Source organism: Ruegeria sp. HKCCE3926, assembly GCF_017872515.1.
In the GTDB taxonomy this organism is placed as follows: Bacteria; Pseudomonadota; Alphaproteobacteria; order Rhodobacterales; family Rhodobacteraceae; genus Ruegeria.
The window spans coordinates 55989-111707 of sequence record NZ_JAEDOU010000001.1; the positions used below are offsets into that span (position 1 = coordinate 55989).

Annotated in this window: 60 protein-coding genes (2 of these 60 running past the window's edge); 32 read left to right on the forward strand and 28 right to left on the reverse strand. The window is 59.3% G+C overall.

The features are described 5' to 3' along the window. Both clpA and gloB read right to left on the reverse strand, forming a co-directional pair. Positions 1-1126, reverse strand: partial view of an ATP-dependent Clp protease ATP-binding subunit ClpA gene (gene clpA / locus I9184_RS00285; protein ID WP_171168952.1) — the beginning only. The gene continues 1199 nt to the left of window position 1, outside the view; only the first 1126 of its 2325 coding nucleotides appear in the window; it begins with the start codon at positions 1124-1126; its stop codon lies off the left edge, out of view. A 174-nt stretch (positions 1127-1300) separates the two neighbouring features. Then, positions 1301-2068 carry a hydroxyacylglutathione hydrolase gene (gloB, locus tag I9184_RS00290; protein ID WP_209832255.1) on the reverse strand — a complete coding sequence of 256 codons (768 nt, stop codon included), beginning with the start codon at positions 2066-2068 and terminating at the stop codon, positions 1301-1303. A 61-nt stretch (positions 2069-2129) separates the two neighbouring features. Here gloB and I9184_RS00295 point away from each other — a divergent pair, with 61 nt between their 5' ends. The 7 genes from I9184_RS00295 to I9184_RS00325 all read left to right on the forward strand — a co-directional run bounded on the left by I9184_RS00295 (position 2130) and on the right by I9184_RS00325 (position 8489). Further along, entirely contained in the window at positions 2130-2864 is a 735-nt protein-coding gene (locus I9184_RS00295) for a class I SAM-dependent methyltransferase (RefSeq protein WP_171634510.1), read from the forward strand. A 300-nt stretch (positions 2865-3164) separates the two neighbouring features. Further along, the gene (locus tag I9184_RS00300; RefSeq protein WP_209832256.1) at positions 3165-3725 is read left to right on the forward strand and encodes a F0F1 ATP synthase subunit delta; all 561 of its coding nucleotides are present in this window, start codon (positions 3165-3167) and stop codon (positions 3723-3725) included. Then, positions 3726-5264 (forward strand): F0F1 ATP synthase subunit alpha, encoded by a 1539-nt coding sequence (gene atpA, locus I9184_RS00305; RefSeq protein WP_152459013.1) that lies wholly within the window; start codon positions 3726-3728, stop codon positions 5262-5264. A gap of 15 nt (positions 5265-5279) precedes the next feature. After that, the gene (locus tag I9184_RS00310) at positions 5280-6158 is read left to right on the forward strand and encodes a F0F1 ATP synthase subunit gamma (protein WP_209832257.1); all 879 of its coding nucleotides are present in this window, start codon (positions 5280-5282) and stop codon (positions 6156-6158) included. Positions 6159-6176: 18 nt separating this feature from the next. Continuing rightward, positions 6177-7601, forward strand: coding sequence for a F0F1 ATP synthase subunit beta (gene atpD, locus I9184_RS00315; protein WP_152459011.1), 1425 nt, complete (start codon positions 6177-6179; stop codon positions 7599-7601). A 12-nt stretch (positions 7602-7613) separates the two neighbouring features. Further along, positions 7614-8024: a F0F1 ATP synthase subunit epsilon gene (locus tag I9184_RS00320; protein ID WP_171168948.1), complete on the forward strand. Its 411-nt coding sequence runs from the start codon at positions 7614-7616 to the stop codon at positions 8022-8024. A 114-nt stretch (positions 8025-8138) separates the two neighbouring features. Next, a complete protein-coding gene (locus I9184_RS00325) occupies positions 8139-8489 on the forward strand; it encodes an H-type lectin domain-containing protein (protein ID WP_171634501.1) in 351 nt (116 codons plus the stop codon). Positions 8490-8533: 44 nt separating this feature from the next. Here the strand turns inward: I9184_RS00325 and rpiB are convergent, their stop codons facing one another. Next, positions 8534-8983, reverse strand: coding sequence for a ribose 5-phosphate isomerase B (gene rpiB, locus I9184_RS00330; RefSeq protein WP_171634498.1), 450 nt, complete (start codon positions 8981-8983; stop codon positions 8534-8536). 103 nt (positions 8984-9086) lie between these two features. After that, positions 9087-10106 (reverse strand): ribose-phosphate pyrophosphokinase, encoded by a 1020-nt coding sequence (locus I9184_RS00335; protein ID WP_117872500.1) that lies wholly within the window; start codon positions 10104-10106, stop codon positions 9087-9089. 107 nt (positions 10107-10213) lie between these two features. Between I9184_RS00335 and I9184_RS00340 the strand changes: the two genes are divergently transcribed. Together I9184_RS00340 and I9184_RS00345 are read left to right on the forward strand one after the other, a co-directional pair. Continuing rightward, on the forward strand, positions 10214-10816 hold the full coding sequence (locus tag I9184_RS00340) for a 2-hydroxychromene-2-carboxylate isomerase (RefSeq protein WP_171722737.1): 603 nt from the start codon (positions 10214-10216) through the stop codon (positions 10814-10816). Beyond that, positions 10813-11646: an alpha/beta hydrolase gene (locus I9184_RS00345; protein ID WP_209832258.1), complete on the forward strand. Its 834-nt coding sequence runs from the start codon at positions 10813-10815 to the stop codon at positions 11644-11646. The genes I9184_RS00340 and I9184_RS00345 overlap by 4 nt, the downstream gene beginning before the upstream one ends. Here I9184_RS00345 and I9184_RS00350 read toward each other — a convergent pair. The 3 genes from I9184_RS00350 to I9184_RS00360 are packed head-to-tail and all read right to left on the reverse strand — an operon-like array spanning position 11633 to position 14069. Further along, positions 11633-12667 carry a beta-eliminating lyase-related protein gene (locus tag I9184_RS00350; RefSeq protein ID WP_171168941.1) on the reverse strand — a complete coding sequence of 345 codons (1035 nt, stop codon included), beginning with the start codon at positions 12665-12667 and terminating at the stop codon, positions 11633-11635. The two genes, I9184_RS00345 and I9184_RS00350, sit on opposite strands and share 14 nt — an antisense overlap. After that, positions 12667-13140 carry a YcgN family cysteine cluster protein gene (locus tag I9184_RS00355; RefSeq protein WP_171206268.1) on the reverse strand — a complete coding sequence of 158 codons (474 nt, stop codon included), beginning with the start codon at positions 13138-13140 and terminating at the stop codon, positions 12667-12669. The genes I9184_RS00350 and I9184_RS00355 overlap by 1 nt, the downstream gene beginning before the upstream one ends. Further along, positions 13137-14069, reverse strand: coding sequence for a bifunctional riboflavin kinase/FAD synthetase (locus tag I9184_RS00360; RefSeq protein ID WP_209832259.1), 933 nt, complete (start codon positions 14067-14069; stop codon positions 13137-13139). Before I9184_RS00360 ends, I9184_RS00355 begins: the two co-directional genes overlap by 4 nt. Before the next feature lie 260 nt (positions 14070-14329). Here I9184_RS00360 and I9184_RS00365 point away from each other — a divergent pair, with 260 nt between their 5' ends. Both I9184_RS00365 and I9184_RS00370 read left to right on the forward strand, forming a co-directional pair. After that, on the forward strand, positions 14330-14911 hold the full coding sequence (locus I9184_RS00365) for a methylenetetrahydrofolate reductase C-terminal domain-containing protein (RefSeq protein ID WP_171634484.1): 582 nt from the start codon (positions 14330-14332) through the stop codon (positions 14909-14911). Beyond that, entirely contained in the window at positions 14908-15897 is a 990-nt protein-coding gene (locus tag I9184_RS00370) for a methylenetetrahydrofolate reductase (RefSeq protein WP_209832260.1), read from the forward strand. The genes I9184_RS00365 and I9184_RS00370 overlap by 4 nt, the downstream gene beginning before the upstream one ends. A 75-nt stretch (positions 15898-15972) precedes the next feature. On the opposite strand, the gene I9184_RS00375 is transcribed toward I9184_RS00370, so the two are convergent. The 5 genes from I9184_RS00375 to I9184_RS00395 form a co-directional block, all read right to left on the reverse strand. Beyond that, complete coding sequence (locus I9184_RS00375) at positions 15973-16416, reverse strand: MaoC family dehydratase (RefSeq protein ID WP_117872517.1); 444 nt, start codon at positions 16414-16416, stop codon at positions 15973-15975. Between the two features lie 101 nt (positions 16417-16517). Then, positions 16518-17393: a TIGR01459 family HAD-type hydrolase gene (locus tag I9184_RS00380; RefSeq protein WP_171634481.1), complete on the reverse strand. Its 876-nt coding sequence runs from the start codon at positions 17391-17393 to the stop codon at positions 16518-16520. A gap of 102 nt (positions 17394-17495) precedes the next feature. Then, positions 17496-18572: a DUF389 domain-containing protein gene (locus I9184_RS00385; RefSeq protein ID WP_171634479.1), complete on the reverse strand. Its 1077-nt coding sequence runs from the start codon at positions 18570-18572 to the stop codon at positions 17496-17498. 132 nt (positions 18573-18704) lie between these two features. Further along, a complete protein-coding gene (locus I9184_RS00390) occupies positions 18705-19625 on the reverse strand; it encodes a manganese-dependent inorganic pyrophosphatase (RefSeq protein WP_171634476.1) in 921 nt (306 codons plus the stop codon). A 110-nt stretch (positions 19626-19735) separates the two neighbouring features. Further along, complete coding sequence (locus tag I9184_RS00395; RefSeq protein ID WP_209832261.1) at positions 19736-20716, reverse strand: TraB/GumN family protein; 981 nt, start codon at positions 20714-20716, stop codon at positions 19736-19738. 110 nt (positions 20717-20826) lie between these two features. On the opposite strand from I9184_RS00395, the gene I9184_RS00400 reads away from it, so the two are divergent. The 6 genes from I9184_RS00400 to I9184_RS00425 all read left to right on the forward strand — a co-directional run bounded on the left by I9184_RS00400 (position 20827) and on the right by I9184_RS00425 (position 26684). Then, the gene (locus I9184_RS00400; protein WP_209832262.1) at positions 20827-21501 is read left to right on the forward strand and encodes a DUF2161 family putative PD-(D/E)XK-type phosphodiesterase; all 675 of its coding nucleotides are present in this window, start codon (positions 20827-20829) and stop codon (positions 21499-21501) included. Positions 21502-21653: 152 nt separating this feature from the next. Next, on the forward strand, positions 21654-21941 hold the full coding sequence (gene groES, locus I9184_RS00405) for a co-chaperone GroES (RefSeq protein WP_010441779.1): 288 nt from the start codon (positions 21654-21656) through the stop codon (positions 21939-21941). Between the two features lie 53 nt (positions 21942-21994). Beyond that, entirely contained in the window at positions 21995-23638 is a 1644-nt protein-coding gene (gene groL / locus I9184_RS00410) for a chaperonin GroEL (RefSeq protein WP_171634470.1), read from the forward strand. A gap of 243 nt (positions 23639-23881) precedes the next feature. After that, positions 23882-24724, forward strand: coding sequence for a DMT family transporter (locus I9184_RS00415; RefSeq protein ID WP_171722745.1), 843 nt, complete (start codon positions 23882-23884; stop codon positions 24722-24724). Positions 24725-24762: 38 nt separating this feature from the next. Beyond that, complete coding sequence (locus I9184_RS00420; RefSeq protein ID WP_171722746.1) at positions 24763-25536, forward strand: alpha/beta fold hydrolase; 774 nt, start codon at positions 24763-24765, stop codon at positions 25534-25536. After that, the gene (locus tag I9184_RS00425) at positions 25533-26684 is read left to right on the forward strand and encodes an alpha-D-ribose 1-methylphosphonate 5-triphosphate diphosphatase (RefSeq protein WP_209832263.1); all 1152 of its coding nucleotides are present in this window, start codon (positions 25533-25535) and stop codon (positions 26682-26684) included. Before I9184_RS00420 ends, I9184_RS00425 begins: the two co-directional genes overlap by 4 nt. Before the next feature lie 67 nt (positions 26685-26751). On the opposite strand, the gene I9184_RS00430 is transcribed toward I9184_RS00425, so the two are convergent. The 4 genes from I9184_RS00430 to I9184_RS00445 all read right to left on the reverse strand — a co-directional run bounded on the left by I9184_RS00430 (position 26752) and on the right by I9184_RS00445 (position 29360). Continuing rightward, positions 26752-27819 carry a 5-(carboxyamino)imidazole ribonucleotide synthase gene (locus tag I9184_RS00430; RefSeq protein ID WP_209832264.1) on the reverse strand — a complete coding sequence of 356 codons (1068 nt, stop codon included), beginning with the start codon at positions 27817-27819 and terminating at the stop codon, positions 26752-26754. 2 nt (positions 27820-27821) lie between these two features. Next, positions 27822-28577, reverse strand: coding sequence for an NAD(P)-binding domain-containing protein (locus I9184_RS00435; protein ID WP_209832265.1), 756 nt, complete (start codon positions 28575-28577; stop codon positions 27822-27824). Continuing rightward, positions 28574-29059: a 5-(carboxyamino)imidazole ribonucleotide mutase gene (purE, locus tag I9184_RS00440; RefSeq protein WP_209832266.1), complete on the reverse strand. Its 486-nt coding sequence runs from the start codon at positions 29057-29059 to the stop codon at positions 28574-28576. The genes I9184_RS00435 and purE overlap by 4 nt, the downstream gene beginning before the upstream one ends. 76 nt (positions 29060-29135) lie before the next feature. Then, positions 29136-29360 carry a DUF465 domain-containing protein gene (locus tag I9184_RS00445; protein ID WP_152458986.1) on the reverse strand — a complete coding sequence of 75 codons (225 nt, stop codon included), beginning with the start codon at positions 29358-29360 and terminating at the stop codon, positions 29136-29138. 163 nt (positions 29361-29523) lie between these two features. On the opposite strand from I9184_RS00445, the gene I9184_RS00450 reads away from it, so the two are divergent. From I9184_RS00450 to I9184_RS00460, 3 genes are all read left to right on the forward strand, one after another. Then, complete coding sequence (locus tag I9184_RS00450; protein ID WP_058275530.1) at positions 29524-29937, forward strand: Hsp20 family protein; 414 nt, start codon at positions 29524-29526, stop codon at positions 29935-29937. Positions 29938-29942: 5 nt separating this feature from the next. Then, a complete protein-coding gene (locus tag I9184_RS00455) occupies positions 29943-30167 on the forward strand; it encodes a DUF1150 family protein (RefSeq protein WP_209832267.1) in 225 nt (74 codons plus the stop codon). Positions 30168-30251: 84 nt separating this feature from the next. Beyond that, positions 30252-31142, forward strand: coding sequence for a PhzF family phenazine biosynthesis protein (locus I9184_RS00460; RefSeq protein WP_209832268.1), 891 nt, complete (start codon positions 30252-30254; stop codon positions 31140-31142). A gap of 51 nt (positions 31143-31193) precedes the next feature. On the opposite strand, the gene I9184_RS00465 is transcribed toward I9184_RS00460, so the two are convergent. From I9184_RS00465 to trxB, 4 genes are all read right to left on the reverse strand, one after another. Continuing rightward, on the reverse strand, positions 31194-32030 hold the full coding sequence (locus I9184_RS00465) for a hypothetical protein (RefSeq protein WP_209832269.1): 837 nt from the start codon (positions 32028-32030) through the stop codon (positions 31194-31196). A gap of 126 nt (positions 32031-32156) precedes the next feature. Continuing rightward, positions 32157-33878, reverse strand: a complete 1722-nt coding sequence (locus tag I9184_RS00470; protein ID WP_209832270.1) for a bifunctional sulfate adenylyltransferase/adenylylsulfate kinase — start codon at positions 33876-33878, stop codon at positions 32157-32159. Between the two features lie 196 nt (positions 33879-34074). Beyond that, positions 34075-35766 carry an adenylate/guanylate cyclase domain-containing protein gene (locus I9184_RS00475; RefSeq protein WP_209832272.1) on the reverse strand — a complete coding sequence of 564 codons (1692 nt, stop codon included), beginning with the start codon at positions 35764-35766 and terminating at the stop codon, positions 34075-34077. A 215-nt stretch (positions 35767-35981) separates the two neighbouring features. Further along, entirely contained in the window at positions 35982-36923 is a 942-nt protein-coding gene (gene trxB / locus I9184_RS00480) for a thioredoxin-disulfide reductase (RefSeq protein WP_171634439.1), read from the reverse strand. Between the two features lie 227 nt (positions 36924-37150). Here trxB and I9184_RS00485 point away from each other — a divergent pair, with 227 nt between their 5' ends. Next, positions 37151-37651 (forward strand): Lrp/AsnC family transcriptional regulator, encoded by a 501-nt coding sequence (locus I9184_RS00485; RefSeq protein WP_152458979.1) that lies wholly within the window; start codon positions 37151-37153, stop codon positions 37649-37651. Positions 37652-37770: 119 nt separating this feature from the next. Here the strand turns inward: I9184_RS00485 and I9184_RS00490 are convergent, their stop codons facing one another. The 5 genes from I9184_RS00490 to lgt form a co-directional block, all read right to left on the reverse strand. Next, entirely contained in the window at positions 37771-38553 is a 783-nt protein-coding gene (locus tag I9184_RS00490; protein WP_171722752.1) for a Hint domain-containing protein, read from the reverse strand. A gap of 334 nt (positions 38554-38887) precedes the next feature. Next, positions 38888-39016 (reverse strand): hypothetical protein, encoded by a 129-nt coding sequence (locus I9184_RS21030; protein ID WP_256367481.1) that lies wholly within the window; start codon positions 39014-39016, stop codon positions 38888-38890. 267 nt (positions 39017-39283) lie between these two features. Further along, on the reverse strand, positions 39284-40042 hold the full coding sequence (pgeF, locus tag I9184_RS00495; protein ID WP_209832274.1) for a peptidoglycan editing factor PgeF: 759 nt from the start codon (positions 40040-40042) through the stop codon (positions 39284-39286). Beyond that, on the reverse strand, positions 40039-41106 hold the full coding sequence (locus I9184_RS00500) for an SAM-dependent methyltransferase (RefSeq protein WP_171634427.1): 1068 nt from the start codon (positions 41104-41106) through the stop codon (positions 40039-40041). The genes pgeF and I9184_RS00500 overlap by 4 nt, the downstream gene beginning before the upstream one ends. Further along, positions 41103-41990: a prolipoprotein diacylglyceryl transferase gene (gene lgt, locus I9184_RS00505; RefSeq protein WP_209832276.1), complete on the reverse strand. Its 888-nt coding sequence runs from the start codon at positions 41988-41990 to the stop codon at positions 41103-41105. Before lgt ends, I9184_RS00500 begins: the two co-directional genes overlap by 4 nt. Positions 41991-42087: 97 nt before the next feature. Here lgt and I9184_RS00510 point away from each other — a divergent pair, with 97 nt between their 5' ends. The 5 genes from I9184_RS00510 (at position 42088) to I9184_RS00530 (ending at position 45294) form a co-directional block, all read left to right on the forward strand. Then, positions 42088-42336: an accessory factor UbiK family protein gene (locus I9184_RS00510; protein WP_152458974.1), complete on the forward strand. Its 249-nt coding sequence runs from the start codon at positions 42088-42090 to the stop codon at positions 42334-42336. A gap of 321 nt (positions 42337-42657) precedes the next feature. Then, positions 42658-43158 carry a YbjN domain-containing protein gene (locus I9184_RS00515; RefSeq protein ID WP_152458973.1) on the forward strand — a complete coding sequence of 167 codons (501 nt, stop codon included), beginning with the start codon at positions 42658-42660 and terminating at the stop codon, positions 43156-43158. A 39-nt stretch (positions 43159-43197) separates the two neighbouring features. Then, positions 43198-44013 carry a pyrroline-5-carboxylate reductase gene (gene proC / locus I9184_RS00520; protein ID WP_209832278.1) on the forward strand — a complete coding sequence of 272 codons (816 nt, stop codon included), beginning with the start codon at positions 43198-43200 and terminating at the stop codon, positions 44011-44013. Beyond that, a complete protein-coding gene (locus tag I9184_RS00525) occupies positions 44006-44344 on the forward strand; it encodes a tRNA-binding protein (RefSeq protein WP_209832280.1) in 339 nt (112 codons plus the stop codon). Before proC ends, I9184_RS00525 begins: the two co-directional genes overlap by 8 nt. Next, complete coding sequence (locus I9184_RS00530; RefSeq protein ID WP_209833666.1) at positions 44344-45294, forward strand: D-glycerate dehydrogenase; 951 nt, start codon at positions 44344-44346, stop codon at positions 45292-45294. The genes I9184_RS00525 and I9184_RS00530 overlap by 1 nt, the downstream gene beginning before the upstream one ends. On the opposite strand, the gene I9184_RS00535 is transcribed toward I9184_RS00530, so the two are convergent. Then, positions 45291-45869, reverse strand: a complete 579-nt coding sequence (locus I9184_RS00535; protein ID WP_152458970.1) for a thymidine kinase — start codon at positions 45867-45869, stop codon at positions 45291-45293. The two genes, I9184_RS00530 and I9184_RS00535, sit on opposite strands and share 4 nt — an antisense overlap. 354 nt (positions 45870-46223) lie before the next feature. Here I9184_RS00535 and I9184_RS00540 point away from each other — a divergent pair, with 354 nt between their 5' ends. Both I9184_RS00540 and I9184_RS00545 read left to right on the forward strand, forming a co-directional pair. Further along, positions 46224-46685: a hypothetical protein gene (locus I9184_RS00540; protein WP_152458969.1), complete on the forward strand. Its 462-nt coding sequence runs from the start codon at positions 46224-46226 to the stop codon at positions 46683-46685. 166 nt (positions 46686-46851) lie between these two features. Next, positions 46852-48654, forward strand: a complete 1803-nt coding sequence (locus I9184_RS00545) for a hypothetical protein (RefSeq protein ID WP_209832282.1) — start codon at positions 46852-46854, stop codon at positions 48652-48654. Between the two features lie 18 nt (positions 48655-48672). On the opposite strand, the gene I9184_RS00550 is transcribed toward I9184_RS00545, so the two are convergent. Continuing rightward, positions 48673-49797, reverse strand: a complete 1125-nt coding sequence (locus I9184_RS00550; protein ID WP_209832283.1) for a beta-ketoacyl-ACP synthase III — start codon at positions 49795-49797, stop codon at positions 48673-48675. Between the two features lie 159 nt (positions 49798-49956). Between I9184_RS00550 and I9184_RS00555 the strand changes: the two genes are divergently transcribed. The 4 genes from I9184_RS00555 (at position 49957) to I9184_RS00570 (ending at position 55620) form a co-directional block, all read left to right on the forward strand. Continuing rightward, positions 49957-50424, forward strand: a complete 468-nt coding sequence (locus I9184_RS00555) for a MarR family transcriptional regulator (RefSeq protein ID WP_171634400.1) — start codon at positions 49957-49959, stop codon at positions 50422-50424. Beyond that, a complete protein-coding gene (locus I9184_RS00560; RefSeq protein ID WP_209832285.1) occupies positions 50421-51458 on the forward strand; it encodes an efflux RND transporter periplasmic adaptor subunit in 1038 nt (345 codons plus the stop codon). Before I9184_RS00555 ends, I9184_RS00560 begins: the two co-directional genes overlap by 4 nt. Before the next feature lie 11 nt (positions 51459-51469). Next, complete coding sequence (locus tag I9184_RS00565; RefSeq protein ID WP_209832287.1) at positions 51470-54511, forward strand: efflux RND transporter permease subunit; 3042 nt, start codon at positions 51470-51472, stop codon at positions 54509-54511. Positions 54512-54759: 248 nt separating this feature from the next. Further along, a complete protein-coding gene (locus I9184_RS00570) occupies positions 54760-55620 on the forward strand; it encodes a hypothetical protein (protein WP_171634393.1) in 861 nt (286 codons plus the stop codon). Between the two features lie 53 nt (positions 55621-55673). On the opposite strand, the gene carB is transcribed toward I9184_RS00570, so the two are convergent. After that, positions 55674-55719, reverse strand: the end of a protein-coding gene (gene carB / locus I9184_RS00575; protein ID WP_171634390.1) for a carbamoyl-phosphate synthase large subunit. It continues 3299 nt past the right edge of the window; 46 of the gene's 3345 nt are visible here — the last part of the coding sequence; its start codon lies off the right edge, out of view — the gene reads right to left on this strand; the stop codon is at positions 55674-55676.

Sequence of the window (55719 nt, forward strand, 5' to 3'; positions counted from 1 at the left end):
AATAAGGCTTCAGCCCGCGCAAGATCTTTACGCTGTCTTCTACCGAAGGCTCGTTCACGTCGATCTTCTGGAACCGGCGGCTCAGCGCACGGTCCTTCTCGAAGTGCTGACGGAACTCTTTGTAGGTGGTCGAGCCCATGGTGCGCAGTTTGCCGCCCTGAAGCGCAGGCTTCAGCAGGTTCGAGGCATCCATAGCCCCACCCGAGGTCGCCCCGGCACCGATCACGGTATGGATTTCGTCGATGAACAACACCGCGTCCGGGTGATCCTCCAGTTCGGTCACAACCGCTTTCAGACGTTCTTCGAAATCACCGCGATAGCGGGTTCCGGCCAGCAGCGCGCCCATGTCCAAGGAATAGATCGTGGTATTGGCCAGCACGTCGGGGGCCTCGCCACCGACGATCTTGTGCGCAAGGCCTTCTGCGATGGCGGTCTTGCCCACACCTGGATCCCCCACCAGCAGCGGGTTGTTCTTGCGGCGGCGGCACAGCACCTGGATGCAGCGTTCCACCTCATCCGAGCGTCCGATCAGCGGATCGACATCGCCAGCTCGAGCCTTGGCGTTCAGATCCACGCAGTATTTTCCCAGCGCGCTTTCTTTCTGTTCGGCTTCGCCGGATGTGGTCTGGGCGTCTTCTTCCACCTGATCCGCACCGGATACCGAGCGGCTTTCGCCATAGGCAGGATCCTTGGCGACGCCATGCGCGATGAAATTGACCGCGTCGTAACGGGTCATGTCCTGCTCTTGCAGGAAATAGGCGGCATTGCTTTCGCGTTCGGCGAATATGGCGACCAGAACGTTGGCGCCGGTCACTTCGGTCCGGCCCGAGCTTTGAACGTGGATCGCGGCGCGCTGAATGACGCGCTGGAATGCTGCGGTGGGTACGGCTTCGGATCCGTCGATATCCGTGACCAGATTCGAAAGATCCTCGTCGATGAACTCCACCAAAGTGCTGCGCAGCTCGTCCAGATCGACACTGCACGCTTTCATGACGCGCACGGCATCGGGTTCTTCCAGAAGGGCCAGCAGCAAATGCTCCAGCGTTGCGAATTCATGGCGCCGTTCATTCGCAGCCGCCAGGGCCGCGTGTATGGCTTGTTCCAGTGTGCTCGAGAATGAAGGCACGCGGGTGCTCCTCTGTCTTGGGTCAGAAGGGGGCGGTTTCTTGGCCGGAACCCCATCCCAACCATGTCCTCATACTATTAGAGTTTGGTTGATCGTGGCCCGGCTTCAAGGGTTTTCTTTCACTTGACAGTCACATTTGTTGTGACCGTGGCCCTGAAGAGGAGCAAATAGGCATCAGAACCGGTCTTTTCTAGCCCGAATTTCGGCAAAAACGGCCTCGGGGTCAGCGCCCACCATACCCAATTTCGCCTGAATCGCCGGATCGGCGGCCCTCAGGAACGGATTTGTGGCCTTTTCAAGGGCCAGAGTCGAAGGAACAGTGGCTTTCCCGGCCGCGCGCGCGCGGTCGATATCCGCAATGCGATCTTTCAAGGCTTGGTTTTCGGGATCGACTGTAATCGCGAATTTGGCGTTGGATTGTGTGTATTCGTGCCCTGAACAGACCAAAGTGTCGTCCGGCAGGGCGGCCAGCTTGTTCAAAGAGGCCCACATTTGCGCGGGTGTGCCCTCGAACAGGCGCCCACAACCCAGCGCCATCAGGCTGTCGGCGGTGAACACCGCGGAACTCTTCGGCATGTAGAATGCGATATGGCCATCCGTGTGCCCGGAAACGTCCAGAACCTGCGCCGGTTCGCCGCCTATCTCGAAACTGTCGCCCTCTTTGACCTGCTGATCCATCGGTGGCAGGCGGTTTGCGTCAGCGGCGGCCCCGATGACCTTTGCCGGTTGTTTGGCCAATATCCCCGCAAGCCCGTCCACGTGATCCCAGTGATGATGGGTCAACAGCACATGTGACAGCGTCCACCCCCGGTCATCCAACGCCTTCAGGACCGGTGCGGTCTCGGGCGCGTCGATCAGGGCGGTCTGGCCAGTGACGGCGTCATGCGTCAGAAAGGCGTAATTGTCGCTCAGGCACGGGATTGTAACGATTTCAAGAGGCATGGCCTTTTGCCCTTTCATTGCTAGACTGCGCCCAGCTAAGCCGATTGACCGGATGTCCGCAATGCATCTTGATGTACAGGATCTGAGGAACTTCTATTACCGCAGCACGTTGGGGCGTGCGGCGCAGGCGGCTATTCGCGGGCGTCTGATCGAGCTTTGGCCCGAAGCAAAAGGCCAGACAGTGGCGGGATTCGGTTTCGCGGTGCCTTTGCTGCGCCCTTACCTGTCGGATGCGCGCCGGGTCATCGGGTTGATGCCGGGACCACAGGGCGTGATGCCATGGCCGGCAGGCATGCCCAACGTTTCGGTCCTGACCGAAGAAACCCTCTGGCCGATCGAGACCGGCCACGTGGACAAGCTTGTGGTGATGCATGGGCTGGAAACGTCGGAACGGCCAAACCAGTTGCTTGACGAATGTTGGCGCGTGCTGGGCCCCGGTGGCCGGGCCGTCTTCATCGTTCCAAACCGGGCGGGTCTGTGGTCACGGTCGGACAAGACCCCGTTCGGGTTCGGGCGCCCGTACTCTGCAACTCAGCTGGAAAACCAGCTTAAGGCGCATCACTTCCTGCCCGAGGTGCATTGCTCGGCCTTGTATATGCCTCCGTCGTTCCGGCGATTCTGGTTGAAATCCGGCAACCTGATCGAAAAGACCGGCCAGCGGATTCCGACGGTGATGGCGGGTGGGGTGCTGATGGTGGAAGTCAGCAAACATATCCGCCCGCCAAGCGGCAGCGTGACCAAAGACGCGGTCAAAAGACCGATCAAAGCGCTGGACGGCTTGCTGAAGCCCGCCTGAGACCCCGGGCAATTCCATGCGAAAAATTGAGGAAAAAAAGTCACAGGAATCGCAAAAACCTGCATATTCGTAACATTTTTCAACTGGGCCAATGTGTTCAAACCGTCGCACTTGCCGTAAGTTAATGAAAAATAACAATTTGTGGATAAATCCGTTACCGCTATAGCGTATTGCTTGGTTGGTTCGGCTCTGCTACATCCCCGGTGATTTTGATCCCCGACCGTCTGGCCGGGGTTTCTTCACGCCCCCGGGGTAGCTGCCGCACGCGAATTCGGGGCCCAAAATATCGGAAGGGTGGACGTGTCCGAACCAGCTTCGATTTCCACTGGCATCGCCGAGCGCTATGCCACCGCGGTCTTCGAGATCGCAAAAGAGAACAACGACCTTGCAGGTCTGGAATCCGGCATCAATGATCTGGCAGCCGCGCTGGACGACAGTGCAGAGCTGCGCGACCTGATCGCTTCGCCGCTGGTTTCCCGCGCTGAACAGGAAGGCGCGATCACTGCGATCGCAGACAAGATGGGTCTGAACGCCATCCTGCGCAACACGCTGGGTCTGATGGCGCAGAAGCGTCGCCTGTTCGTCGTGCCGCAACTGCTGAAGGTTCTGCGCGACATGCTGTCTGATGAGCGTGGCGAAGTGACCGCGGATGTCGCCTCGGCCAAGGCGCTGACCAAGACGCAAATGGAAAAACTGTCCAAGACGCTGTCCGAGCGCGTGGGCAAGACCGTAACTATCAATGCGACCGTGGATGAAAGCCTCATCGGCGGTCTTGTCGTTAAAGTGGGCTCGAAAATGATCGACAGTTCGATCCGTTCGAAGCTGAACTCCCTACAGAATGCAATGAAAGAGGTCGGATAAATGGGAATCCAAGCTGCAGAGATTTCTGCAATCCTGAAGGACCAGATCAAGAATTTTGGTCAGGAAGCCGAAGTGGCCGAGATCGGTCGCGTGCTGAGCGTCGGTGACGGGATTGCCCGTGTATACGGTCTGGACAATGTGCAAGCCGGTGAGATGGTCGAATTCCCCGGCGGCATCATGGGCATGGCGCTGAACCTGGAAAGCGACAATGTCGGTGTCGTTATCTTCGGTTCCGACCGTGACATCAAAGAAGGTGACACCGTCAAGCGTACCAACTCGATCGTGGACGTTCCGATCGGTGACGAGCTGCTGGGCCGCGTTGTGGACGGTCTGGGCAACCCGCTGGACGGCAAAGGCCCGATCAACGCAACCAAGCGTGGCGTTGCAGACGTAAAAGCGCCCGGCATCATCCCGCGTAAATCGGTTCACGAGCCGATGGCAACCGGCCTGAAATCGGTTGACGCGATGATCCCGATCGGCCGTGGCCAGCGTGAGCTGATCATTGGTGACCGTCAGACCGGCAAAACCGCCGTTGCTCTGGACGCCATCCTGAACCAGAAAACCTACAACGACGCAGCAGGCGACGACGAGTCGAAGAAACTGTACTGCGTTTACGTAGCGATCGGTCAAAAGCGTTCGACCGTTGCGCAGCTGGTGAAGAAACTGGAAGAGTCCGGTGCGATTGAATACTCGATCGTTGTGGCCGCAACCGCTTCGGACCCGGCACCGATGCAGTTCCTGGCACCCTACGCCGCAACTGCGATGGCTGAATACTTCCGCGACAACGGCCGCCATGCGCTGATCATCTATGATGACCTGTCGAAACAGGCTGTGTCTTATCGTCAGATGTCGCTGCTGCTGCGTCGTCCGCCCGGACGTGAAGCCTATCCTGGCGACGTTTTCTACCTCCACTCCCGTCTGCTGGAACGTTCGGCGAAGCTGAACGAAGACTTCGGCGCGGGTTCGCTGACCGCTCTGCCGGTTATCGAAACTCAGGGTGGTGACGTTTCGGCGTTTATTCCAACCAACGTGATCTCGATCACCGACGGCCAGATCTTCCTGGAAACCGAACTGTTCTATCAGGGCATCCGTCCTGCCGTGAACACCGGTCTGTCGGTTTCGCGTGTGGGCTCTTCGGCCCAGACCAACTCGATGAAGTCGGTTGCGGGTCCGGTTAAACTGGAACTGGCTCAGTACCGCGAAATGGCGGCCTTTGCGCAGTTCGGTTCAGACCTCGACGCCGCAACCCAGCAGCTGCTGAACCGTGGTGCGCGTCTGACCGAGCTGATGAAACAGCCGCAGTACTCGCCGCTGACCAACGCTGAAATCGTCTGCGTCATCTTCGCAGGTACCAATGGTTACCTCGACAAGATCGATGTGTCCGACGTTGGCCGTTACGAAGCTGGCCTGCTGGCGCACCTGCGTGGCAAGCACGCGGATCTGCTTCAGTGGATCACGGACGAAGACCCCAAGATCAAGGGTGACGCTTCCGACAAGATCAAGGCTGCGCTGGACGAATACGCCGCAACCTTCGCTTAAGGGAGAGGCGGGCATATGCCAAATCTTAAGGACCTTAAAAACAGGATCGAGTCGGTCAAATCGACCCGCAAGATCACCAAGGCCATGCAGATGGTCGCGGCTGCAAAACTGCGCCGCGCCCAGGAATCTGCCGAAGCCTCGCGCCCCTATGCCGAGCGGTTCAATGCCGTGATGGCAGGGCTGGCGGCTTCGGTCGGGGGCAGCGACAGCGCCCCCAAGCTGCTCCGTGGTACGGGCGGTGACGATGTCCATCTGCTGGTTGTCATGACAGCTGAACGCGGCCTCTGCGGCGGCTTCAACTCGAACATAGCCAAGCTGGCCCGCCAAAAGGCGGAAGAGCTGCGCCTGAAAGGCAAGACGGTCAAGGTTCTGACTGTCGGCAAGAAGGGCCGCGACGCGCTCAAGCGTGATTTTGGCGATCTGTTCGTTGGACATATCGACCTGAGCGAGGTCAAGCGCATTGGGTACAACAACGCGCAAGACATCGCCAAGGACGTCCTGTCTCGCTTTGACGCGGGTGAGTTCGACGTTGCCACGATCTTCTACTCGAAGTTCGTCAACGTCGTGACCCAGATCCCGACGGCGCAGCAGGTCATCCCCGCCTCGTTCGAGGGCGAAGCGGCGGGTGACGACAGCGGTGCCATCTTCGATTACGAGCCCAGCGAAGAAGCCATTCTGGCCGACCTGCTACCCAAGGGGGTTGCGACTGCGATCTTCTCGGCTCTGCTCGAAAACGGAGCGTCTGAACAGGGTGCACGGATGTCCGCGATGGACAACGCGACACGCAACGCGGGTGAGATGATCGACAAGCTGACGATCCAGTTCAACCGCTCGCGTCAGGCCGTGATCACCAACGAGCTGATTGAAATTATTTCCGGCGCCGAAGCGCTGTAAGAAAACCGGAGACGAAACATGGCGAATGCAAAAGGCAAAGTCACACAGATCATCGGGGCCGTCGTCGACGTGCACTTCGAAGATCAGCTGCCTGAAATTCTGAACGCGCTGGAAACCACCAACAACGGCAAGCGCCTGGTGTTGGAAGTTGCTCAGCACCTGGGTGAAAACACTGTCCGCACCATCGCGATGGACGCGACCGAAGGTCTGGTCCGCGGCGAGGCCGTGACCGACACCGGCGCACCGATCTCGGTTCCGGTCGGCAACGCCACCCTGGGCCGCATCCTGAACGTGGTCGGCGAACCGATCGACGAAAAGGGCCCGGTCGAAGCCACCGAAACCCGCGCCATTCACCAGCCCGCGCCCGAGTTCGACGAACAGTCGACCGAGTCGGAAATTCTGGTGACCGGCATCAAGGTCGTTGACCTGCTGGCCCCCTACGCCAAAGGCGGTAAGATCGGCCTGTTCGGCGGTGCAGGCGTTGGTAAAACCGTTCTGATCATGGAACTGATCAACAACATCGCAAAAGTGCACTCGGGCTTCTCGGTGTTCGCGGGTGTTGGTGAACGGACCCGTGAAGGGAACGACCTGTACCACGAGATGATCGAATCGAACGTGATCAAGCCCGACAACCTGTCGGAAAGCCAAGTGGCCCTGGTGTACGGTCAGATGAACGAGCCTCCGGGTGCGCGTGCACGTGTCGCTCTGACCGGTCTGACCCTGGCGGAACAGTTCCGTGACCAGTCCGGTACCGACGTTCTGTTCTTCGTCGACAACATCTTCCGCTTTACGCAGGCGGGTTCCGAGGTGTCGGCTCTGCTGGGTCGTATTCCTTCGGCCGTGGGCTACCAGCCAACACTGGCTACCGACATGGGCGCTCTGCAGGAACGCATCACCTCGACCAAGTCGGGCTCGATCACGTCTGTTCAGGCGATCTACGTGCCCGCGGACGACCTGACCGACCCTGCGCCGGCAACCTCGTTTGCCCACCTTGACGCGACCACTGTTCTCAACCGTGCGATCTCGGAAAAGGGTATCTACCCGGCGGTTGACCCGCTCGACTCGACCTCGCGCCTGCTTGACCCGGCCATCGTTGGTGAAGAGCACTACAAGGTTGCGACGGACGTTCAGCAGATCCTCCAGCGCTACAAGTCGTTGCAGGACATCATCGCCATCCTCGGCATGGACGAACTGTCCGAAGAGGACAAACTGACCGTGGCCCGTGCCCGTAAGATCGAACGCTTCCTGTCGCAGCCGTTCGACGTGGCCGAAGTCTTCACCGGTTCGCCCGGCGTTCAGGTTCCTCTGGATGTGACCATCGCGTCGTTCAAGGCCGTTGTGGCCGGCGAATACGATCACCTGCCCGAAGCGGCCTTCCTGATGGTTGGTGGCATCGACGAAGTGATCGCCAAAGCGGAGAAGATGGCCGCAGAAGCCGCCTAAGGAGTATCCCTGATGGCAAACACGATGCAATTCGACCTCGTCAGCCCCGAGCGGAGCCTTGCTTCGCTTCAGGCGAGCGCGGTCCAGATTCCCGGCGCGGACGGGGACATGACGGCGATGCCCGATCATGCCCCCACCATCACCACGCTGCGCCCCGGTCTGCTCAAGGTCGAGGCACCCGAAGGGTCCAGCGAATACCTGGTCACCGGCGGGTTTGCCCAGATCAACGGCGACAGCCTGTCAGTTCTGGCCGAAAAGGCCATCCCGGTGGCGGAAGTAACCCGCGCGCATCTGGACGAGCTGATCGCCGAGGCACGCGCCTCGCACGAGGTGGCGAAGGAAAACGGCGAACAGACCATTGTCGACGATGCAGCCAAGCTGCTGGCCGACATGGAAGCGCTTGGAACGCATATGAGCCTGTAACGGGCCCACTAGTGAAAAATTTGAGCGGCCTCGCAATTGCGGGGCCGTTTTTTTGTCGTGCTTTTGCCGAAATGCCGGGGTAAGTTGCGGGAATTCAAGAATAATGATGATAAGATGAAAAAGTTTCTAACCCATCCCATTGGAATTGAGCAGGGTGAAAATGTCCTGTTCTCGGAGTTTGCCGAAGGCGGCGATATGTGGACCGGGCAGGGGCCGCGTGAACGCCGCGCAAACATTCGGTTCAAAGAAGCATTTCGGACCCCGCCTATGGTGCAGATCGGGATCTCGCTGTGGGATGTCGACACGTCCTCGGCGCTGCGCGCAGAAGTTCAGGCCGAACATATCACTGCCGAGGGTTTTGACGCAGTATTCCGGACCTGGTCCGACACTCGGATTGCTCGCATCCGGGCAAGCTGGACCGCGATAGGAGAGGTGGCACACCCGGACGACTGGAATATATCCTGATCCGGGTTCGCCATGTTTTCAGGCATTTGAACGACTGATTGGGTTCAGTCGTCCTGCGCTTCGATCATGTCCACGCGTGTGGCGTGGCGGCCGCCTTCGAATTCGGCATTCAGAAACGCGTCAACGATGTCCAGCGCCAGACCCTCACCGACAACCCGCGCGCCAATCGACAGCATGTTGGCGTTGTTGTGCTGGCGGATCATGCGGGCCGAGAATGCGTCGGAACAAACGCCACAGCGAATGCCGGGCACTTTGTTCGCAGCCATCATGATACCCTGCCCAGTGCCGCAGAGGACGATACCCAAGCTGCAATCGCCCGAGGCAACGGCCTGCGCTGCGGCCTTGCCGTGCTTGGGGTAATGGGTGCTTTCCGGGGTTGTCGGGCCGATATCAACCACGTCCCAACCTTGCTGTGCGATGTGGTTGGCCACGGACTGGCGCAGCTCGATCGCCGCGTGATCGCTGGAAAGAACAATACGTTTGTTGGCAGTCATGGAGGTGATTCCACTTGTGTCGCCGATCGCGCCCCATGGTCAGATATCCGCGCAATCGGTATTTCAGATATCAGGGGGCGACATGTTTGGCCGCCCCTGTTGCTCAATCCATCTGATACATGGATTCGTAGATTGGGGTCAGCGTCTTGTCTTCGAACAGCGAAGACACACTGGTTCCGTTCCAGATGTTCAGGATCGCCTGGGTGAAGATCGGCGCAGTCGGAACGATGCGGATGTTCTTTGCCTTCAAAATCTCTTTGGTCGGCTGGATCGTGTCGGTCAACACCAGCGACTTCATAACCGAGTTCGTCACCCGCTCGACCGCGGGGCCGCTCATGACACCATGCGTGATGTACGAATGAACTTCCTTGGCGCCATTGTCCAACAGGACCTGCGCGGCCTTGCAAAGTGTTCCGGCGGTGTCACACATATCGTCGACGATCAGGCAGATCTTGTCCTTCACATCTCCGATAACGGTCATTTCAGCGACTTCGCCTGCTTTCTCGCGCCGCTTGTCAACGATCGACAAGGGGGCGTTGATGCGCTTGGCCAGTTCACGCGCGCGCGCCACGCCGCCCACGTCGGGTGAAACCACCATGATCTCATCCAGATTGTCCTTGAACTGGTTTTTGACATCCAGCGCAAAGATCGGCGAGGCGTACAGATTGTCGACGGGCATATCGAAAAACCCCTGAATCTGCGCGGCATGAAGATCCATCGTCAGAATCCGCTCGATCCCTGCGCCGGTCAGCATATTGGCCACCAGCTTGGCGCTGATGGGCGTGCGGGCCTTGGTGCGGCGATCCTGGCGGGCATAGCCGAAATAGGGGATCACGGCCGTGATCCGTTGCGCCGACGAGCGGCGCAGTGCGTCGGCGATGATCAGCAGCTCCATCAGGTTGTCGTTGGCCGGGTTCGAGGTCGGCTGGATAATGAACATATCCTCGCCGCGTACGTTCTCGAACACTTCGACGAAGATCTCGCCATCGTTGAACCGTTCGACGCGTGCATCGACCAATCCCTGGTCGACACCGCGATACAGGCTCATGCGACGGGCGATGGTTTTGGCAAGTGGAAGGTTGGCGTTCCCAGCGATAAGCTTGGGTTCGTGAAGTGTCGGCATCGGCTGAGGTCCCCGGGCAGCAATGGCAATGTGACAGATTCGTGATGTTGACACCGCTTAGCATGGCCTTACCGTCCCGCAAAGGTAACGCAGCGGAGAAAGTGAACATGACCCGGATTGACTACTTTTTTGCGACAATTTCGCCCTACAGCTATCTTGCGGGGAACCGGCTGGAAGAGATTGCGGCGAAACACGACGCAACGATTAACTACAAGCCGCTGGACATCATGGCCCTGTTCGCACGTACCGGGGGCACGCCGCCGAAAGACCGTCATGTATCGCGCATCGAATACCGCGCTCAAGAGTTGCTGCGCCAATCGAAGAATCTGGGGATGGAGTTCAACCTGCAACCGGCGCACTGGCCGACCAACATGGCGCCGTCTTCCTATGCGATCATCGCCGCGATCAAGGATGGTTCGGGCGACGTGGGCAAGTTGTGCCAGTTGATACTGCGCGCCTGCTGGGCCGAAGAAAAGGACGTCGCTCAGGATGATGTGATCCGGGACTGCCTGGCAAATGCCGGGTTTGACCCGGAACTGGCCAACAGCGGTCTGCTGGTCGGGGCCGAAACCTATGCCGCCAATCTGGAAGAAGCCGTGGATCGCGGCGTGTTCGGCGCGCCGTTCTACATCACGCCGGATGGTCAACGCTTCTGGGGGCAGGATCGCCTGGATGATCTGGATCGGCATCTGTCCGAGATCGATGGATGACAGCCCCGACGGCGATGCAATCCGGTTTCGTGAGACGATTGGGTGACGGAGGGCGCAATTTGCTTGCCCTTCATTGCACCATTGCACATTCCGGCGCGTGGTCCGGTCTGGCCAAGGCATTGGATGGCAGCGTGTGTCTTGTTGCACCGGACATGCTGTCTCATGGGCGCAGTCCGGATTGGGACGGTCAAAGCGATTTCTTTGACGCTGTGACAGAGCTGGCGGCGGTCGAATTGACCGAGCCCACGGATCTGGTCGGCCATTCCTTTGGGGCGATCGTTGCGCTCAGACTGGCCATCGAGCACCCGGACCGTATTCGAAGTTTGACCCTGATTGAGCCTGTGTTCTTTGCGGTGGCAAAACAGGACGCGCCCGGTTTCTACGATCAGCACCTGCGAGAGTCCCAGCCGATTGAAGCAGCGTTCCAAGCAGGCGACGAAGCGCTGGCCGCGCGGTTGTTCAACCGGATGTGGAGCTCTGGCATCAGCCCCAAATGGCCTGACCTGCCAGAGCGGACGCGCGCCAGCATGGTACGTGGGATTCATGTTGTTCCCGCGTCTTATCCCGTTCTGTACGATGACCGGGAAGGGTTGCTTGACCCCGACAGATGCAAGCGCGTATCGATGCCAACCCTGTTGCTGAGCGGATCAAAGACCCACCCGACGATCCCCGCAATCTGTAAAGGATTGCAGCGCCGTCTGCCGAACGCACGCCATGAGGTCGTTCAAGGTGCGGGGCACATGCTGCCCATTTCGCACCCTCGTGAAACCAGCGCGCTGCTTCAGGAGTTCTGGAAAGCTGGCCACGGGGCGGGTGTTACAACAGGCTGAGAAACTGATCGATCTCGGCTGTTCCGATCGACCAGTCGCAGACCAGTCTGCACGCAAGGCTTTCATCGTCATCGTCACCTTCCAGCTCGGCCCCCCAAAGGTGGTAGATTGCCCCGGCCTCATGCAGCTGTTTGTGCTTTGCGCGTGAAAAAGCGGCAAAGATCATATTGGCCTGTGGTTCGTGCAGGAACTCGGCCCCTTTTGCACGCAAGCCATCGGCCAGCCGGGCACAGTTTGCATTGGCCTGACGCGCCAGCTTCAGCCACAGATCATCTTCAAGATAGGCCGCCATCTGAGCGGACAGGTAGCGATGCTTGGAAAACAGATGCGCCCCGCGTTTGCGCCGCAGCTCGAATTCCCAGGCCTTGCTCTCGTCAAAGAACACCACGGCCTCGACGCCCATCAGGCCGTTTTTGGTACCACCGAAGCTGACTGCATCCACCCCGGCTTTCCATGTCATGTCAGCCGGAGAGCAATTCAGGGCCACCAGGGCATTGCTGAACCGGGCCCCATCCAGATGGACGGGCAAGCCATATTCCTTTGCGACCCCGCACAGCGCCTGCAACTCCTCCAGCGAATAGACCGATCCGCGCTCGGTGACCTGGGTGATCGACACCGGCCCGCGCTGCGGCCCGTGAACACCACGGGTTTCTTCGCCCAAGATGGACCCGCGCAGCGCGTCCGGCGCCATCTTGTCACCGCCGGGAACAAGGGTCAGCTTGGCCCCGGTGTAAAACTCGGGCGCGTTGCACTCGTCTTCGTGAATATGGGCAACCGGAGAGCAGAAGATCGTTTCCCAAGGGTTGGACAATGTGGCAAGAGCCAGAGAATTTGCCGCTGTCCCCGTCGCCACCAGATAGACGGCCGCCCCCGGAGCTTCAAAGATGCTGCGAATGCGGTCACGCACCTCGTTCATCATCGTGTCGGCGCCATAGGCCATCTGATAGCCCTGATTGGCCTCGGCCAGTTTGGCCATGACCTGCGGGTGAACCGGCCCGGAATTGTCAGATGCGAAATACATCAGCTAGGCTCCTCGATAATGTAGTCTTCCCACTCTTCCATGGGGGTTTCGAACTCGGACACCGTGCGCCCTCGGACCGACACGCCTGCGGCGTGCACGGTTTCCGGCGTACCAGACAACAATGGGTGCCAGTCGTAAAGCGGTTTGCCCTCCCACAGCAGCCGATAGGCGCAGGTTTGCGGCAACCAATAGGCGTGTTCGTCGATATTGTCGGGCGTCATGACGATGCATTCAGGGACGAATTGATGCCGGATGTCGTATTGCGTGCAGCGGCAGCTTTCATCGTCCAGCAGGCGGCAGGCGACGCAGGTCAGGGCAACTTCGCCCGAGTCTTCATCTTCCAGCTTGTTGAGGCAGCACTTGCCGCAGCCGTCACACAGGGCCTCCCACTCGCGCTGGTTCATCTTGCGCAGCGGTTTGCGTTCCCAGAACCGGGCGGGCAGGCCGGTGCGTTCAATCGGATCGGCGCTCATAGGGCGGCCAGAATGCCCCGGGCCTGTTCACAATCGGCATTCATCTGCGCGATCAGACCATCCAGCCCGTCAAATGTCATTTCAGGGCGCAGGAATTCGATCAGCCCCACCGACAAGGTCGCCCCGTACAGGTCGCCGGAAAAGTCGAACAGGAAGGTTTCGATATTTGGCACTTCGCCATGGAACATCGGGCGGACCCCAACCGAGGCCGCGCCGTTATAACTGCCCTGATGCGGGCCATCCAGCACGTCGACCAATACGGCGTAGACACCGAACTTGGGCGGGTGGAGCCCTTCGATGGACATGTTCGCGGTTGGGAAACCCAGCTCCCTCCCGCGCTGCTCGCCCCCGATCACCTCGCCTTCGATCCTGTGCCAATGGCCCAGCATCGCGGCGGCATCCTTTGGGCGACCCTCGCTCAACGCGGTTCGGATGGCGGTTGACGAGACCACGTTTTCCGACCGCTGCATCAAAGGGGCGATCGTCACGCCAAATCCCATCTCTTGCCCGAACCGAACCAGATCGTCAGCCGTCCCGCTGCGGCCCTTGCCAAAACAGAAATCGGCCCCGACAACGACATGGGACAGGCCCAGCCCGTCACAAATCACGTTGCGCGCGAATTCATCGGGGGAAAGCCCGGCCAGCGCCGCGTTGAACGGCAGTTCATACAGTTTCTTCACACCCAGTTTCTCAAGCCGATGCGCCCGGGCATTGCCGCGCATCAGGCGGAACGGAGGAGAGTCCGGCGCAAAGTATTCACGCGGATGCGGCTCGAAGGTCATGACCCCCAGTGGCGCATCCGGGGCCGCGTCGCGGGCCAGTTCGATCACCGACTGGTGCCCCACATGAACGCCATCAAAATTCCCGATCGCAACGCTGGCGCCGCGATCTTCTGGCTCGACAAACTGGAAATCCCGGATGATGTGCATAGGCGATTGCGTAGCGTTGCGTTGCGATTTGTTCAAGCGGCAGTTTGAGTTCAAGGCGCGCGTTCTGGCGAAACACACCAAAACCACTTGCCGGACATGATTGCACACGGGGCATCCCTGGAATGCTGTACAACATTCGGTCAACTGCTTGATCCAAAAAAAATACTGGGTGTAGACTGGGTTTCCGGCCCTCGGACCACGCTGGGCGGCGGACGATGGCCCGGCCAGGTTCAAATGAACCCAGCACAGGAGGCAGACCCATGTATCGATTGCGACTGTTCGCGATTCGCAACGCCCGTGCGTTCGAGTGGATTTACAAATGTGTCGAACGGGGCATGGTCGCGATGGATCCGGTCTTTGCAAAGATCGGCTACAACCGCGTTGAACGCCCCATCGCGCTGGTAGAAAAAGGCGTCAAAAGTCTTTTGTTTGATTGCAAGATGTGCGGACAATGCGTTTTGTCTTCGACGGGTATGTCTTGCCCGATGAACTGCCCCAAGCAACTGCGCAACGGCCCGTGCGGCGGTGTACGTCCCGGTGAGTTCTGCGAGGTGAAGCCCGATATGAAATGCGTCTGGGCTTTGGCCTGGGACGGCGCCAGCCGCATGCAACACGGGGGCAACAAGATAAAAGAGGTTCTTCCGCCCGTGGAACACACGTTGAAGGGATCATCATCCTGGCTGCGGGTCAGCCGCGAGATCGCCGCACGGGAACGCGAGGCCCGGGACGCTGCCCGCGAAACGCTTGCGCAGGCGTTCCCGGAGGCGCGTGAAAACGAACCCTCTGCGGCACCTCTGGCTGCAGAACCCCCCAACGCGGTGAACCGGGAGCTGAAGAAATGAATGATGCCCATCGCAGCGAGGTCGAGCCGATCGGCTATGTGCCTGTTCCCGAGGGCTATGTCTCGCACAGTCGATTGGAAAGAGTTCTGCGTTCGGGTCGCTTTGCGGTGACTGCTGAACTTAACCCGCCAGACAGTGCTGACCCCGAGGATGTGTTTCAGGCGGCACAGCCGCTGGGCGAAGTGGCGGATGCGATCAATGCAACCGATGCGTCTGGTGCCAACTGCCACATGTCTTCGATAGGGATCTGTGCGTTGTTGACCCGCGCAGGGTATTCTCCGGTCTATCAGATTTCCTGCCGAGACCGGAACCGGATCGCCATTCAGGGGGATGTTCTGGGGGCTGCTGCGCTGGGCGTCAGCAACGTGCTGTGCCTGACGGGCGACGGTGTCGGGGTTGGGGATCAACCGGGCGCAAAACCTGTGTTTGACTTTGATTCCCTGACCTTGCTGCGGACGATCCGAACGATGCGCGATCAGGGAAAGTTTCTTTCCGGCCGCAAGATCACGCGCCCCCCTCAACTGTTTTTGGGTGCAGCGGAAAACCCCTGTATACCGCCCTATGACTGGCGCCCGGAACGTCTTGCAAAGAAGGTCGAGGCGGGGGCCGAGTTTATTCAGACCAACTATATCTACGACATTCCGCTCTTTGAAAGGTTCATGGACCGGGTTCGGGAAGCCGGACTGGACGAAAGAGTATTCATCATCGCGGGTGTCGGCCCAATCGCTTCGGCACGCGCGGCACGCTGGATGCGCAGCAATGTGCCCGGAATTCACATCCCGGATCATGTCATCGAGCGGATGGAAAAGGCCGAAAAGCCCGCGGAAGAGGGCAAGAAGATCTGTATCGAACTGATCCAGCAGATCCGGGACATCGCCGGTGTTTCCGGGGTTCACGTGATGGCCTACAGACGTGAACACGTGGTGTCGGAAATCATTCTGGAATCAGGTGCGCTGAAAGGGCGAAAAAGAACCCGTTCTTCCTGACGACCTTGTGTGCATTTGAGTGCCCAAACAAAAAAGGCGCCGGTCCGGCGCCTTTTGCGAGACTGTGTTTGCCAGTCAGTCGAACTTGCGCGACGGGGCAAGCACCATCGCTTCGCCGATCAGGACCTTCTTGCCCTCGACCGAACAATGGCAGTCCAGCTTGACGCGGCGCTTGGCAAAATCGATGTCGATCACTTTCACCTCGGCATAGACCATGTCACCCGGACGCACAGGTGCCAGGAACTTCAGTGACTGACCCATGTAAACGGTGCCATGACCCGGCAGTTGTTCACCAATCACGGCCGAGATCAGACCCGCCGTCAGCATTCCGTGGGCAATACGGCCTTCGAAGATCGTATCGCGGGCATAGTCGTCGTCCAGATGCACCGGATTCCGGTCGGTCGAGACCTGCGCGAACATTTCGATATCTTCATCCGTCACCACTTTGCGCAGGTGGCGGGACATGCCCATTTCGATGTCTTCGATACAGATCGTTCCGCGCGGAAGATTGTCCAACATGTTGCCCTCACTCGAAATCGGCCGTGAAAGAAAAAACCATCATTTGGCCAAGGTTGGCAACTTTATTACTTCGCAGTTGCAGAAAATCAAGTCTTTTCTTATTACCTCAAGCGCCCGATCGTGTAGGTTGGATTGATCTTTTCCCTTTCAATATAGGAGGTTAGAGATTCGTGGTGCGGATGATGCGACGTTTTTGTTTCTGCCGCGGCCAATCCGCCCGAGATGAACAGAGAATCAATGCCCTCTCCCATGCCGCCCAGAATGTCCGTGTGGGGGCCGTCGCCGATCACCAGAATGTCGCTGTCGGGGATGTCGTGCCCCAGTTCCTGCAACCTGCGGCGGGCCAGATCATAGATCGGGGGATGCGGTTTGCCGAAATACAGGCTCTCGCCGCCCATTTCGGTGTACAGCCTGGCCAAAGCACCGGCGCACCATTCGCGCACCTCGCCGCGGTCCACGACAATATCAGGGTTCGCACAAAGCAGTTTCATCCCCATCTGCTTGGCGTACAGGAAATCCGGCCGGTTCACATCCGGGTCGGCCATCGGGTCGAACGGACCGCAGCAGACAATACCCTCGGCTTCCTTCAGCGGCACACGCTCGATATGGATGGGGTGATCCAGCAGTTTCAGCGGTTCGAAAAAGCCCGCATCGCGCTGCCACTCGCCCATGAAGTAAACCTTGTGCCCCACAGCACCCCGGAACATCGCGGATCGCGCGGAATCCCCGCTGGTGGCGATGGTGTCATACGCGTCGGCGGGGACGTTGAATTGCACGAGCTGCTCTGCCACCCCGGCGCGAGGTTTGGGAGAGTTCGTGACCAAGACCACCAGTCCACCCTTGGCGCGATAGGCCTTCAGCGCTTCGACCGCCTCGGGGTAGGCCGTGATGCCGTTGTGAACACAGCCCCAAAGGTCGACGAACAATGCCTTGTAACGGTCCGAGATCTCGGAAAGCGAGGAAACGATCTGGGTCATGGGTGCCTCTGGGTCTGATATCGCGCTGGCGACAGCTATGGCAAAGCTTGGGCCCGAACACCATCCCGCATTCCCGTTTGCGCCAAGGAATGGGTGAATCTGCTACTCGTCTTCGGTAATTTTCGTGACATCCGGGGCCTGCTGAACGTTTTCCGTTCCCAGGATGATCTGGGCCCCGATACGCGGCTGATACCGGATAATGGCCAAGTATCCGGGTCCTAGTTCCTCCTCCAACACCCCGACCAGAGGGGTCTCACGCAGCTTGGGTGGCAGCAAACCGGCAATGGAAGAAACCTTGAACTGTGCTTCGGCCGGCAGATCGACGATCAGCCAAACCTCGGCCCGCTTGCGCTGAGCGTTGACGTCGATGCGGATGATTTCCACGGAAACCGGATCGGCCCATGCACGAATGGACTCGGCCAGTTGCGCCTCGGTCCGCGTTTCCAGATAACGGTTGTAGGTGGACTTCCCAAGCTGCAGGACGACGACGACCAGAAACGCGATCGCGACAAAGACGCTGGCGGTAAAGTTCAGTTTGCGCTTTCCCTTGCTGAAAACCACGGAGCGCGCGGCATAGACAAGATAAACCGCGCAGGCTGACAGAATGATCGCGCCAAGATTCGTTGCGAAAAGCAGCCCTGCCTCATAGGCCTCGGCGGGTTCGTCAAAATATAAAAGAATGCCCGAGGCCGACAGCGGGGGAACAAGCGAAACGCCGATGGCCGCGCCGGGTAGAAGGCTCAATTCGGATTTGTTGATCTGAACATAGGCCCCGGCCACACCGGCAGCGAGCGCGACGATCAGGTCTTCGGTGCCGGGATCGGTGCGCGCCAGGACCTGGTCGGGGATCAAAATGCCACGGGGAACATCTGCGACATAGACCAGAAACCATGCCATCATCACGCAGACAATGGCGGCCAGGCAAACCGTAAGCGCCAGCGTCACCGCGCGTTTCAACCATCCCATGACCATCGCGGCGGCCACCCCGAGGATCGGGGTCATCAGCGGCGCCACAAGCATGGCCGCGATCACGACAGCGCCTGAGTTGCGCAGCAAACCCATGGTGGCAATCACGACCGACAGCGTCAGCAACATTGCAAAACGTCGCCAATACGCCGCCTTGTCGGCACCTTCAAAAAGAAGGATGCTGCGGGTGGTGCTCAGTTTTCGTACGACCATTGCATTTACCTGACCTGGGATAGGCTTTTGACCCCCGGTCAGACTAACAACCGGCAACGCCTCCGCAAATGGCTGTCAGCAAAGAAAAAAGGCGCCCGAATTGGACGCCTTCATATTTGGGTCGCTTGAGGATCAGACCTTCAGGTTCGGAATGATCTGCTTTTTACGACTCATGATACCGGGCAGAACTACGGCGTCGCCGTCCACGGTTGCGCCAAAGCTTTTCTCGGCCACGGTTTTGACCAGATCATTGGGGACCAGCAGCGTGGCCTCTTCGTTCAGGATATCAACCACGAACAGCAGCACCTGCTCGACGCCGTCTTCCTTGGCAACGGCCACCATCGAGTCCGCCAGGCTGGCCTTGCGGTCCAGAACGACGCCGGGAGCGGTGGTTTCCAGAACCGAGACCCGGAATTTGGTGCCGTCGACCTCGTATTCTTTACTGTCCATGCGGATCAACTCGGCGTCCGAAAAGGACGAGACATCCGATTTCGCCGCGAACATGTCTGCGGCATATGCCGAAATGTCCAGCTCGAGCTCGGCCGCCAGACGTTCTGCAACCTCGCGGTCATGCGCCGTGGTGGTGGGTGAGCGGAATTCCAGAGTATCCGACAGAATGCAGGTAAGCGCGGCGCCCTTGATGGCGTCGGGCATCTTGGCCGCATCTTCGCCCATCAGATCAACCATGATGGTGGCGGTGCAGGCCAGGGGGCGCACTGTGATGTCGATCGGGCCTTTGGTTTCCAGGCCGCCGACCAGCTTGTGATGGTCGATGATGGCGCGGATGTCCGCGTCGTTGATGTTGGCCGGCAGTTCGGCGGGGTTGTTGGTGTCGACGATAACCACCGGCGTTTCCGCGGGCAGGTCCTCAAGGATCCGCGGCTTGGGCAGGTCCCAGTTTTCCAGCATGAATGTTGCTTCGGTGTTGGGTTCACCCAGCAGTACGGGTTCGGTCTGCTCACCCTTGACCTCGTTCAGGTACCACGACCACAGGATCGGCGAGCCTGTGGAATCTGTGTCGGGGGATTTGTGGCCAAATACTAGCGTCGTCATGTCAGTGTCCTGCGGAATGGAAATTTGCGCGCCTTATAGGGCGGCTAAAGGCCGTTGTCACGCCGCTGAGCACTGTCTGCGACGCTTGGTCTGAAAACCGCTGGGCCCGTTCAGAACTCGGCGCGTGTCAGAACGTATCCGGCTTCTTCCAGCTGATTCAGCAGGCCGTAATCATCGCTCAGGTGTCCCGCGCCGACTGCAATCACAACTGTCTGATCCCTGATGTCCAAAATCTGCGCCATCCAGTTGGCATTTCGCTGCACCAGCAATTGCTGCTCGAAATCCTGCCATTCCGTATCGAAGGCTTCGGGGCTCAGGCCCGACTGCTCCAGCCCCTGTAGGCGGGCAAGCTGTAAGATCTCGGCGTGCTTTTCTTCAAGATACGCGTTGGCCATGGTGGCCAACTGGTCTGCATTGCCCTGCATCGCCCCGGACAGGCGCACAAGCGACTCGACCTGTTTCTCAAGCGGATAACTGTCGAACATGGCCATAAGGTCTTCGATTCGTTCCAGCGAGTGCTGCGGGATACCTTTTTCAACGGCCAGATCGTTCAGGCGGGCGTCCATTCCATAAGTTGAATTCGGGTCCTCGATCATGCAGGGCGGAATGCTCAGCATCATGGTCAGGAACCACGGACGCATCTTCGCAGCCATCCAGCCGGGGATGCCGCGCTGGGCCAGGGCTGCGGACAGCGCATCCCAGTCGTTTTCCTCCATCAGATCGATCAACGTAGGGCCCGAGGTAATCATTACCGCACTCAGGTCGTTGGCCATCGTCTTTTCGAAGGCGTCCATGTCGTGCTGAGTGACTTCGAAATAAAAGGCGTCCGCTTTGCTGAGTTCGGGCGACAGGCGGTCAATCACGTCTTCCATGCGCGGATCGTAACTGTGCAACGTGCCGATGATGTGCAAAACCGTGTCGCCCTTGCGTGCAATCCAGTGATTGCCTTCGGGATAAGCGATCTGGCCCACTGCACTTTGCAATTTTGTCCGGGTTTCCTCGGGCAGTCGTGGCCGCAGGTCCACCCCCTCGCACGCGGCCTGAGCCGGGATCGGAAACAGAAGGAACGCAAGAAACGTGAGCAAACGCATGGGGCCAGCCTGAATGGTGTCAAGAAGTTGAACCCAGACTTAGGCACGCCACCTGCCGATGTTCAAGCCGCCCGTCTGGTATTCCCTGGCAATCTGCGTAGCATGGCCACATGAACCGCGAGCAGGATCTCTATCCCCCGGTCAAGGCGCTGCTGGAGCGTCAGGGATACACCGTCAAGGGTGAAGTCGGCGCAGCCGACATCGTGGCGGTGCGCGATGGGGATACGCCGGTGATCGTCGAACTGAAACTGCGGTTCACGCTGTCCCTGTTTCATCAGGCGATCACCCGGTTGAAACTCACCGATCTGGTCTATGTTGCCGTCTGCAAACCCACCGGCCGAACGGCCCGGCGGGCGCTGAAAGATAATCTGGCACTGTGTCGTAGGCTCGGCCTGGGCCTGATCACCGTGCGGGCTGATGGTACGGTCGAGGTTCAGTGCGATCCCGGCCCCTACGCGCCCCGAAAGAACAAAGCCAGGGCCGCACGGTTGCTGCGCGAATTCGACCGGCTGCAAGGCGACCCGAACGCCGGGGGCGCGACGCGCCATGGTATCGTGACGGCGTATCGGCAGGATGCGCTGAAATGTGCGGCCTATCTGGCCGAGAATGGCCCGTCAAAGGGGGCGGACGTCGCCAGATCGGTCGCGGTCCCGGTCGCCACCCGGCTTATGCGGGAAAACCACTACGGGTGGTTCGAGAAGGTTGAAAAAGGCATCTATGGGCTTACATCAGAGGGCGCAGAAGGGTTGAAGCATTGGGCCTATAGCTGGGAACAGGCTGACTGATCCATTTTGCAAAAAAATCTCTCACAAATTGTTGACTCGGACTTTTAGACTCCCTAGCTATGCGTCGTTATCACTCACACACCCCGAGTGCTAACGCCTCGTCGGAAGGCGGGGGGAGGATAGATAAACTTTGAGCCCAAGGAGCTACAAAGATGGCATTGAAACCGCTTCATGACCGTGTGCTGGTTCGCCGCGTAGAGAGCGAAGAGAAAACCGCAGGCGGCCTGATCATTCCTGACAGCGCAAAAGAAAAGCCAAGCGAAGGCGAAGTCGTCGCAACCGGCGAAGGTGCGCGCAAGGACAGCGGCGAACTGATCGCAATGGCTGTCAAGGCTGGCGACAAGATCCTGTTCGGCAAATGGTCGGGCACCGAGGTTCAGGTCAACGGCGAAGAGCTGCTGATGATGAAAGAAAGCGACATCATGGGGATCATCGAGTAAGCGCGCGCTTTCTCTGATCTTCATTTCAAATCAATTTCTCAAGGAGAAACGACATGGCTGCAAAGGACGTCAAATTCGACACCGATGCCCGCAACCGTATGCTGAAGGGTGTGAACATCCTGGCCGACGCGGTTAAAGTGACCCTGGGCCCCAAAGGCCGCAACGTGGTTCTGGACAAATCCTTCGGCGCGCCGCGCATCACCAAAGACGGTGTTTCGGTTGCCAAGGAAATCGAACTGGAAGACAAGTTCGAAAACATGGGCGCGCAGATGGTGAAAGAAGTCGCCAGCCGCACCAATGACGAAGCCGGCGACGGCACCACCACCGCAACCGTTCTGGCACAGGCGATCGTAAAAGAAGGCCTGAAGCAGGTTGCAGCTGGCCTGAACCCGATGGACCTGAAGCGCGGCATCGACCTGGCAACTGCCAAGGTTGTTGAAGGCATTAAAGCTGCTTCGCGCGAAGTCAAAGACTCGGCAGAAGTCGCTCAGGTTGGCACAATCTCGGCCAACGGCGAAGCGGAAATCGGCCAGCAGATCGCAGACGCGATGCAGAAGGTTGGCAACGAAGGCGTTATCACCGTCGAAGAAAACAAAGGTCTGGAAACCGAGACCGACGTTGTCGAAGGTATGCAGTTCGACCGTGGCTACCTGTCGCCTTACTTCGTCACCAACGCAGACAAGATGATCGCAGAGCTCGACGACTGCATGATCCTGCTGCACGAAAAGAAACTGTCCTCGTTGCAGCCGATGGTTCCGCTGCTGGAGCAAGTGATCCAGTCGCAGAAACCGCTGCTGATCATTGCCGAGGATGTTGAAGGCGAAGCGCTGGCAACTCTGGTTGTCAACAAACTGCGCGGCGGCCTGAAAATTGCTGCTGTCAAAGCACCTGGCTTCGGCGATCGCCGTAAGGCCATGTTGCAGGATATCGCAATCCTGACCGGCGGTCAGGTTATCAGCGAAGATCTGGGCATGAAGCTCGAGTCCGTGACCATGGACATGCTGGGCACCGCCAAGAAAATCGAAATCACCAAAGACGAAACCACCATCGTCGACGGTGCTGGCGAGAAAGCCGAGATCGAAGCACGTGTTGCTCAGATCCGCACCCAGATCGAAGAAACCACCAGCGACTACGACCGCGAGAAGCTGCAAGAGCGCGTTGCCAAACTGGCAGGCGGTGTTGCCGTTATCCGCGTCGGCGGCATGACCGAAGTCGAAGTGAAAGAGCGCAAAGACCGTGTGGACGATGCTCTGAACGCAACACGCGCTGCCGTTCAGGAAGGCGTTGTTGTGGGCGGTGGTGTTGCTCTGGTCCAGGCCGGTAAAGCACTGGAAGCTCTGAAAGGTGCAAACGCCGATCAGGACGCAGGTATCAACATCGTTCGCAAGGCAATCGAAGCGCCGCTGCGTCAGATCGCCGAGAACGCAGGTGTCGACGGCGCGGTTGTAGCCGGCAAGGTCCGCGAATCGTCGGACGCAGCATTCGGCTTCAACGCGCAGACCGAAGAATATGGCGACATGTTCTCGTTCGGTGTGATTGACCCGGCCAAAGTGGTTCGGACTGCTCTGGAAGACGCTGCATCGGTTGCTGGCCTGCTGGTCACCACCGAAGCAATGGTTGCCGACAAGCCGGCCAAGGAAGGCGCGGCACCTGCCGGCGGCATGCCCGACATGGGCGGTATGGGCGGCATGATGTAAGCACGTCGAATTCGCCCCGGCGAATTCTGACGACCCGACAGGCGCTTGGCGATATCGCCAAGCTGCCGATAGGGAAGCCGTATAGCTTAAGAACGGGGTCGCCTTCGGGCGGCCCCGTTTTGTGTTGACAGTTCTGTTTTCAAGGCGTGTTTAGACGCTGCTTTGTCCGGCGCCGGATGTCTGTTCCCACAACCTTCGCGAAAGTGAGTGTGCAAATCCCGCCCAAACGGCTATGCGGATGGCATGAGATTGTTTTTGCTCACCGCCCTGACCATGTGTGCCTTTGCGGCGAACTCCATTCTGAACCGGTTGGCCATCGACAGCGGAGCCAGCGATCCGACCGGATTTGCCATCGTTCGGGTTTTGGCGGGGGCCGTGGTCCTGGCCGCTCTTGTGCTGGCACGCGGAGGGCGCCTTCCGCTGCGCAATCGAAGGCGGATCATTGGCGCGGGGTCGTTGACGCTCTACATGATCGGATTTTCAATCGCCTACCTGACGCTGGATGCAGGCTTGGGTGCATTGATTTTGTTCGGCGTGGTGCAAATTACGATGTTTTCTGTCGGCGCATTGACGGGTGCTACTCCGACCGCCCGGCAGGTGGCAGGGGCAGGGGTTGCGCTTGCAGGTCTTGCCTATGTGCTGTGGCCGAATGGCGCCGTTCAGGTCGACTTGGCTGGCGCGGCTTTGATGGCCGCCGCCGGTATTGGTTGGGCCCTTTACTCTATAGCGGGTCGATCAGAAACAAACCCGCTGGAGGGAACGGCCGCCAATTTCATCGTCGCATTGCCGTTGACTGCCCTGGCGATGCTTGCCGGCGGCAGCGTCTGGCAGATGAGCGGGGCGGGATATCTGCTGGCCGTCCTGTCCGGCGCGGTAACATCCGGGCTTGGCTATGCTTTGTGGTATCGTGTTTTGCCTCAATTGGCCCCGTCCGTGGCGGCTGTCGTTCAACTCAGCGTGCCGGTGATCGCAATTCTCGGCGGTGTCGTCTTTCTGGGCGAGATTGCCGGAGCACGGCTGATCATCGGCGCCACGCTTGTTTTGGGCGGTATCGCGCTGGCCGTGCTGCGACGTCATCGGGGCTAGGGCTTTTATCAAAGGCTGATAGGCTTTATCTGGCGGTTATGAAACTTTTGATTGCCTTGCTCTTCTGCCTCGTTCCTGCCGCAGCCAGTGCGAAATGTGTGATTCTTCTGCACGGTCTCGCGCGCACCGAGGCCTCGTTTACCGTGATGGAGCAGCTGTTCAAGGCGCATGACTATACCGTAGTGCGCCACGGGTATCCATCGACCGAAATCGGTATTCCGGAACTGGCAAGGCAAACCATACCGGACGCGCTTGCGGCATGTGGCGATGACAAAGCCAATGTCGTTGCGCATTCCATGGGCGGTATCCTGTTGCGCTATTGGCTCAAGGACCATCGGCCCGAAAACCTGGGTCGTGTCGTCATGCTCGGCCCGCCCAATCAGGGCAGCCAGTTGGTCGATGAGCTGAGCGCATGGGAAGTGTTTGGGTATCTGAACGGCCCGGCGGGCCTGCAATTGGGCACAGGTCCCGAAGGCATTCCGCGCCGCCTGCCGCCGGTGGATTTTGAACTGGGGGTGATCGCGGGTGAGAATTCGCTCAACCCGCTGTTTTCCTCGCTGATCGACGGGCCGGATGACGGCAAGGTTTCGGTTGAAACCACCAAGGTCGAAGGGATGAAGGATCATCTTGTTCTTCCGGTGACCCACACGTTCATGATGAACAACCCGCGGGTTATGGCACAGGCGCTGCATTTCATCGAATTCGGCCAATTCGATCGGCAGATCACCTGGCTGGACGGCGTGATGGAGATAATCGACGAGATCTGCATCGGGCAGGATTGCTCGGAACCTGACTCGGAGCCCACACAATGACTTTTCTGGATCTGACGTTGACCGGCGCAGAGGTTCTGTTGCCGCAGGATGGGCTGTTGCGCTGCGATCTCTCGATGGCGGAGGGCGTTATTCAGCAAGATCGGACCGGGCGCAGGGTTGACCTGACCGGTTATCTTGTCCTGCCCGGTATCGTCGATCTGCACGGGGACGGGTTCGAACGCCACATCGCCCCGCGCCGGGGCGCAATGAAGCAAATGAACGAAGGTATTCTGGCAGCCGACGCCGAACTGGCCGCCAATGGCATCACCACCGCGGTGCTGGCGCAGTTCTACAGCTGGGAAGGTGGCGTGCGCGGCCCCGAGTTTGCCGCGCAGGTATTTCGGGCCATCGCTGCGGTCAAGAACAGCACCGTCACGGATCTGATCCCACAATTGCGGTTCGAGACCAACATGCTGGAGGACTACGAAGGTCTGGCCCATCGTATCGCCGAATGGCAGGTGCCCTATGTGGTGTTCAATGATCACCTGCCGCATGATCGTTTGGCGCAGGGCAAAAAGCCGCCGCGCCTGACCGGGCAGGCGTTGAAGGCCGGACGCAATCCGGATGCGCATTTTGAGATGCTGCTCAATATGCATGCCCGCAGGAACGAGGTTCCCGCTGCCGTCGAAGCACTCAGCGCCGAACTTGTCTCAATGAGGGTGCGTTTGGGCAGCCATGATGACGCGACCGCCGAGACTAGGGCATGGTGGCGCGACCGGGGCGTGCGCATTGCCGAATTCCCCGAAACGCTTGAAGCCGCCGAAGCCGCGCGTTCTGCCGGGGATCACGTTATCCTCGGTTCTCCCAACGTCGTGCGGGGCGGATCACACAAGGGGAACGCAAGCGCCGTCGAACTGATCGCCATGGGGCTCTGTGATGCGTTGGCCTCGGATTATCACTATCCCAGCCCGCGCCGCGCGGCGCTGATGCTGGCCAAAACCGGTCTGCTGGATCTGGCCAGTGCCTGGGCGCTGGTCTCGTCCGGCCCCGCGCGGGTGCTGGACATGCAGGACAGGGGCACGCTCGTGCCGGGAAAACGCGCGGATCTGGTCATCCTGGATGCGGACACCCATCGCGTTGCAGCCACCCTGGCCGGTGGGCGCGTCAGTTACATGTCAGGCGACATCGCCGCCCGGTTTCTGGATTAGGCACCGCAAAACCTTCATCTTTTCCCAAATACTCTCGCCGAAGGCGTCGCGCGCAGGCGCAATAGCCTCAACGTTTGATGCGGTTGAAGTGCCCCATCTTGCGCCCGGCCTTTACCTCGGCCTTGCCATAGAGATGCAGCGCCACATCCCGCTCGCGCGCCAGCTCAGGCACGCGGTCCATGTCGTCGCCGATCAGGTTCTCCATCACCACGTCCGAATGGCGCTGCCCGTCCCCCAAAGGCCAGCCCGCCACCGCGCGGATGTGCTGTTCGAACTGATCGACAGCACAGCCGTTCTGCGTCCAGTGGCCCGAGTTATGCACGCGCGGAGCGATCTCGTTCACGATCAGTCCGCCGGGTGTCACGAACAGCTCAACGCCCATCACGCCGACATATTCGAGAGCGTTCAGAATATTGGCCGCCAGCAGGATGGCATCGGTGCGCTGGGCGGGGGACAGGCGGGCAGGGATGGTGGTGGTGTGCAGGATACCGTCGCGATGCACATTCTCACCCGGATCGAAACAGGCGACCTGACCGTCCAGACCGCGGGCCGCGATGATCGACACCTCGTGCGAAAAATCCACAAACCCTTCCAGAATGGCCGGTGCCCCGGCCATATTGGCCAGAGCGGCCTCGGCATCCTCAGGCTTGCGTAGCCGGGCCTGCCCCTTGCCGTCATAACCAAAGCGACGGGTTTTCAGGATGGCGGGTGTCCCGATCTGTTCGATCGCCGCATTCAGGCTGTTCAGGTCGGCGATATCCGCAAACGGGGCCGTCTTCAGGCCCAGCTCTTGCAGAAATGTCTTCTCGGTCAACCTGTCCTGGCTGACCCGCAAGGCCTCGCGCCCGGGGCGGATCGGGCGGTGCGCTTCCAGAATGTCCAGCGCTTCGGTCGGGATGTTCTCGAACTCGTAAGTGATGACATCGACCGCATCGGCAAAGGCTTTCAGCGCGTCTGCATCGTCATAAGCCGCGATGGTGACGCGATCCGCAACCTGCCCCGCCGGCGGGTTCGCACCCGGCTCATAGATATGGCTGACAAAACCCAGCCTGGCGGCTGCCACGGACAGCATCCGGCCCAGCTGACCACCCCCCAGAATCCCGATCACTGCACCTTGGGCGAGCATTTCCGCCATCTTCAACTCTCCAAACGTTTGCCAATTGCCCCAAGCGCGGAACGCAGCGCCTTGTGCGCGCGCCCGTCTTTCAGGGCGTCCGTCATTTGCAGGCTCAGCGTGCCCTCCGTCGCCAGCGCGTCACGCTCCTGCGCTAACCGCCCGGAAGTGCCTTTTTCCATCGAGGCCAGAAAACCCGCCATCAACTGCGTTGTATAGAACTCGGCCCCGTCCGCATCACCGGTTGCGTCACCCAGCCATTCGGCACCCGTTGCCATCAGGTCCAGAATGCCGGGAACCATGGCACAAATGGCGAAATGCGCGTTCAGCGCGGCTTCATCCGCAACCTTGATCACCGGGTTCTCGGGCTCGAACAGTTCCGCCAGCAGGCGATCATTGCCAAAGGCGGCCATCGGGCAGCCGCCGGTTTCCAGAAAACCCAGCGGGATGGTCTGCACGAAATCCGACGCCGGGGCGCAAAGCGCGGCCAGATGCTCGGCCGAAACCGCCGCCATGACCGACACGATCTGCTGATCGGCGCGGAATGTCAGCGGGTTCAGAGCCTCGGCCGCGATATGCGGGCGCAGGCACAGGAACACGATGTCCGAGGTGTCAATCACGGCCTGAGGCGCAGCGACGGTCACGCCCAGTTCGGCCTTCAAGGCGGCTGAAACCTTGGCGTTGCGCTCGGTCACGCTGATCTGGTGCCCCTTGGCGGCCATCAGCCGCGCAATCGGCGCGGCGATATGGCCGGTGCCGATAAAGCCGATCCGGCTCATCCCTGCGGTTCCTGGGGGATCGAGGCTGACAACGCGTCACGCCAGCTGTCCAGCCGTTCGGCCAAAGCATCATCCTGCAATGCAAGAATGCCCGCCGCCATCAGGCCGGCATTGGCCCCGCCGGCGGACCCGATCGCCATGGTCGCCACCGGAAATCCCTTGGGCATCTGCACGATGGAATACAGCGAATCCACGCCCGACAAGGCTCGGCTCTGCACCGGGACGCCAATCACAGGCACCCGCGTTTTCGACGCCATCATGCCCGGAAGATGCGCAGCCCCACCTGCACCTGCAATGATCACCTGCAACCCACGCGAAACAGCGGTTTTGCCATAGTCCCACAGCCGGTCCGGCGTGCGGTGGGCCGATACGATGCGTGCTTCGTAGGCGACGCCCAGTTCGTCCAGAATATCCGCGGCCTCCTTCATCGTGGGCCAGTCCGACTGGCTGCCCATGATGATCCCCACTTTCACATCGCTCATCCGCATACGTCCCCGCGCTCAGAAAGAGCGCGCACTATAGCCAAATCCGGTTGGCTGGCAATGCGGTACAGGGCGTTCAGGCGATGATATCGGGCGTCAGGCGGTCTTCGATCAGGCGGATGATGTCTTTCAGGCGCAGTTTCTCTTTTTTCAGGCGCCGCAAGGTCAGTTGGTCGGCCGTTCCCTTGTCATGCAATGCCTGAATCGCCTCGTCCAGATCGCGGTGCTGTCGGCGGAAGACCTCAAGCTCAACACGCAATACTTCATCTGTTTTCATCGAAAGATCGGTAGGCGCGTTCATTGGCGACTCGAGTTGGTTGTGGTGCTTGGCCAACAAGATAGTGTGTCAGACGTTATCGCGCCAGACCTTGTGGACATCCTGGTTTCTTCCCATATTCTATTGCAGGCGGTTGCCAGAACGGGGCCGCACACCACGTCGCTTTTACAAAGAAGGACGAAAATACGTGTCGAAACTTACTCTAGGCTCATACCCGCATCTTTTGGGGTTCGAGCAGTTGGAACGCCTTCTGGAACGGTCTGCAAAGGCCGGAAATGAGGGATACCCGCCCTATAACATCGAACAGACTTCGGATTTTTCCTATCGCATCACTCTTGCGGTGGCCGGGTTTGCCGAAGAGGATCTGTCAATCACGATCGAGGATCGCCAGTTGGTGATCCGGGGCCGTCAGCGCGACGACAGCGAGGGGCGCATCTTCCTGCATCGCGGCATTGCGGCGCGTCAGTTCCAGCGCATGTTCGTGCTGGCCGATGGCGTCGAAGTGGGCGAGGCGATCATGGAAAACGGTCTGCTGCATGTGGATCTGACCCGCGCCGTGCCGGAAACCGTGGTTCAGACGATCAACATACGGAAGGGGTAAGAGCAATGAATACACCGATTGAAATCAACGCCCAGGGCAACCGTATTGTCTATGTCAAAACGGTTGAAGTATCTGAATTGCCTTGGGAAGTTCGTGAACAGGCCGGCGATCTGGATCAGCTTTACGCCGTCCACGATTCCGACGGGCAGCAACTGGCGCTGGTCGCTGACCGCAAGCTGGCCTTCGTGCTGGCGCGCGAACATGACCTGTCTCCGGTGGCGGTTCACTAGGCGGCCTGAAACACTGCTGAAAAAACGTGACATTCTCCGCCTATGCAGTGATCGTGCCACAAATGCTAAAGCAGGAGTGGCTTCATGGGCTGGTTTGACTTTGACTGGGTGGACGCCTTCAGTGATCGCGCCTTCGGTGGCAACGGATGTGCCGTCGTCCATGAAGGTGCGCGCCTGACGCAAGAGGTCTGCATGGCCTATGTGCGCGAAACCTCTCTGGTCGAATGCACCTTTACCGGGCCGTCCGACGTGGCCGACATCCGCGTCCGCTACTTTCTGGCCAGCCGCGAAATTCCCTTTGCGGGGCATCCGACTATCGCCACCGTCGCGGCGATGCGATTCCGCGGCATGATCTCGGGCGATGGTCTGACGCTGGAAACCGGTGCCGGCCTGGTGTCGATCCGGTTGCAGGGGGATCAGATCGAAATGACTCAGGTCGCACCGCAATTCGGTACGCACGTTCCCGCGGAACTGGTGGCGGCAGCGGTCAGTCTGCCAACGGGAGCCATCATTTCTCCGCCTCAAATGGTTTCGACCGGCTTGCCGTTCTGCATCACTGTTCTGCAGAATCATGCGGCCTTGCGGGCCGCTCAACTGGTTGAAGGCCCGTTGCGCAAAGTGGCTGAAACTGCGGGGTATTCCGGCTCGGACATGGCCGAGCCGTTTCTTGTCACGCTGCAAGGGGCAACCGATGAGGGGGATACGTTTTCGCGCCTTCTCATGGCACCGCCCAGCCCGCCCGAAGATCCGTTTACCGGGTCTGCCACCGGTGCGATGGCCGCCTATTTGTGGAAACATGGCTTGATGCAAAAGGAAAGCTTCATCGCCCAGCAGGGTCACGATATGGGCCGCCCCGGGAAGGCCGTCGTCACGCGTGTCGGCCCGCCTGATGCGATGACGGGCATCAGGGTTTCTGGTCAGGGGCATATCCTGATGCGCGGGCAGGTCGACCTGCCGGAAACGCCGACACACTAGGCGGGCGTTGACCAAGGGCTGACCCGCGAAACCCTGGCCGGATGCGACGGGCTACATCCAGGCCAACCGCAGAATCGGGGCCGTACTTGGTTCGATCCCATGTCGTTTGCACAACCTGTCCAGATATGACCCTGAAACCGGCAGCCCGCCCATCCGGTTGGCCATCAGTTTCTTTTGGTGGCCGTAGATGTGTACCGAATGCACGGTTTCGGTTTCGATTTCGTTCGTCGCGATGCGCGGATCGTGTAGCTTCCACAATTCCTCCTGCGCCAGCGGATAAAAGGTTTCAGCAGTCATGGCATGGCGGTCCTCTGCCGTCTGGCGCAGGAAATGGCCAAAGGCTTTGGGCCCCGAACTGGCCCAGGGCAGGGCTTCGATGCCCCAGCGTTCCCCTCTTGCGGTTCGTTCCCGATTGTGGCGCTGCAATCTGCGTCCACGCCAGGGTTGGGACGGGTTAGACGACATGACAAATTTCAGCATCTGTTCCAGGGTCGCCGATCTTGTGGGCAGGCGCAGCACACCCGTCGGGAAGTCGCCCCGCCTGGAGCGACCGAACACGAAATCCGTCGAAAAGTCGAACGCCCGTACGCAATAGGCATCCAGATCGACCCAGATCACCTCGCTTTGCCGCATCAAGTGCAGCCGGAAAATATCCGAGAAGACGGCAACGCCCTGCCTATCTTCGGCATCGACCACAAAAGGTGGCGGCCAGAAAACGTCGCTGGCAAGGCGGGTTTCGACACCTGCCGGAATGCCTTTTACCTCGTGCGCGACATAAAGGACGAAGCGGTGGCCATGATCCAGAAAGGACTGAAGGCAGAGTTGCTCTAACCAACTCAGATCGGATCCAAACCAGAAACTGGCAATGGTCGGAGACTTGTTCGTCATCTCAGTTTCACACCCGCCTTGAGGTCCTGAAAAGCATCAGGACCAGCGGCAATTGTCAATTGGCGACCAAAAAAGGAACGGCCCCCGGAATGACCGGGGACCGCCAAACAAGGTCAGATGAGACCGTTATCCGTTTGCTGCGATCAGGCCCATGCTTTCCAGTTTCAGCAGCACCTGATGGGCGCAGTTGTCGACCTCGACATTTTCGGTCTCGACCCGCAGCTCGGGGTTCTCCGGAACATCGTATGGGTCCGAGATGCCGGTGAACTCCTTGATCTTGCCCTCGCGCGCCAGCTTGTACAGACCCTTGCGGTCGCGGCGTTCGCATTCCTCGATGCTGGTGGCCACATGAACCTCGCAGAAGGCACCGAACTGTTCGATCTCTTCCCGCACGGCACGGCGCGTGGTGGCATAGGGCGCGATCGGGGCGCAGATGGCGATGCCGCCGTTCTTGGTGATCTCGGAGGCCACATACCCGATGCGGCGGATGTTCAGGTCGCGGTGTTCCTTCGAGAAGCCCAGTTCCGAACTGAGGTTCTTGCGCACGATGTCGCCATCCAGCAGCGTCACCGGGCGGTCGCCCATCTCCATCAGCTTGACCATCAGCGCGTTGGCGATGGTCGACTTGCCCGAGCCCGAAAAGCCGGTGAAGAAGACGGTGAAACCCTGCTTGGAGCGCGGCGGGAAGCGGCGGCGCAGTTCCTCGACCACTTCGGGGAACGAGAACCACTCGGGGATTTCCAGCCCTTCACGCAGGCGGCGGCGCAGTTCGGTGCCCGAGATGTTCAGGATCGTGACGTTGTCCTTGTCGAGAATCTCGTCATTCGGTTCGTACTGGGCGCGTTCCTGCACATAGACCATGTGCTTGAAATCCACCATTTCAACGCCGATTTCGTCCTGGAACTGTCGGAACAGATCCTGCGCGTCATAGGGGCCGTAGAAATCCTCACCTTTGCTGTTCTTGCCGGGGCCCGCGTGGTCGCGGCCAACGATGAAGTGGGTGCAGCCGTGGTTGGCGCGGATCAGGCCGTGCCAGACGGCCTCGCGCGGGCCAGCCATGCGCATGGCCAGGTTCAGCAGGCTCATCGAGGTGGTCGAGGCGGGGTACTTGTCCAGCACCGCCTCGTAACAGCGCACACGGGTAAAGTGATCGACGTCGCCCGGTTTGGTCATGCCCACGACCGGGTGGATCAGCAGGTTGGCCTGTGCCTCTTTGGCGGCGCGGAAGGTCAGCTCCTGATGCGCGCGGTGCAGTGGATTGCGGGTCTGGAAGGCCACGATGCGGCGCCAGCCCAGCTTGCGGAAATAGGCGCGCAATTCATTCGGCGTGTCGCGGCGGCCACGGAAATCGTAATGCACGGGCTGTTGGATTCCGACCACCGGTCCGCCCAGATAGACCTTGCCGGCCACGTTGTGCAGATAGTTCACCGCCGGGTGAGCGTCGTCATCAGCGCCAAAGACCTTCTCGGCCTCGCGCGCCTTGTCCGGGGTCCAGCGGTCGGTCACGGTCATGGTGCCCAGGATCACGCCTTCCTGATCGCGCAGAGCGATGTCCTGCCCAAGTTCGATCCGATCCGCGAAGTCTTCGCTGACATCCAAAGTGATGGGCATTGGCCAAAGCGTTCCATCGGCCAGGCGCATATTCTCGACCACATTGTCGTAATCTGCTTCGCTCAGAAATCCCTTGAGCGGGTTGAACCCGCCATTCATCAGCAGTTCCAGGTCGCAGATCTGACGCGGGCTCAGATCCCAGCTGGTCAGGTCGGCCGCTTCCACCTTCAGCTTCTGCGCCGAATCGTATGACACATACAGTTCGGGGATCGGGGCCAGATTGCTTAACATCGTCATTGGAATTCTCTTGTCGCAGTGTTGATTTGCCAGTGGATATCGGGCGGTTTCGAGGCGTTTGCACCGGCTGACAGGCGAAGTCCACAGGCGGGAATGTAACAAAGGAGGATATGCGCCGAATATTTTTGAATTGGAAGAAATTTCTAATTCACAAGTCAAATCGATGATCTGATCCTTGCAATCAGAGGTTATTCGTTCAAGCGGAGTATTTCTGTTCCTGTTTTGTGACGTTTTGCTCAAGTATGGACGCACGGGTGACTGGCAGGGCGGGAATCGGTTCAGACACGCCGCGCAACTGGAACAACCTGATTTCGTCCTGTGGCACGACGACATCTGCGGCCTTCAGCAACGCTTCCGAGACCAGCAATTCGACCTTCAGCGCCTTGGTTTCGCTTTCAAGGCGACTGGCGACATTGACGGCGTCGCCGATTATGGTTTTCGACGCATGCCCCGCCGCGCCGATCTCACCCACCACCAGATCCCCAAGATGCAGACCCATCCCGATGCGAATGCCGGGGCTGCCTTCGGCCTCGAGCTGTGCATTGAATTCATCGAGGGCGTGGCTGATGTCGATGGCGGCTTTCAATCCGGCACGGGCGGACGCCGCCGCATTCGGCTTTTCAAAAACGGCAAGCAGCCCGTCTCCCATGTATTTGTCCACGACACCGCCTTCCTTGGTGATGGCAGGCACGACGGCGTCGAAAAACCGGTTCAGCAGGAACACGATGTCATAAGGCAATTGGCCGGTCGTGCGCGCGGTAAAGCCGCGCATGTCCAGAAACAGAACAGCCAACTGGCGTTCCTGACCCTGACTGGCATGTCCGCGTATGCGTCCGCCATCTGGCCTGAAGACCCGAAAAACGGTGGTGGGTTCTGTCGGGCGTATCTGGCAGGCCAGTCGCGTCTGTGACGATGCACCCACAGCAGCAAGGCTGCGCGCTTCGACATCGCCGGGCGGCGGCAGGGCGTCGTTGCCATCCTCTACGATGACTCGGCATGTGGTGCAGCGCCCCTTTCCGCCGCACAGGGCCGCATGCGGGACGCCGTTTACCTGCGAAATCTCAAGCAGGGTCATGCCTTTTTCCGCGACAACTTCAGGCCCTTTGGCGTAACGCACGCGCACCGAATGCCTGCGTCGCCACAGTTTGCGCCCGATGTAAACCAGACCCGTTGCACCAAGGGCCAGCCAGAACACCATAAGGCCATAGTCTTTTACACTGAACAGGGTCTGGAAGGTCTCGGGCGACGGCCAGTTGTAGTGCTCGATATATTGCTCGCGCAGGAATTCATCAGCGAAGTCGGCCCATATGCGGCGCCCCTCGGTCAGCAGGCCGGCCAACGCGAAAAAAGGCACGAAAACCGCAACACCGATCAGATAGGGCGCGACCCGCGACCACCACCGGGTCAGCCGCAGCCACATATGCAAGCCGATGCAGCCGTGTATCCAAACGATCAGCAACAAGGCGCTTTGCATCCATACGGCGATACTGGGCCACATCAGAATGATGATGTATCCCATCTCGTCATTGACGTCATAGACTTCGTGCGCGACCCGCGTCTGAACGATGTGCGAGATCAGTTGCAGCGGAATCAGCAAACCCAGAACGACCTGCAACGCCGTGCTGAATGGCATGCGCAGGGTTCTGCGTTGCGCGATCGATGTCAGGGCCAGACCTGCATGCGTGAACAGGGCAGCATAGAAAAGCACGCTCATGACATCGTGGCGTGTGACGGCCTTTCGACCGTCCTGCATCCCGTGCAGATAATCCGTGTGAAACAGGCCCAAGCCAATATTTATGAAATGAAAGAATGCGAACACAAACAACACAAGACCACTGACGATCCTGAGTCGGGTTGACCACCCGCCGCGCCAAAGAGCGTTGTTCAAATGTTCACCTGCTTTTAGCTTTTCCCTCAGCAATCCTGATACGCCGCTGGCTGGGGGTCAAGGGATTGGCAGGTGGCATCGGCTGCCGATCAGTGATTGCAGCGCAGCGTGTGCTTTGCAGTGCCCCCTTAAACCCCGGGGGCACTGTACTGAAAAGGCTGACGGCCTTCGGATCTGAATTCACCAGGGCAGCCCTGCAAAATTCAGAATTCGCGTTATTCGGTTTCCGCCAGGAACCGTTCGGCATCCAGTGCCGCCATGCAGCCCATACCGGCGCTTGTGACCGCCTGACGATAGACGTGATCGGTCAGATCGCCCGCTGCGAACACGCCCGGAACCGAGGTTTCCGTGCTGCCCGGTTTGGTGACGACATAGCCACCCATATGCGTTTCAAGCGTGTCCTTGACCAGCTCGTTCGCGGGTGCGTGGCCGATGGCAACAAACACGCCTTTACAGGGGATTTCAGTGATCTCTCCGGTTTTGACATGCTTGACGCGAACGCCCTCGACGCCCAGCGGCGCGTCGGTGCCGATCACTTCTTCCAACTCGTGGAACCACAGTGGCTCGATTTTGTCGTTCTTCATCAGCCGGTCTTGCAGGATCTTTTCCGCGCGCAGCTCATCGCGGCGATGGATCAGAGTCACCTTGCTGGCGAAATTGGTCAGGAACAGGGCCTCTTCCACGGCCGTATTGCCGCCGCCGATCACCACAATTTCCTGTCCACGATAGAAGAACCCGTCGCAGGTGGCGCAGGCTGAAACGCCAAAGCCCTTGAACTTCTCTTCCGACGGCAGGCCCAGCCACTTGGCGCGCGCGCCGGTCGCCAGAATGACGGCGTCCGCCGTATAGGTGGTGCCGCTGTCGCCCTTGGCGGTGAAGGGGCGCTGGCTGAGGTCCAGATCGTTGATGATGTCTCCGATCACTTCGCAACCCATGGCCTTGGCATGATCCTGCATCCGGACCATCAGGTCGGGGCCCTGTACCTCGGTGTCGCCGGGCCAATTCTCGACCTCGGTCGTTGTCGTCAGCTGGCCGCCGGGCTCGATACCCTGCACCAGGATGGGTTCCAGCATGGCGCGGCTTGCGTAAACGCCCGCAGTGTATCCTGCTGGCCCCGATCCGATGATCAGAACCTTGGTGTGTCGTGTGTCGGCCATGGTAACTCCGCTCGAATTGCCTGAATTGGGCTTTTGGCCCGTCGCCCCGATATAGCGACCGACAGACCCGGCTTAAAGCCCCTTACTGTTCAAGCCCATTCAAGCCACCTTGCGCAGGGTGGGGGCGAAATGAGAGATTTGAAAACAAAGAAAATTGCGCATGTACGAAACATTATTGCGCGCACGTGGGGGGCTGATATAAGAACCGCAAAAATCAGGAGCATTTGATGGTCACGACTCGGCTGGATGATATCGACCGCAAAATTCTGGCGGAACTACAGGCAGACGGTCGGATGACCAATGTGGAACTTGCCAAACGGGTCGGAATTTCGGCGCCGCCCTGTCTGCGCCGGGTGCGCACCCTGGAAGAATCCGGCTATATCACCGGTTACCACGCCGAGGTGAATTCCCGCGAGCTGGGATTTGAAGTGCAGGTGTTCGCCATGGTCGGTCTTGACAGTCAGGCCGAGACCGAGCTGCGCGCGTTCGAAGAACGCTGCCGCGAATGGCCTCTGGTCCGTGAATGCCACATGCTGAACGGCGAGGTGGACTTCATCCTGAAATGCGTCGCACCCGATCTCAGCAGTTTTCAGCAGTTCTTGACCGGTGAACTGCTGACCACGCCAAATGTGGCCAGCGTCAAGACATCGCTTGTTATCCGCGGCGCAAAAGACGAGCCAGGCGTGCCGTTCGACGTTCTGGAAGAACGAATGAACCGGACGGCGTAACCCCCAGACGTTTTGCAGGTGCGGTGTTCGGTGGCAGCATGGCAGCCACCGCCAAGGATAGAATCCAACTTAGTAACAGCTGCATGATGCCCCCCATAATGCAGTAATCGCTATCGTACTCAGGCTGTCATCGCGTCGATTTCTCCGTCCCCGGCGCGCGGCATCAGCAGCGGACCAAAATCGTTGAGCGACTCGATATGCGCAAACAGGTTCAGATAAACCGACCGCAAAGAGTGGCTGATCATCCGGACCGCGTTCACACCTGGGTGATACGTTTCGAACTGTAAACCATCTACCCGAATAACGGAATGCCGTTTCAGACAAATGTGAAACAGTTCAACTGGCGTCGGCGGCATTGTTTCAATCACACCCGTTCCATCCTGAAATTCGGACACAGGTGTCAGAATCGGGTCATTTCCATACAAATGCCGTAAATGCGTCGGTGTGCCCACGATCCGTGCCGCAGGCCCGGCGATTACACCCGACATCGGCTTTTGGATCCCGAATGTATCTGCCGTGACGCGCGTAAGCGGCCGCGTGCGGCCCCGCGAATCCGGACGTCCCGGGATCAGAGTGACAGATCCCTTCCACAGCACGGTTTCCGACGCGCCATCCTGAGTAAGGACAGTATCCCCCGGCATCAGGTCTTCGATGGCCATGGGCCCATGTTCCGTTTCAACCAGCGATCCGCGCGTGAAGGCACAAAAGGCGTCTTCGAACATTGGCAGGGCAGGCGCTATGTGTCTGGTCTGAACCACGTTTCCGTTTTTCAACAGGGTGCTGACTTCATACCGGCGCAGCTGGGCCTTTGGTTTCGCAACCGGTCGCGGTGCGTCCCGCAGCATGGCTGTCGTTTCGATCGCATTTCTGGCCGCACGGGCCAGTGAACTAGGAATAGTCATAAATATTCCTTCCCCTCAAATTGTCCGGTCAGGCGCGGCGTAACCCCGTACAGGCCAACCTGGCGAACTGGTTCTTTGTCTTGAAACAAATGGGTGACCCTTGGGCGGCGGTCGGTCGGACCCCGCATTGCGACAAAATCTCGCTTTCCAATGGTCAACACATTGACCCCCCAGACAAACTCGTACTTCACGGGCGAAAATTGCCCGCACACACACAACTCCTGAATCCGTCTCGACCCCCTCAGATCGCGACGCATCACACATCGGGCAGGAGCAAGCCCGAAGCGCGTTCACCCAATCGAGACCGGCAGCTTGGCCTCGGGGTGTTTCTGTCTCAGCGTCGTGCCGCGATGCGGCTGGCGACCCTGACAGAATGGCTTGATACCCGCTTCCACGGCATTTCCAGCTTCTGGCTCCGCGTGGCGGCAACCATGGCTTTGAGAAAGCGAGATTTGGTTTTCATTTTCTGGTCCTGCTCCGAACGGGTTTGTTTCCCGCATCCGTTATGAACCTTTTGTGACGCACGTTTGCGGCATGGATAAGGCTTATCCGGGATGTTTTGCAGACAAGAAATTTATACTCGGTCCATCCTTCCACTCAACACGCCAGCGTCCGAAACAAGGACGTCAGAAGACCATCTGATAGCTGGCAAAACTCGTTACGATTCTGAGTCCGGTAAACACAACAAATGTGGCGGAAAAGTGGCGCGACGCCTAAATCTGGGCCAAAATCACAATCTTATGACCGAGATCAACCGCCCGTAATCGGCCTCGTTTGCATGTGTTGTGCGGCGATATGAATAGAACCGGTCCGGGTCGGAATATGTGCAGTGCCGGGTCCATTCCGCCTGCCCGACACCGGCCTGCCGCAATCGGTGCAAACCAAAGGCGGGCAGGTCGAATTGCAGCCGGTCATCCTGTCCGTTCGCGAAGAACCGGGTGTTGTCTGGAGAATCGGCGATAAATGCGTCCAGAAACTCGGGGCCCACTTCGTAGGCGCGTTGTGAAATGCTGGGGCCGATGACGGCGTTGATATTCCGGCGTGCTGCGCCAAGCGCTTCCATGGCGTCCAGAGTCGCCTCAAGCACACCGTCGAGTGCGCCGCGCCAGCCCGCATGCGCTGCTCCGATCACATTGGCTGCGGGATCGGCAAACAGAACTGGCTGGCAATCTGCCGTCAAAATTGTCAGCGCCAGACCAGGTGTCGCCGTCACGACCGCGTCCGCGCGTGGTTTTTCACCTTCCAAGGGCTGTTCAACCGTCAGAACTGTTGGGGAATGAACTTGATGCAGGCCGATCATCGCCTCGGGCGCGACGCCCATCGCATCGGCAACCCGCCGACGGTTCAGTGCGACAATTTCGGTTTGATCAGACGATCCATAACCGCAATTCAACCCGTTGAAGATACCAGAGGACGCCCCGCCGCGACGGGTGAAGAACCCGTGACGAAATGGGGAAAGCAAGTCCGAAGTCAGAATTTCCAGTGTCATGGCTCTAATCCCGGCGGTGGTGCAGCATAGGCCGGATAGAGGCCCATCACCTTGAACAGATTTCCCATTTCGGCCGGATGCGTCAACCGGCGATGCGCGGCAGCCAGCGCGTCCAGCTCGGAACCGCTCAGCGACCGGGACAAAGCCTGCGCCCTGGCGGTTATGCCAAGCCGTTCCAGAAACACGCCCTGCGGTGTCAGGCGTGTGTGCCTGGCTCCACAGGCGCGGGTCGCAATGGCCAGAGGCTCAAAATCCACATGTGCCGTCAGGTCTGCCTGACCGGGTGACGCCAGCGGATCGGCGGGCTTGTGGTTTTGCAGGGCTTGCAGTGTATCGCCCAAAGAATGCCAGTCGCCATAATCGACGATCAGCGCGGCACCTCCGTGGCTGGCGATCCGACCGGCAATCACGGTCAGAATGGGGATCGCAGCCGCGCACAGCTCGACCAGATCACCATCCTTGGTGTCCGAAAGCCTGTCCGCCAGCGCCACTTGTGGCCCATTGGGCCCTCGCCCAAACAGCAATTCGCCGTCGCGCTCGCCGACCAGGCGTTCACTCCAGCCGTCACCGTCGCGCAGGAACTGCCGGACAGGCAGCGCGTCGAAGAACTCGTTCGCCACCAGCAGCAGTGGCTGGTCCGGCAACTCTGCGACACTGTCAGCCCAGTTCGGTGTGTAACCCTTCAGGGTGTCCGCCTGCACCTGCTTCAGGGCAGGCGAGGCCTCGACCAGCAAAATCCGGGCAGCATCGTGAAATCCCTGCACGGTTCGGGTGGCACGCAATATGTCACTCATCAGAGTGCCGCGCCCGGGCCCCAATTCGCACAGGGTGAATGGCGCGGGACGGCCCTGATCCATCCAGCATTGCGCAAGGCACAGCCCGATCAGTTCGCCAAACATCTGGCTGATTTCCGGTGCCGTGGTGAAATCCCCGTCAGCCCCCAACGGATCACGCGTCGTGTAATAGCCCAGCGTGGGATGCAGAAGGCATTCGGCCATGTAGTCGGCCACGCTCATCGGGCCATCCTGTCGGATGCGGGCGATCAGGTGATCGGTCAGGCTCATTTTGCCCGCCCTGCGCGCAAGACAAACCACAGGCCAAGCGCGATCATGGGCAATGACAGGATCTGGCCCATGGTCAGGCCATATCCGCCCACATGCCAGGCCAATCCCAGCGGATTGCCGGGCGACACGAACTGCGCATCCGGCTGGCGGAAGAATTCAACAATAAAGCGCGATGCGCCGTAGCCGGCCAGAAACGTGCCCATGATCAGGCCGGGTTTCTGAAAGGCTCCCCGGCGATAGACCAGCCACAGCAACAACGCGCCCAGCAACACGCCTTCCAACGCCGCTTCGTACAGCTGCGAGGGGTGCCGGGCACACATTCCCGCAACCACGCCGGGGCAGTCCTGCGCGGCAAAACCGGGAAAGATGACGGCCCAGGGCAGCTCGCTCGGGCGGCCCCACAGCTCGGCATTGACGAAATTGGCAAGCCGCCCCAACAGAAGGCCGGGTGGCACGGTGTAGGCAACCAGGTCGCCCAGCGACAGGGCCGGAATCCGATGGTGCCGGGCAAACAGATACGAGGCCAGAATCACGCCCAGCAGCCCCCCATGAAACGCCATACCGCCCTGCCAGACCTTCACGATCTCAAGCGGATGCGACAGGTAATAGCCAGGTTGGTAAAACAGCACGAAACCAAGCCGCCCGCCCAGGATCACGCCCAGAATGATCCAGGTGACCAGATCCTCCAGTTGGCCCGGTTTCATCGGCGGGCCGTCCGCAGGCCACAGGGCAGGGCGGCGCAACGCCACGACTGCCAGCCGCCAAGCAATCAGGATACCCGCGATATAGGCCAGCGCATACCACCTCAACGCGAACTCCATCCCGAACAGCGAGATCGAGAACAATTCGGGCGACAGATCGGGGAAATTCAGAACAGCCTGCATGTGCGTCTCATTGCCCGGGGTTTGCAGGGCAAGTCAACCTTGAGCCTGCGGCAATCTTTCCCCATATAGAGATCAACCGCGATACCGGAGAAAAGATATGCAAACCCGCAACAAGATACTGGACGACATGTCCCAGCTGATGACCAACGCCATGGGTGTCGCGCAGGGCGCGCGGGAAGAGGCCGAGAACGCGATGAAGTCGATGATCGACCGCTGGCTGGCCGACCGTGATTTCGTCACCCGCGAAGAATTCGATGCCGTCCGCGCCATGGCCCAGAAAGCGCGCGAAGAAAACGCCGCACTCGAAGCCCGCATTGCCGCACTCGAGGCGAAACTGGACAAGTAACGCCGCGGACGTTCCCTGATTTCACAGTTTTGGACAAACTCTGTCGCCGCGCAATCCGACCGGGATTGTGCGGTGTCGTGCATTCTGACGTATTGCGGGATTTAATCAAGACAAAGCTGACCCGACAGCCAATATTTTGATCCACGTTGCCTTCTGTCCACAACTTATTGCTGTTATCCCCAACAAATAGGGTTGCCAGAACCCACGCCACATCGCACCATATTTAGTACAGGCCTATGGGGGAAGCCCGGTTTGTAGAGCAGGCAACTAGCGCTGGGGCGCTGCCAGCCCCAAGATGCTAGAGATTAGTGAGGTGGCATTATGGCCCTTTCCGAGCAGTATCTCGAAGAAGACATTCATCCGATCGACATTGTTGAACATCTGGCCGAACACCACGACTGGGATTTTGACCGCATTGGGGACGATCAGATCGCCATGGCTGTCGAGGGCCAGTGGCGGACGTATTCGATCACCCTCGCCTGGTCCAACTATGACGAAACGCTGCGGATGGTGTGTTCGTTCGAAATGGAACCACCGGCCGAGCGGGAAATGCAGCTCTATGAGCTGCTCAACAAGATGAATGATCAGTGCTGGGCAGGTGCCTTTACCTATTGGGCGAACCAGAAGCTGATGGTGTACCGGTACGGGTTGGTCCTTGCCGGGGGGCAGACAGCCAGCGCCGAACAGATCGACACGATGATCACCGCTGCCGTCATGAGCGCGGAACGGTACTATCCGGCGATTCAACTGGTCACCTGGGGCAATCGAGAGCCAGAAGAAGCCATGCAAGTGGCCATTGCAGAGGCCTACGGCCGGGCGTAAAGCTTTGCCCCGAACCGACATGTAACGCGGGAGGGGCAAATGGACATGACGCGTGTGGCCGAACAGGGGCTTGTGCTTCTGGGGTGCGGAAAGATGGGGTCCGCAATGCTGGCGGGGTGGCTGGAACACGGCCTCCCGCCAGCGTCCGTTTGGGTGATCGATCCGCACCCGTCCGACTGGCTGAAGGCGCAGGGCGTCAACATCAACACACCCTTGCCCGAAGCCCCTGCCGTGGTTTTGGTCGCGGTCAAGCCGCAGATGATGGGCGAGGCCTTGCCCGCCATTCAGGCGCTGGGCGGTGGCAGCACGCTGTTTGTTTCGGTCGCGGCGGGCACCTCGCTTGCCACGTTCGAATCCGTTCTGGGCAGCGATACGCCGATCATTCGCGCCATGCCCAACACCCCCGCCGCCATCCGTCAGGGCATCACCGCGCTGATCGGCAACAGCCACGCCTCGGCCGAGGATCTGGCTCTGGCCGAAAACCTGCTGTCGGCGGTGGGTGAGACGGTTCGTCTTGAAGATGAGACGCAGATGGATGCGGTCACCGGCCTCAGCGGATCCGGTCCTGCCTATGTGTTCCATCTGATTGAAACACTTGCCAAAGCCGGCGAGGCGCAGGGCCTGCCGCATGACCTTGCGATGAAACTGGCCAAATCGACGGTGGCCGGGGCCGGCGCACTGGCGATGGCCGCTGACGAGGATCCGTCTCAACTGCGGATCAATGTGACGTCGCCGAACGGCACGACCCAGGCCGCGCTTGAGGTGCTGATGCATGAAGAACGCGGCTTCCCTGACTTGCTGCACCGTGCCGTCAAGGCCGCAACCGACCGATCCAAGGAGCTGTCACGTGAGTGAGATTTCTTTCGACGATTTTCTCAAGGTCGATATCCGCGTGGGCGAGGTGATCCGCGCCGAACCCTATCCCGAAGCCCGCAAACCCGCGATCAAGATGTGGATCGACTTTGGGGACGAGATTGGCGAACGCAAGACCTCGGCCCAGATCACCGCGCATTATGATCCGTCGACCTTGGTGGGCAAACAGGTCATGGCAGTGGTCAATTTCCCCCCTCGCCAGATCGGCAAGTTCATGTCCGAGGTTCTGGTGCTTGGCCTGCCCGATGACAGCGGCGAGATCGTTTTGATCGGCCCTGACGGTAAGGTTCCTACAGGCGGGCGGATGCAATGATGAAACTGCTGATCACGCGCCCGATGACTCCGGCAGTCGAATCGCGCGCCCGCGCCGATTTCGATGTGACCATCCGGGAAAACACCCTGCCCATGGCGCGGCAGGAGATGCTGGCCGCTCTGGCCGATTACGACGTGGTTGTCCCGACGCTGGGCGATCAGTTCTCGGCTCAGATCTTTGCCGAGGCCGGTCAGCCGCGCTGCAAGCTGCTGGCCAATTTCGGTGTTGGCTTCAACCATATCGACGTGGATGCTGCACGCACGGCCGGGATTGATGTAACCAACACCCCTGGCGCTGTCACCGACGCCACGGCCGATATCGCCATGACCCTGATGCTGATCACAGCCCGGCGCGCCGGTGAGGGTGAGCGGCTGGTGCGGTCGGGTCAGTGGCAGGGCTGGCACCCGACGCAGATGTTGGGCCAACATGTGACCGGCAAGCGCGTGGGCATCGTCGGCATGGGCCGCATCGGGCAGGCCATCGCGCGCCGCTGTCACTTCGGGTTTGCTATGCAGGTGGCCTATCAGTCCCGCAATGCAAAAGATCTGGATTTCCCGGCGGAATTTACACCTGACCTTGAAGCCCTTGCCGCCTCGGTCGATTTCCTTGTGCTTGCGGTTCCCGGCGGTGCGGAAACCCGCCACCTGATCAATGCGCAGATTCTTCAGGCGATGAATCCTTCGGCCATTCTGGTCAATATCGCGCGGGGTGAGGTCGTGGACGAAGCGGCCCTGATCGCGGCGCTGCAATCGGGTCAGATTGCCGGGGCCGGGCTGGATGTCTATGAGTTCGAGCCCAAAGTGCCCCGGGCCCTTTGTGAAATGGAAAACGTCACCCTGCTGCCCCATCTGGGCACGGCCACCGAAGAGGTGCGCAGCAGCATGGGGCAAATGGCACTGGATAACGTGGCGGCATTTGTGGCGGGCGAGGCGTTGCCCAACCCGGTCTAGTCGCCCACCGCCTCGCGCCAGTGTTTGCGGCACAGCGAAACATAGGTCTCGTTGCCGCCGATCTGAACCTGGGCACCTTCGGTGATGGCGTTGCCGTTTTCGTCCTGACGTATCACCATCGTGGCCTTGCGTCCGCATTTGCAGATGGTGCGGACCTCGCGCATCTCATCAGCCAGAGCCAGCAGCGCGGCTGATCCGGGAAACAGCTTGCCCTGAAAATCCACCCGCAGCCCGTAGGCCAGCACCGGTACGTCCAGATCGTCGACGGCCCGGGCCAGCTGCCAGACCTGCGCTTCGGACAGGAACTGGGCCTCATCGATGAACACGCAGGTTACCGGACCGTCGTCCAGTCTGTTTCGGATCATCGCGAAGACGTCGTCGCCGGGCGTGAAGGTATCGGCCTCCTCCGAGATGCCGATGCGAGATGCGATCCGTCCGGCACCCGCCCTTCCGTCAATGGCCGCGGTCATCAGGTATGTCTGCATCCCACGCTCGCGGTAGTTGTGCGAGGCTTGCAGCAATACGGTCGATTTCCCCGCGTTCATGGTTGAATAGTTGAAATACAGCTTTGCCATGACGCGGGTCTAAAACGCTTGGGGAAAAGGAACAAGATACCAATCTTTTTGATGGAGCGACGTCGCCGTTGCGTTCGCAGAGGCCGAGCTACGCTCTAGGGGATGGAACCCCCACATCTGCAACAGCGACGCCGTCGGCCAACATGTGGCCAAAACGCAGCAAGGCTTAACAATATCACCCCGCAATCACTCATTACCGGCTTGAACTGCCGCCACTCACTCACAAAATCCCCCGCATATCTGAGGGATAGCCAATGTATGACATTTCAATTATGACTTGGTTATGGGAAATTTACCCACGCTTTCCCCCGTTTGGACGTCGGGCAGGCGTTTGCAGGTAACAAAGGTAAAACAATGGCAGATATCGGGGCCTATCTGAAAAAACACACAGAAGCGCTGGTCAAAGATGTTGGAATCGAAGCCGCGTGTGAAATTACGGGGAAATCCAAGGCCACTTTGGGACGATACTATTCCGACAATGCTGAGCACGAGGACAGGTTCATGCCTGTGGACGCGGTGGCCCGCCTTGAAAACGCGGCGACTTACCCGCACGTGACGTCGGCTTTGGCGGATCTGAAGAACATCACCTTGTCCTATAGCGACCGCAACACCTCTACCCCCCGCACCGGTGGCGTCAATTCGGATGTCATTGCGCTGAGCCAGCGGTTTGCGATGTTGATGACCGAGTATCAGGCCGCAATCGAAGACGGAATCATCACCGTCAACGAAGCCAAACGGTTGCTGAAAGAAACCAGTTTGCTGCAACAGGTTCTGATCGAGATGAAGCTGCATCTGGAAGAAGAAAGCGTCAGCTAGCCGGGGTCAGGAACCGTTGCGCTCATGACCGGCCAGTTTTCGCCTGTGCGGCTTACCTGTTTTCATGCTCGAAAAGTCAGAAACGCTGACTGTGCCTGTTGCCTCAATTCAGTCACGTCTGTCTTGTAAGGTCCGTCGCGGGCAAGATCGTCAAGGGCAGAGAACCATGCAGAAATCGCAGGGAACATACAGGATTTTCGCAGACCGGGTGGTTCTGCGATTTTTTGTATGCGCCTATGTGGCACTTCTGGTTCTGATGACCCTGAGTGGTCATCAGGATGGCTCTGACGACGTGATGCGCTGGGTGGTCGTGCAGGATCTGTTGCAGGGGCAGGGCTGGTTCGACAACCATCAGTATCGGCTGGGTCCCGAGGGCGGTACATTGATGCATTGGTCCCGATTGATCGACGCGCCGATCGCCTTGCTCTACGGAACATTCGGTTTGGTTTTGCCGCCCGATACGGCCCTTCAGGTGACGGCATTCGCCTGGCCCTCACTTTTGGCCGGCCTGGCCTTGTGGGCCTTTGCGGTGACAGGCAGCGTTTTGGGCGCGCGGGAAGGCGCTGTTTCGGCACTGGTTGTGGGTGTGCTGGCGCTCGAACACTCCAGGAAGTTCGACTATTTTTCGTTTGATCACCACAATGCTCAGATTCTTCTGTTCGCCACGGCCCTGATGCTGTTTGCGTTGCGCAGGGACAAACCATATGCCGGATGGCTGCTGGGTGCCTGCCTGGCGCTTTCGGTGTCGATAGGCACCGAATCGATATTGCAGATCGCACTTGTCGCCGTGTTTTTTGCCATTGACTGGATCGTCAACGGTGAACCGACCCGTCGCCGGACCATGGCATTCGGTATCGGGCTGGTCGTGACGCTTGTACTGACCAGCCTTGCAACAACGGGACATGAGGCCTTTCTGTTTCCAAGCTGTGACGCCCTGACTCTCAGCGTGGCGTTGCCGGCGAGCGTTGCCGCGGCGGGGCTTTGCATTGTGGCCTGGATCGGGTCTGGCTGGTCACTTTGGGGCCGGGTCGGCGCATGTGTTGCAATTGGCGTGGTGACATTGGCCTGCGCTTACGATTTCGCCCCGCATTGTCTCAGCAATCCGATCGAAGCCCTGCCTCAGAACATGCGCGACTATTGGCTGAGCCAGGTGGCGGAAGCCCAGAAAATCAACGTCACTCTGCAACGGCACCGGGGCGAAGCGCTGGCCCTGATCGCGATGTCGATCCTGTGCGTGGCAGCCGCCCTGATCTTTGCAGTCAGATCGCCCTTCAGACTGGAATACGCCCTGTTTCTGGCCCTGATCGTGACCGGCCTGGTGGTGTTCCTCTACCAGTCCAGAATGATGACATTCCTGGGCGTTTCGCTGGTGGCTGTCCAGGCGCAGATCCTGCGTGTCCTGTACACCTCTTATGCAAGCAGTCGCCGCGCGATGTCAGGGCTTGCGATGGTTGCTTTCATCCTCTGCATCTCGCCGAAAACCGGCGCCAGCATCGATGAGCAGTTGGGGCGCTTTGCCGAGCCGTCCTTTGCCGCATCCGCGATGCCGGCCCGACAGTCACAGCAAAATTCGGGGGCATCCTGCAAAACGCCCGAAGCCTATGCAGCCCTGCATGGCCTGCCAGCCGGCAGAGTTCTTGTTGATTTCGACTTTGCCGCGAACGTGCTGCGCCATACCGACCATTCCGTATTGGCGGGCAATTATCACCGGAATCAGGCTGGAATTCTGGCGCAGATCGAACTGTTCCGATCGGACGCCGACCAGATCGGATCACGCCTGACCGAGCTGGACGTGGATTACGTCATGCTCTGCACGTCCGCACCGCGCGCCGAATTCTGGTCCTGGGCATCACAGGGCCGTGGTTTGCAACCGCGATTGATTGCGGGTGAAATCCCGGCCTATCTCAGACGGATACAAGCTGCGGAAGGTACAGCCTTTCAGGTCTTTCAGGTGAGTGGGGCAGGCTAGGCCACACAAGATCAACCGTCAGGCGTGGCGCTTCACGATCACCGAACCGACGGAATACCCGGCGCCGAAGGAACAGATCAGGCCCAGATCACCTTCCTGCAAGTCGTCGGAATACTTAGAAAACGCGATGATCGACCCCGCAGAAGACGTGTTGGCATAATCGTGAAGGATGTTGGGTTGCTCGCCCGGCTCGGGTTCGCGGCCCAGAACTTTCTTGCCGATGAAGTCGTTCATCGTCTTGTTGGCCTGATGCAGCCACAGGCGTTTCAGATCAGAGTTTCTGACCCCTTCGGCATCCATGTGGTCGCTGATATGCTTGCTGACCATCGGCAGTACTTCCTTGAATACTTTCCGACCGTTCTGCATGAACTGCATGTCGCGCCGATCGGTCAGCCCGTCAGGGCGCGAGCGGCGCAGAAAGCCGTTGTTGTTGCGGATATTGTTGGAAAACGCAGTAGCACAGCGGGTCGACAGGATTTCGAAATGCGGGCCTTTGGCGTCTTCGATCCGCTCGATCAGCGTTGCCGTCGCCACATCGCCAAAGATGAAATGACAATCCCGGTCGCGCCATTCCAGATGGCCCGAGCAGATCTCGGGGTTGACCACCAGCGCCGCTCGCACCGATCCAGACCTCACCATATCCGCCGCGGCCTGAATGCCGAACGTGGCCGAAGAACAGGCGACGTTCATGTCAAAGCCGAACCCGTTGATCCCCAGTTCCTGCTGAATTTCGATCGCAATCGCCGGATAGGCGCGCTCGTGGTTCGAGGCCGCGCAGATCACCAGATCGACATCCGCCGCTGTGCGCCCTGCCTGCGCCAGCGCCTTCCTGCAGGCATCCACTGCCATCTCGGTCATGATCCCGGGCTCGTCATCGCTGCGCTGGCGCAGCGTCGGGTGCATCACGTCCGGGTTCAGCACCCCGGCCTTGTCCATCACGTAGCGGTTTTCGATCCCCGACGCCTTGACGATGAACTCTTCCGAGGAATGCTGCATCGCCTCCATCTGCCCGGCGGCGATGGCTTCGGCATTCTTCGCGTTCTGTTTGTCGGCATAAGCGTTGAATGCTTCGACAAGCTCGGCATTGGTGATGACGTTTTCCGGCGTGAAGACACCGGTACCGGTGATGGCGGGGGTATACATGGCTAGCCCTGAGTGTTTCGGATTTGCCCAAAATGCAGTCACGGTGTGATTTGATCAAGGTATGTTGACCTAAGGGAATGTGCATAAAGCTGTAGCTTCATATCTTGAATAGTTCAGAAACTGAAGTATATGACCGCTCCAAACGCGCGGAGATCCCCGATGCCCGACGATATCAGCACCAGGCTTGGCCGCCTCAGCCCCGAGATTCAGGCGATCATGGGCGTCTATGCTCTGTATTGGAAACTGGAAGAGACCTTCGACTGTATCGAAACAGACCTGAGCCACCCCGAATGCCATATGCTGATCAAGCTGGATCAGCCGAAACGCATGGGGGTTCTGGCTGCGGATATGCTGAGTGTACCGTCCACAATCACCGCCACCGCGGATTCGCTGGAAAAAGCCGGCTATCTCATGCGCGAGCGTGACCCCGAAGACCGCCGCGCCTGGTTGCTGGTGCTGACCGAGCGTGGCGAAGAAGCCCGCAACATGCTGGTGGCCGAGGCCGGAGACCTTTTTCACAGGGCCTCGGGCCTGAACGACGAAGAAACAGCCGAATTCGCGCGACTGGCGCGCAAAATCCGTGACAACGTTTTGAAAACGGGAATTCCCGAGGGACTGAAGAAATGAAACTCCTGACCTCTCTGGGCCTTGCACTGGCCGTTCTGGCAACTCCGATTACCGCTCAAGATACTCCGAAACCGGTCAAGCTGATGCAGGTGCACGAAACAACGCCCGGCTTCACCCGCCAGTTCTTCGGTCGTGTTGCCGCGCGGCAGACGGTCGATCTTGCCTTTCAGGTTGCCGGTCAGATCGTCGAAATGCCGGTCAACGAAGGGTTTGTCATCCCCAAAGGCGGCCTGATTGCGCGACTGGATCAGGAGCCGTTCGAACTGCGGCTTGAGCGGGCGCAGCTGCAAAAGGAACAGGCCGACCGAACCGTCGCACGCCTGTCGCGTTTGCGGGGCACCACGGCCAGCCAGGTGGCGGTCGATGACGCGGAGACCGAAGCGCAACTGGCCGCGATCGCACTGCGCGATGCCGAATACGAACTGGAACACGCGACTCTGACCGCACCATTTGACGCGCTGGTCTCCAGCCGCGCGGTCGAGGCTTTCACCACCGTATCGGCGGGCACGCCGATCGTCCGCATCCACGACATGTCCGAACTGCGCATCGAGGTGGACGTGCCCGAGATCCTGTTTCAACGCTCGGGCCAGAACGACGATATCACCATCACCGCCAAATTCCCCGTAAGTGATGAAGTCTTCCCGCTGGAAATCCGTGAATTCGACGCTGAAACCTCAAGTGTCGGGCAGACCTTCCGCATTCAGTTCGGCCTGACCCCGCCCGAGGGGCTGCAAATTCTTCCCGGCTCGTCCGTCACCGTCAACGTAAAGGTCCGGGATGAGCGCACAGGCATCGTCGTGCCGGCGACGGCCGTCATTGCGGATGCAACAGGTGAGCTTAGCGTCATGGTGTTCTCTTCCGCTGGCGCGGATGAAGGCACGGTCCGCCGCGTTCCGGTGACAATCGAACCCACGCAGTCGGGCGATGTTCGGGTGTTGAAAGGCTTGTCCGACGGTGACGAAGTTGTTGTGGCTGGCGGTGCTGTGCTGACAGACGGTCAGTCCGTGCGCCGGTTCACCGGCTTCGCGAACTGAGGGGCAGACAGATGAACATCGCGCGCGCCTCGATTGATCGACCGCTTTACACATGGCTGATCATCCTCATTGCCCTCTTTGGTGGCATCTGGGGATTCACGTCGCTTGGTCGCTTGGAAGACCCGGCTTTCACCATCAAGAACGCGGTCATCGCCACGCAATATCCCGGTGCCACGGCGGAACAGGTGGCGCTTGAAGTGTCCGAACCCCTTGAATCCGCGATCCAGCAGATGGGCGAGGTGGATGTCATAACCTCTGTCAACCAACCCGGACAATCGCTGATCGAAGTAGAGATCAAGTCGACCTACGACGGCACCGAACTGCCCGATATCTGGACCCGCCTGCGGGCCAAGGTGCGCGATGCCGCCCGCGGGCTTCCGTCGGGTGTCAGCCAACCCTATGTGAATGACGGGTTCGGTGATGTGTTCGGCCTGTTCTATGCGGTGACTGCCGAAGGGTTTTCGGACGCCGAAAAGCATGAACTGGCAACGTTTCTGCGTCGCGAACTGCTGACCGTGGACGGCGTCGCCGATGTCGAGGTTCAGGGCCTGCCGGACGAGGCGATTTTTGTAGAGCCCGATCTGGCGATCTCGGTGAACCAGAACGTCCCGCTGCAAGCGATCAACGAAGCCATAGCCAACGCGGATTCGGTGAATTCCTCGGGGTCTTTGCGGTCTGAAGATGCCCGCACCACCATTCTGACGGCCGAGGGTTCGGACAGTGTCTCGGCCATTGCGGGCCTGTCTGTCGGTTCGCAAGGGCAGGTGATCAACCTGTTCGACATGTCCGATGTCTATCGCGCCCGTCAGAACGATCCGGACATCATGATCCGCTATAACGGGACCGAAGCCTTTACCCTCGGTATCGCCGGTCTGGCGACGGAAAACATCGTCGAGGTCGGCAAGCGGGCTGACGCCAAATTCGCCGAGCTGGATGCGAATATCCCCTTCGGTGTCGATATTCTGCCGATCTATCAGCAACATGTGGTGGTCGAGCAGGCCTCGAACGACTTTCTGGTGAATCTGGCCATGTCAGTGGCCATCGTGGTCGCTGTGCTGGGTATCTTCATGGGGTGGCGCGCGGCCATCGTTGTCGGTTCGACCCTGTTGCTGACCGTGGTCGGCACGCTTCTGTTCATGTCACTGTTCTCGATCGAGATGGAACGGATTTCCCTGGGTGCGCTGATCATTGCCATGGGTATGCTTGTGGACAATGCCATCGTGGTGGCCGAAGGAATGCAGATCGCGATGTTGCGTGGCCAATCCTCGCGCGATGCGGCTGAGGATGTGGCGTCCAAAACCCAGATCCCCCTGCTTGGGGCCACCGTGATCGGCATCATGGCCTTTGCCGGGATCGGGCTCAGCCCGGATGCGACGGGCGAGTTTCTGTTTTCCCTGTTTGCGGTGATCGGCATTTCGCTGCTGCTCAGCTGGATACTTGCCATCACGGTCACGCCTTTGCTGGGGCACTATTTCTTCAAGCAGGGCAAGGAGGGTGAGATCGACGCCTACGGGGGCATCCTGTTCCGCACATATGGCGCGATCCTGCGGTTTGCGCTCCGCTTCCGGTGGCTGGTTGTTGCGGGTCTCATCGGCGTAACCGTTGCGTGCTATGCCGGGTTCGGGTTGATGAAACAACAATTCTTCCCCAACTCGAACACGCCTTTGTTCTTTGTGCATTACAAGCTGCCTCAGGGCACGCCGATTGCCCGCACGGCACAGGACATGGCGGTTTTCGAAGATTGGCTGACCCAACGCGATGACGTGGTTTCGGTCACGACATTCGTCGGTCAGGGGGCAACCCGGTTCATGCTGACCTATTCGGCAGAGAAACCGAACCCGAGCTATGGTCACATGATCATCCGCACGGAAAGTCTGGATGACATCCCGGCCTTGCAAGCGGATCTGGAAGCGTTCGGGTCGGTCCAGTTCCCCGAAGGCGAGTTCGGAACCAAGCGCCTGGTGTTTGGCCCCGGTGGCGGTGATCCGATTCAGGCCCGGTTCTCGGGCAGCGATCCGGTGGTCCTGCGACAACTTGCGGACGAGGCCGTGCAGCGCATGGCGGCGGCGTCGCCCAACGCCCTGCTCGTTCATCATGACTGGCGCGAACAGGAACTGGCGGTGCAGCCGATCTATGCCACGGAACGGGCCCAAACCGCGGGCGTCACGCGCGAAGATATTGCGGCCACGCTGCAATTTTCGACCGATGGCATCACGGGCGGTGTGCTGCGGGAACGTGACCGCCTGATCCCCATCATCCTGCGTCGTCCGGCGGACGGAGATTATTCCATCGTCGATCAGGTGGTGTATTCGGACCAATCCGGGAAATTTGTACCAATCGAACAGATGGTCGATGGATTCGAGTACAAATCCCTCAATACGCTGGTTCATCGCCGCGATCGTGTTCTGACCATCACCGTCGGCGCGGACATCCCGCCCGACCTGACGGCGGCTCAGGTACACGCCGAAGTTCGGGACGCCATCGAGGCCATCGAACTGCCACCGGGCTACAAGATGGAGTGGGGCGGTGAGTTCGAAAACTCGCGTGACGCGCAGGAAAGCCTGGGCAAACAGTTGCCGTTGAGCCTGCTGATCATGGTGCTGATCTCGGTTCTGCTGTTCAACGCGATCCGACAGCCGATCATCATCTGGCTGCTGGTTCCGATGTCGGTCAACGGCGTGGTCATCGGCCTGTTGGGCACAGGGCTGCCCTTTACCTTCACGGCCCTTCTGGGCCTGCTCAGCCTGTCGGGCATGCTGATCAAGAACGGCATCGTTCTGGTGGAAGAGATCGACCTGGTTCGCGCCACGGGCAAACCCTTGCGCGCATCCATCGTCGAAGCCTCGGTCTCGCGTTTGCGTCCTGTGATGCTGGCTGCGATCACCACTATTCTGGGCATGGCGCCGCTGCTGACCGATGCGTTCTTCGTCTCGATGGCGGTGACGATCATGGGCGGGCTGGCTTTTGCGACCGTCCTAACAATGGTCGCCGCGCCGGTGTTCTACCTGCTTTTCTTCGCGGGCGATGAAAAACGCCAACTTGCAACGGTGTGATCCCTTTTCAAGATTGCAATAGAATCCCAGCTAAAACACACCGATCCTTGTGTGCCAGTTTAATCGTACCGAACCATTCAAAGTGACTCAGATCAGAAGGCGTCGGGAGGGTCGTAGAATGGTCGCCTGAGGGGCGGCCTTCATGGAACTCGTTGCTTGACGATGGTCGCCGCTCATCGAGAAACGCAAGGCTTGCCAGGCTCTTCTTCATTTGCTTCAGTGTGTTAGGAATTTGCACGAGGAATTCAATGGATAACAAAATTGGCGTGGCGGGCGTCGCTGGGGGGTTGGTCGGTATAGGGACCTTGTTATACACATACATTGATGGGGAACGAGCCAACGCGCGTGAGCAGGATTTGGGATTTAGCCAGTTTGCTGCAAAAATTTCTCGTCTCGAGGCAGATCTTGAACAAATAGACGAAGAACTCACTTTAAAGGATCAGGAGATATCTTCGTTGCGCGACGCGTTGAGTGCCATCGGCGAACGAGCACCGGTTGATCTTACGTTGCTGGAAAAACGCCTTAGCGATCTTGAGGAACAGCCTGTCGGGCAAGGACAAGCCGCTTCTGTAGAGGCTGTGGCAGCTTTTTTAGTACAGAACCACTTGGATGAGCTGCGCGGACCACAGGGACTGGCAGGTCCGCAAGGCCCGGTGGGTCCAAAGGGGGAAGCCGGGGCTGCTGGTAGCTCGGCGGCACTGAATCCGCGCGCTCCTATCGAAGTCACTGGCGACTTTTCGACAGATTTTGAACCGCAGTATTTCGGGTCGACCAAAGCGAACCTCGTGGGATGTGCAGGAAAGGGCGTGCGGGTTTCCTGCACCATGCTTTTGGAACCGGAAGATGCCGCGTCATATCACTTTCAGGCCAGAGGAGACAAAATTCGCCTGGCATTGCCGACGGCGGAATGGGTCCAGGCGAAAGAATTCAAAGTTGGTTCACAAAAAAACTGGGTTGTCGGGGGCAATTTGTCCGCGGGTATCCCCCAGCGTGTAGATATTGCTTTCGACCTGCCGAGCGGTGGGCACAAAGGATTTCTGGCATTGGAAGTTTTTGAAGGTCAAAGCAGATCAACCGCCGTTTGGAAAGACATCCCTTTGGCAGAATGATGAGGAAGCTCTGGAGCATATCCAGAGCTTCTTAACGCTGATAGCCACGGCGCTTATCCCTGTAGCGACTTCACCTCGACATCCCCTTCGGCCTGCGCC

Bases quoted from the DNA above. Each gene is read 5' to 3' on its own strand.
- I9184_RS00455 (WP_209832267.1), top strand. From the start codon at position 29,943: ATGAATACACCGATTGAAATCAACGCCCAGGGCAACCGTATTGTCTAT.
- trxB (WP_171634439.1), bottom strand. From the start codon at position 36,923: ATGGCCGACACACGACACACCAAGGTTCTGATCATCGGATCGGGGCCA.
- I9184_RS00560 (WP_209832285.1), top strand. From the start codon at position 50,421: ATGAAACTCCTGACCTCTCTGGGCCTTGCACTGGCCGTTCTGGCAACT.
- purE (WP_209832266.1), bottom strand. From the start codon at position 29,059: ATGAGCGATGTGAAAGTGGGGATCATCATGGGCAGCCAGTCGGACTGG.
- I9184_RS00340 (WP_171722737.1), top strand. From the start codon at position 10,214: ATGACCCGGATTGACTACTTTTTTGCGACAATTTCGCCCTACAGCTAT.
- pgeF (WP_209832274.1), bottom strand. From the start codon at position 40,042: ATGACACTGGAAATTCTGACTTCGGACTTGCTTTCCCCATTTCGTCAC.
- I9184_RS00530 (WP_209833666.1), top strand. From the start codon at position 44,344: ATGAAACTGCTGATCACGCGCCCGATGACTCCGGCAGTCGAATCGCGC.
- I9184_RS00395 (WP_209832261.1), bottom strand. From the start codon at position 20,716: ATGCGTTTGCTCACGTTTCTTGCGTTCCTTCTGTTTCCGATCCCGGCT.
- I9184_RS00430 (WP_209832264.1), bottom strand. From the start codon at position 27,819: ATGGCGGAAATGCTCGCCCAAGGTGCAGTGATCGGGATTCTGGGGGGT.
- I9184_RS00325 (WP_171634501.1), top strand. From the start codon at position 8,139: ATGAAAAAGTTTCTAACCCATCCCATTGGAATTGAGCAGGGTGAAAAT.
- I9184_RS00390 (WP_171634476.1), bottom strand. From the start codon at position 19,625: ATGACGACGCTAGTATTTGGCCACAAATCCCCCGACACAGATTCCACA.
- I9184_RS00570 (WP_171634393.1), top strand. From the start codon at position 54,760: ATGGATAACAAAATTGGCGTGGCGGGCGTCGCTGGGGGGTTGGTCGGT.
- I9184_RS00380 (WP_171634481.1), bottom strand. From the start codon at position 17,393: ATGACCCAGATCGTTTCCTCGCTTTCCGAGATCTCGGACCGTTACAAG.
- I9184_RS00375 (WP_117872517.1), bottom strand. From the start codon at position 16,416: ATGTTGGACAATCTTCCGCGCGGAACGATCTGTATCGAAGACATCGAA.
- I9184_RS00345 (WP_209832258.1), top strand. From the start codon at position 10,813: ATGACAGCCCCGACGGCGATGCAATCCGGTTTCGTGAGACGATTGGGT.
- groL (WP_171634470.1), top strand. From the start codon at position 21,995: ATGGCTGCAAAGGACGTCAAATTCGACACCGATGCCCGCAACCGTATG.
- I9184_RS00350 (WP_171168941.1), bottom strand. From the start codon at position 12,667: ATGTATTTCGCATCTGACAATTCCGGGCCGGTTCACCCGCAGGTCATG.
- I9184_RS00365 (WP_171634484.1), top strand. From the start codon at position 14,330: ATGTATCGATTGCGACTGTTCGCGATTCGCAACGCCCGTGCGTTCGAG.
- I9184_RS00465 (WP_209832269.1), bottom strand. From the start codon at position 32,030: ATGACGAACAAGTCTCCGACCATTGCCAGTTTCTGGTTTGGATCCGAT.
- I9184_RS00510 (WP_152458974.1), top strand. From the start codon at position 42,088: ATGCAAACCCGCAACAAGATACTGGACGACATGTCCCAGCTGATGACC.
- I9184_RS00335 (WP_117872500.1), bottom strand. From the start codon at position 10,106: ATGCCGACACTTCACGAACCCAAGCTTATCGCTGGGAACGCCAACCTT.
- I9184_RS00545 (WP_209832282.1), top strand. From the start codon at position 46,852: ATGCAGAAATCGCAGGGAACATACAGGATTTTCGCAGACCGGGTGGTT.
- I9184_RS00540 (WP_152458969.1), top strand. From the start codon at position 46,224: ATGGCAGATATCGGGGCCTATCTGAAAAAACACACAGAAGCGCTGGTC.
- atpD (WP_152459011.1), top strand. From the start codon at position 6,177: ATGGCGAATGCAAAAGGCAAAGTCACACAGATCATCGGGGCCGTCGTC.
- groES (WP_010441779.1), top strand. From the start codon at position 21,654: ATGGCATTGAAACCGCTTCATGACCGTGTGCTGGTTCGCCGCGTAGAG.
- I9184_RS00360 (WP_209832259.1), bottom strand. From the start codon at position 14,069: ATGCACATCATCCGGGATTTCCAGTTTGTCGAGCCAGAAGATCGCGGC.
- I9184_RS00435 (WP_209832265.1), bottom strand. From the start codon at position 28,577: ATGAGCCGGATCGGCTTTATCGGCACCGGCCATATCGCCGCGCCGATT.
- I9184_RS00400 (WP_209832262.1), top strand. From the start codon at position 20,827: ATGAACCGCGAGCAGGATCTCTATCCCCCGGTCAAGGCGCTGCTGGAG.
- I9184_RS00420 (WP_171722746.1), top strand. From the start codon at position 24,763: ATGAAACTTTTGATTGCCTTGCTCTTCTGCCTCGTTCCTGCCGCAGCC.
- rpiB (WP_171634498.1), bottom strand. From the start codon at position 8,983: ATGACTGCCAACAAACGTATTGTTCTTTCCAGCGATCACGCGGCGATC.
- I9184_RS00310 (WP_209832257.1), top strand. From the start codon at position 5,280: ATGCCAAATCTTAAGGACCTTAAAAACAGGATCGAGTCGGTCAAATCG.
- I9184_RS00385 (WP_171634479.1), bottom strand. From the start codon at position 18,572: ATGGTCGTACGAAAACTGAGCACCACCCGCAGCATCCTTCTTTTTGAA.
- I9184_RS21030 (WP_256367481.1), bottom strand. From the start codon at position 39,016: ATGAAAACCAAATCTCGCTTTCTCAAAGCCATGGTTGCCGCCACGCGG.
- I9184_RS00445 (WP_152458986.1), bottom strand. From the start codon at position 29,360: ATGAACGCGCCTACCGATCTTTCGATGAAAACAGATGAAGTATTGCGT.
- lgt (WP_209832276.1), bottom strand. From the start codon at position 41,990: ATGCAGGCTGTTCTGAATTTCCCCGATCTGTCGCCCGAATTGTTCTCG.
- I9184_RS00370 (WP_209832260.1), top strand. From the start codon at position 14,908: ATGAATGATGCCCATCGCAGCGAGGTCGAGCCGATCGGCTATGTGCCT.
- I9184_RS00320 (WP_171168948.1), top strand. From the start codon at position 7,614: ATGGCAAACACGATGCAATTCGACCTCGTCAGCCCCGAGCGGAGCCTT.
- atpA (WP_152459013.1), top strand. From the start codon at position 3,726: ATGGGAATCCAAGCTGCAGAGATTTCTGCAATCCTGAAGGACCAGATC.
- I9184_RS00555 (WP_171634400.1), top strand. From the start codon at position 49,957: ATGCCCGACGATATCAGCACCAGGCTTGGCCGCCTCAGCCCCGAGATT.
- I9184_RS00470 (WP_209832270.1), bottom strand. From the start codon at position 33,878: ATGACGATGTTAAGCAATCTGGCCCCGATCCCCGAACTGTATGTGTCA.
- I9184_RS00485 (WP_152458979.1), top strand. From the start codon at position 37,151: ATGGTCACGACTCGGCTGGATGATATCGACCGCAAAATTCTGGCGGAA.
- I9184_RS00550 (WP_209832283.1), bottom strand. From the start codon at position 49,797: ATGTATACCCCCGCCATCACCGGTACCGGTGTCTTCACGCCGGAAAAC.
- I9184_RS00295 (WP_171634510.1), top strand. From the start codon at position 2,130: ATGCATCTTGATGTACAGGATCTGAGGAACTTCTATTACCGCAGCACG.
- proC (WP_209832278.1), top strand. From the start codon at position 43,198: ATGGACATGACGCGTGTGGCCGAACAGGGGCTTGTGCTTCTGGGGTGC.
- I9184_RS00415 (WP_171722745.1), top strand. From the start codon at position 23,882: ATGAGATTGTTTTTGCTCACCGCCCTGACCATGTGTGCCTTTGCGGCG.
- I9184_RS00490 (WP_171722752.1), bottom strand. From the start codon at position 38,553: ATGACTATTCCTAGTTCACTGGCCCGTGCGGCCAGAAATGCGATCGAA.
- I9184_RS00500 (WP_171634427.1), bottom strand. From the start codon at position 41,106: ATGAGCCTGACCGATCACCTGATCGCCCGCATCCGACAGGATGGCCCG.
- I9184_RS00565 (WP_209832287.1), top strand. From the start codon at position 51,470: ATGAACATCGCGCGCGCCTCGATTGATCGACCGCTTTACACATGGCTG.
- I9184_RS00460 (WP_209832268.1), top strand. From the start codon at position 30,252: ATGGGCTGGTTTGACTTTGACTGGGTGGACGCCTTCAGTGATCGCGCC.
- gloB (WP_209832255.1), bottom strand. From the start codon at position 2,068: ATGCCTCTTGAAATCGTTACAATCCCGTGCCTGAGCGACAATTACGCC.
- I9184_RS00355 (WP_171206268.1), bottom strand. From the start codon at position 13,140: ATGAGCGCCGATCCGATTGAACGCACCGGCCTGCCCGCCCGGTTCTGG.
- I9184_RS00515 (WP_152458973.1), top strand. From the start codon at position 42,658: ATGGCCCTTTCCGAGCAGTATCTCGAAGAAGACATTCATCCGATCGAC.
- I9184_RS00425 (WP_209832263.1), top strand. From the start codon at position 25,533: ATGACTTTTCTGGATCTGACGTTGACCGGCGCAGAGGTTCTGTTGCCG.
- I9184_RS00535 (WP_152458970.1), bottom strand. From the start codon at position 45,869: ATGGCAAAGCTGTATTTCAACTATTCAACCATGAACGCGGGGAAATCG.